The sequence below is a fragment of the Fibrobacter sp. UWCM genome, assembly GCF_900129735.1.
Lineage (GTDB): Bacteria > Fibrobacterota > Fibrobacteria > Fibrobacterales > Fibrobacteraceae > Fibrobacter.
Genome location: NZ_FQWR01000001.1, coordinates 1 through 57,671, shown reverse-complemented (window position 1 = coordinate 57,671; position 57,671 = coordinate 1). Strand labels below are relative to the sequence as shown.

The window sequence follows — 57,671 nt, the reverse complement described above, 5'->3', positions numbered from 1 at the left end:
CCGCTACCCTGAGGGAAGAATACGGTGCAGTGCGTTACGGCATGGCTAGCAATGATCTCGCGAAAAATTTCATTTCCGATAAGGCGCAACAGGCGCTTGGCGATGTTTACGACTGGTCCCTGACAGAACCCAAGACCGGGCTTCCGTATATTGACTTGTATCCGGTATCGACGGGTGAGTTTGCCGATGGGGATAAGCCCAATGTCTACGATGTTCTTTCATGGGACGAACGCGTCAAGAGCGAGGGCAACCAGCATTTCTGCCTGGAAACGCACTCGATGTTCACTTACCGGCCGGGAGCGTTCCTTGCGGTTCGCGGTGACGACGACATCTGGGTGTATATCGACAACAAACTGGCGATTGACCTGGGCGGCCTCCATATGCCGGCTCCCGGTTACGTGAACTTGGACGAGTTTGCAGGTGCTTCGGGCAAGCTTGTAGCAGGGGAAATCTACGACTTTGACATGTTCCTCTGTGACCGTCGTACGACGATGAGCAACTTGCATATTCTGACGAACCTGATCCTTGCTGGGTTGGACAAGCCGGGTAATACGGATGCCGTCAGTAAGCCTGCCGTGCGTGTTGCTGGAAATGTTTCGGGCTTTACTGCCCGCAACAGTTCCCGCTCGACACTTGCCATCGTTACTTCGGATGCGTCCGCGAAAACGTATGCGGTTATGGATTTGCAGGGCCGCATCGTGCGTCAGGGCGTTGTCGCAGGAACCGAGACTCTCGTGCAGAATTTGCGCGCTGGTTCCTACATCGTGAAGGTTGGCCTCGGCCACCGCCGCGTGAACGTCCGCTAATTGTCATCCCCGCTATACGATACTTGGCAACTTGTTGCCATAGTAGAGTTATCCTCTTTGAGGAGAAGGCGGGAATCTTTATTTCAGCTTCTTCAGTTCGTGCCGGAGCATGAGCACGCCGATGATGGCCGCACCCGTGTCGGCGACGGGCTGCGCCATGAACACACCCTTCAGTTCAAAGAAGTGCGGGAGCACGAGCAAAAAGGGAATTAGCAGAATTACTTGCCTGCAGGCGTTCAGGAACATGGACCTGAGCGCCTTTCCTGTACCCTGGAAAAAACTGCCCGAAACGAGCCCGAGCGGAATCATGAAGAATGCCGCCCCGAAAATACGCATGGCCCACACGGCGACTTCCTGCAGCTTGAGGTCGGTAGGCGCGAAGGGCGCCACGAACACTTCTGCCTTCCACATCAGTATCGCCCACGCTACGAGCATAAAGCTCCCCGCGTAGATGAATGTGAACTTGAGGGTCGCCTTCACGCGTGCGTTGAGGCGCGCGCCGAAGTTGTACCCGATGATGGGTTGCGTGCCGTGCACAAAGCCGAGCAGCGGGAGCAATATGAACGAGGCGATGCTGTTCACGATGCCGAATGCAGAAATTGCGAGGTCGCCGCCCGAGAGAGCCCCCGTGTCGTGCAGGCTGATTGCCCCGTAGGTGGTGAGGCTCCAGTTGAGGATGGCGTTCATCAGGCTGTTGCACACCTGCATAATGCTGGGCGGAATACCGAGGATGATAATCTTCCTCACATATGCGAAGCGCAGCTTCATGTGGCGCCAGCGGATGCGGATGGGGGTATCTTTCTTCACGAAGAACTGCGTGATGAGCGATGCCGCCACCAGCTGTGAACCGATGGTCGCCCATGCGGCTCCCTCAATGCCCCAGCGGAACTGCACTATAAACAGCCAGTCGAGCGCGATGTTCGTGACGGCTCCGATGACTTCGCGGAACATGGCCGTCTTGGGGTGGCCCATGCTACGGATAAAGTGGTTCATGCCCGGGGCGACCGTCTGGAATACCGCACCGCAAAGCAATATGCGCATGTAGCTGCTGGCAACGGGGAGTGTCTGGTCGCTTGCGCCGAACAGGCGGAGCAGGGGTTCCATGAATATCTCGCCGAGCGTAAACGTGGTGGCGGCCATCAGCAACAGGAGCGAGAACGAGTTGTTCAGAATGATGCTTGCCTGGATGTACTTCTTTTGCCCGAGGCGGATGGCGAACAGCGTGTTGCCGCCCACGCCAATCATCATCGACATCGCCATGATGAACAGCATGATGGGGAAGCACAGCGTGATGCCCGCGATGCCGAGGCTTCCGACTTCCTGGCCCACGAAGAGGCGGTCTACTATATTGTAGAGCGCGTTCACCAGCATGCTCACGATGGAGGGCACCGAGAACTGCAATACCAGTTTCGGGATACTTGCTGTACCAAAGGAATTGAGGCGCTCGGAATTCAGTTTCGACATTTCGGCGCGCAAATTTAGAAAATTATTAATTCGGATTTCGAATGTCGGAATTGTTTTTGGGGTGAATTTCCTAATTCTTACTTCCTAATTCCGCATTTGCGAAGTTACACTTCGCAAGCTACCTGGTTCCTGCCGCCTTCCTTGGCCACATACAGCAGGCGGTCGCATTCGGCAATCAGTTCCTCGACCTTCCCGATGTTTTCGCCCTGGCGGCTGCACAGCCCGAGGGAAATCGTTACGGGGATAACCGTGTCCTTCCACGAGAACTTGTGGCTTTCTACTGCCTTGCGGAGGCGTTCGGCGCTCTTCCGTGCGTCTTCGGGGCTTATCCCCGCGAGCAGCAGCAAAAATTCTTCACCGCCGTAACGGGCGAGCAGGTCGGCCTCCCGCTTTTCCTCGTTCAGGATTCTCGCAATTTCCTTCAGCACCATGTCGCCGCACTGGTGGCCCCAGGTGTCGTTCACGCGCTTAAAGTGGTCCGCGTCCACCATGATGGTGTGTACAAAGTAATTGTTGCGGCGGGCGAGCGCGAGTTCGCCGAGGCTACGGTCAAAGAAGTTCCTGCGGTTGCTTATCTTGGTGAGCGGGTCTATTGTTGCCGCCTCGTAGAGGGCCTTGTCTATCGCCTCTTCGCTCTTGTCCTTGAATTCCACCTTCATCACCATCTTGCCAATCTGCAGGCGGTTGTCGGAATCGAGGACCTTCTCCTCCACGAATTCTCCGTCTACGAAGGTGCCGTTCGTGCTCCCGAGGTCCTTGACGGTCACGCGGATTCCGTCGAACGTGATGGCGCAATGCCTGCGGCTCACGAGCTCGTCATCGAGGCGCACGTCGGCATCTTGCCCGCGCCCGAGGGTAATCGTCCCCTTCGGGAGGGGAATCTGCTTGAATTGGGTCTGGGGGTACAGGATTATGAGGTGCGGGCGCAGCTCGATCTTTTCGAACTTGATGGTCTTGCCCGGGGTAACGATGGTCTGGTCTAAATCCTGCATAAAAGTCTCCGCACAGCCTATTATAAATATAGTCTGAAATTTACGGCATGTGCCTGCATGACATTATAGAAAAATAGTGAACAAAAGGACCCTAAAAGCGCTCATCAAGACCTAAAAAAGGAACGAAAGGACTGGCTGTAACCTAAAATTTACAATACGACCCGCAAAATACGCGAAAAAATCACAAGAAAGGTCCCCTTTTCAAATATTTTCAAAAAAAATTACCCTTTTTCGTAAAAAAAGGATAAATTTCAAGGCGGTGTGGCATCGCAAGAGGCCGCTGTCTTTTTGCTATGCTATTGGCTGGAGAACCAAAATGGATAAAAAAATTATGAAAGAACATAAGTCCTCTCTCATAGGGTGTGTATTGGGTATCGCGATGTTCCTTGCAGGGGTGCAGGGTGCATTTGCGGCAAATTGCGCGGGAACGGCTTATATAAAGACTCCGGCCACCTGGACGGACTTATATATTTACTACGGTAACGAAAGTACCAAGGTGCCTGCAACCGCGCTTGATGCAGCTTCGGGATACTACGTGTTCAATCTTGCTCAAGTGACGGGCAATGACAACTCTACGTTTATCGTCTACACGACGACGGACGGCACGAATATCGATAGCCCGGGTATCCGCCGCATGGATGGCAGTACCGGTGCCGACTATGTGGGTGCAGGACGCCCTGGCTTGTTGGACTTCAAGTGCCCCGGTGCAGGTGAAAAGATTTACATCCAGCCCGATGACACTAGGCCGGGCAAGACCTACGTGGGCAGCGTTCCGCCTACGGCAAAGTACTTCTACGTGCTTGTTCCCGAAGTGAAGGAATGGCAGTCCGACGAGATGATGATCCATTACGAACTGAACGGTGTCCCTAAGGACACGGCGATGAGCCCGATGCAGACGATGTGCGGCTGGTTCGGCATGGTGTTCAACGATGCCCCGATTAACGTGTACATGTACCTCAAGAATTCTCCGGATATGCAATTGGGTGCGAACGGCCTGTGGGGCGAAGAAGATGTTGCTACTCCGGTAGACCTGAGCCTCCTTTACGAAGCCTACGGCACCAATACGCTTTACTTTATTCCGGACGATGGCGACTGGCCCGGTGAAGAAGATGGTGGCTGGTATGTGACCGACCCTGGTGTTCCTGAACCGGGCAACAACAGCCGTTGTACCTTCAGCCTCGCCGCTGTTATTTATGATACGGATAAGTCTGTGAACCCGCTGTTCACGGAAGATGCGATTGATCTTACCGGGTATGGAACCTGCGTGGGCGTTCATCATGGAATGGTGATGACTGACCTTGGTGATGACAATAAGCCCGTGTTCAACCCGGCAAGCGTTTGGGCGCAAACCTGCTTTACCAACGAAACCAACTTCAAGACCTTGTTCAACTATACTCCGGGCAAGAACGAAGTGCAGTGCTACGATATGCCGTTCCGCCATTACGGTAATGATACCCGCTGGGGTTACGATTCCGATTCCGCTGTCACGAATGGCCTTGTCGGTGGTTTCTCTCCGCTGGAAAATTCTACGGATGCAGGCGTGGTTACGTTGAATATCAATGGTGTTCCGACTCTTGCTGGTCCGCTTGCCGCTGCTAGAACAAAGCGCCCGGCATGTGGCCCTGTCCCGAATTTTGCGGATTCCGTGCTTGGCGTGGATCTGGACCACTACTGCAAGACTCCGGGTTGGCCGACGGGTGCGGATTGCGAAGGCAAGTTTGCCAATGGTGACGAAGTCCCTGTGGGTAAGATCTGGTGCTGGGGTGACTACTGCAAGCCCGGCTTCCAGCGTTGGGGTCAGGATGGTACTGTTTCCAAGACTGAAACGCGTAACCAGCATTTCTGCTTCGAATCGCATGCAACGTTCACCTACAATGAAAGTCAGGAATTCACCTTCCGCGGTGACGACGACATTTGGGTGTTCATCAACAGGAAGATTGCCGTGGATAACGGCGGTGCGCACCTTGCCGCTCCGGGCCACGTGGTGCTGAAGAACCTGAACACCACCTACGGTGCAGGCTTCCTTGTGCCGGGCAACGATTACCCGATTGACATCTTCTTCTGTGACCGCCGAACCACGATGAGTAACGTGATTATCAAGACGAACATGTACATCAAGCAGTCTACGGGTGTTATGCTTTCTTCGAAGAAGGACGCTGCCTCAGGTGATATCGCGGTGAATATCTGCGTGGAAACCTCGGGTGGCGGCGACTGTGCCTCTGTGGCTCTCGGTGGCGGCACCGGGCCGGAAAAGACTATTAAGTGCGGTGACGAAATCGACAAGCCCATTACATACTCTATTACCACCCGCAAGGGCGAAACGCCTGCCGGCTGTGCCGACTGTGCTGCGCTCCCGTTCGGCCCGACTGCCGGTAACAACGGCTGGGTACACGGCGGTATCAACCTCGCAGATCCGAGAAACCCTGTTGTCAACCCCGACAAGATTACCGGGCTTGCTCCCGGTACTTACTTACTGAACGTGGAAGTCAACGGCAGCAACGAAAAGTTCAAGTTCCGCGTGAAGGGTAACCTGGGTATCGTTTCTAACGATGTCAAGTTCGATAACGTCGATGGCGACGATGCCGCCTATGCTAGCGGTACTACCTGGAAGTTTGTCGGTGAAGGTATGGCGGGTACGCGCGTGCCGATATACGTGTCTGCTCCCGATGACCAGGGCGGTATCGACCTGATTTCTGCTCCGGGCCAGAGCTACACGCTTACGCTTACCGCGGGTGCAACGCTTTACAAGACGAACGACCCCGCCGATCCGAATTACGGAATCCCGCTCGTGACCCCGCTGGCGTCGTCTGTGAACCCGACGGGTATCGACACGTTCTGGCTCGAAGTTCCGCTTGCTGGGCTTTCTGCCGGTTCCATGCCGGTCACCGCCTCCGTGGGTAACACTTCGGCTACCATTACGTTCTATGCTCCGGCAATCTCGTTTGCCGAACCTGCGACGAAGGATTCCCTGGGCAATGTGCTTACCTGGAACCCGGTCACGCAGGACCCGGACTTCGAGGAGGACGGCGTTACGGAATACTTCCACTGGGTGGGTTCCGACGTGGACTTCTTCGTGATTATTTCGAATCCGGTTACCGGTGCCCTCTGCACGGAATGTTCGTTTGATATCGATGTACTCGATGCCTCGAATGGTATTACTTCGCAGATAGGCAAGTATGCCGATGGCGTGTACCTGGTGCGTATCCGCTGCAATCTTGAATACTCTGTCGAGGCTGCCTCCATGGTTGTCGGTTCTATCGAGAACAACGCGATTGCCGCTCCCTATGGCAACATGCACTTCTACAAGCCGCCTGCACCGATGCCGCTCATTGTCGACCTGTTCGACGTGAAGGGCGCCCCGCTTGGCGAAATGAACATCTATCATGACTTCCATAGCGAAAGCCAGGAATACCTCGACGGTAAGGCCGACTCCATGGCCATTATCTACGACCGTAAGATTGACAAGGATTCCATCCCGACCTACATCTGCTTGAATTTCGACGAATCGAACCTCGAGAAGATTAATCCCTATGAAATGGGCATTTCGAACAACAATAAGGATACGGAGATGAAGTGCTCCGCCCAGTTCGATACTGTCGCTATCCGTAAGGCGTTCGAAAAGAGCCCGGACGGTGGCCAGACGCTCGTGTTCGCTGTCGACGAACCGCTCAGTAAGGATGTGAAGACGCTCGTGAACCCGGACAACAAGATTGCCTCGTTCACGGTGTACAAGTGGAAGGGCAAGGAAGCGCGTACCTTCTTCGAGAAGGGACTTACCGACCGCATGGCTCCGGTGATTCTCTCGGCTCGCGCGTCTAACGAAGGTGATGGTGCCGTTTACGACCAGGTGAGGATTATTGTTTCCGAACCGGTGACCATGATGGATGCGAACTATGGCGCCCAGGCGTTCAGCTACTACCTGAACTCCGCCATCGATATCGTGAGCGAATCTGCCCGTTACATGCACTCGACGGCGGGTAACGTGCCGCAGCCGAAGAAGGATACCATCAACCTTCGCTACTACAACGCCGACCCGAACAACCCGACCCCGCACGTGGGCGACTACATCCGCTTCCGTGCCGATGCCGTGATTTGGGCCGATACCTCGAACGGTGTTGCTCCGGGTATGGATACGCTCCGCCAGGCGACAGACCCCGATTGGCATTGGAATTCGCCGACGAACTACAATGCGACGAACCGTCTGCCTTCCCCGTGGGTGCAGGTCGTGGGTGACGCAAAGATTGACGTGTCTACGATTTCGTACAACGTTGCTGACCCGTCGAGGGTGACTCCCGACATGCCGGTGGGCGAGATATTCCCCGTGAAGACGAACGAGAACATGGACAAGGTGAAGGCTGACCATCCGGGTACGCTCGGTCACTTTGTGCAGTCCGACATGGGTTCCATCATCGGGTCCAAGGACGAATATGCCTCGCTGGACAAGAGCGAAGTTTACTTCCAGTACGAGGTGGACTACTTCACCAACCTGGGTGCCTTCGTTGCTCACCAGAGCGGCAGGCTCTACTGTAACGACAAGTTCTTCTCGCCCGACCCGAGCACCACTCCGGATGGCATGGGTGACTGCGTGAAGAACCCGCGCAACTTCTACGTGGCCTGGAACATGCTTTCGGACAAGCACCGTCTGGTGGGTACCGGCGCCTACATCACCAAGTACACTTCGTTCGTGAAGCTTGCCGACAAGGGCAAGGTCGCGAAGAAGGAACTGACCGAAGTGTGGGGCGTGAAGCGCGGCAAGGGCGTGGTCAAGTAACCGCGAAACACACAAAAAACTTACATCGCTGAAATTGAGTGATTTTACTTAAGTCTCCCGAAAGGGAGGCTTTTTTTTGCGCGAAAAAAAAGTAAATTTCCCCGCAAGTGTGGCATGTTGGGTTATCCCGTATGCTACTGGTTTGAAGCAGTTATGGATAAAAGGTATGAAACATAATAAGACCTCCATCTTAGGGATTGTATTGGGTATCATGGGGCTCCTTGCAGGGGTGCAGGGCGCTTTTGCTTCGTGCGTGGGAAACGTCTACTTCAGGGCGCCTAGCGACTGGACTCAGGCGGTGTTCTTCGTGGAAAACGGCACAATGCCAAAGACCGTTACCACCAAGGACGAAAACGGGTTTTTCTCCGTTGACCTTTCCACCATAACGCAAGAACCTTACATGGCGAAGTTCGGCATAGCGAACTCCACGACCAACGGTGCGGGCAACATCGTGGTACTGGATTCGGTATGGTCGTTCCAGAACATGTACAACCAGATTAGCAACCTTGCTACCATCCCGTGCCCGAACAGTGCGACAGCCCAGGTGTATGTGGCAGAAGACGCTCTCCATCCGGGTTCGACCTACGTGGGTTCCGCTCCCCCCGATGCGAAGTTCTTCTACATATTGCTGCCCGAAGAAAAGGAATGGCAGTCCGATGACCTGATGATTAGCTATACCACTGCGCAGGGAGTAAAGAAGGATACTGCCATGCTTCCTTCGCCGGACTATTGCGGTTGGCACTATATGGTGTTCGATACTCCGCCTTCCGATGCTGTGCTGTACCTGAAGAACAACAAGGATGTGCAGTTGGGCATCAACGGCCTGTGGGACGATGATGGCGAAGCTGACCCGATAGACTTGGGTACCGTTTTTGAAGCATACAGTGTGGAACAGCTGTTCTTTATCCCCGACGACGCCTTGTGGCCCGATGACGGTTCGGGTGGTTGGTACGTGGAATACCCCAATGTGGAAGGTACGTGCACATTCTCTCTCGCCGCAATCATCTACGATAGCGACCAAGAGTTGCTGAACGTGTTTACTTCTGACCCTGATGCGAGTGGGTTTGGCGCCTGCGTGGGCGTGCATACGGGTATTGTCAACGAGGACCTCGGCCCGGACGGCAAGCCCGTGTTCTCGGGTTCTCCGAATGCGGTGAAATGCTTTGGTACTGCACAGAACTTCAATATGCTGTTCAACTACACGCCGGGCGTTAACGAGATGCAGTGCTACGATATGCCCTTCCGTCATTACGGCATGGATACCCGCTGGGGGTTCGATTCCGATTCCACGCACTACGATGCGGATGGCAACGAACTTGCTAAGGGTGGCTTTACGGGCGGGTTCTACCCGCTGGAAAATTCCACGGACGCCTCTGTAGTCGTTATAAACGGTGTGCCGCAGGGTCCGACTCCGAAAGCGCGTAAGAAGCGCAAGGCCGATGCTCCGGTGGGTATCAAGATTGAATATGCCGACCTTGACCATTACTGCAATACTCCGGGCTGGTTTGGCGGTATAGACTGCGGTGCCACGAACGAGTTCAGCAGTGGCGAGAATCCTTCGGCATGGGACTGGGGTGTTCGTGAAGACTGGGCGAAGATGAATAGCAATGTGGCCCTGGAACGTAACCAGCAGTACTGCTTCCAGTCGCATGCGACGTTCACCTACAACGAGGACCAGGAATTCACGTTCCGTGGTGACGATGACATCTGGGTGTTCATCAACAAGAAACTTGCCGTGGATAACGGCGGTGCCCACCTTGCCGCTCCGGGCCACGTGGTGCTGAAGAACCTGAACACCACCTACGGTGCTGGCTTCCTTGTGCCGGGCCAGGACTATGACCTGGATATCTTCTTCTGTGACCGTCGCACCACGATGACGAACGTCATTATCAAGACGAACATGTACATCAAGCAGTCTACCGGTCTTGACTTCTCGACCCAGCAGACGAGCACGGGTGGCCTGCAGATGAATATCTGCGTGGAAACCTCCGGCGGTGGCGACTGCGCCTCCGTGGCTCTCGGTACCGCTGGGCAGGCGGGCCAGCAAGTTACTAAGGAATGCGGTGGCGATATATCGGTGCCGATTGCTTACTCCATTTCTACCCGCAAGGGCGAAATTCCGGCTAACTGCAGCGACTGTGCGGCGCTCCCGCTCGGTACAATCAGCCACGGCGGTATCGACCTGACCAACCCGAAGGTGCCTGTTGTGTACCCGGATAAGATTGGTGGCCTCGCTCCCGGCTCTTACCGCCTTGTCATCGAAGTCAATGGCAAGAAGACTTACTACTCTTTCCGCATCAAGGGTAACCTCGGTATTGTTTCCCGCGACGTGGTGTTCGATAACGTCGACAAGGAAGCTTCGGTCTACAATTCCGGAACCAAGTGGAAGTTTATTGACAAGGCTATGGCGGGTACGCGCATTCCGGTGTATATCTCCGCTCCCGATGACCAGGGCGGTGTTGACCTGATTTCGGCTCCGGGCCAGAACTACTCGCTATCCCTTACTGCGGGCGCAGCGCTCTACAAGACGAACGACCCTGCCGACCAGACCCCGCTGACAACGCCCTACTCCGGAACGGTGAATCCGACGGGTATCGATACCCTCTGGGTGGAAGTCCCGCTGGCAGGCCTTGCAAGCGGTACGCAGGAGGTGACCGCTTCCGTGGGCAACACTTCGGCTAAGCTTACGTTCTATGCACCGACAATCACGTTTGCGGAACCCGCTACCAAGGATTCCTTGGGTAACGTGCTTACCTGGAACCCGGTTACGCAGGACCCGGATACGGATGCGGACGGTGATGAGTACTTCCACTGGGTAAGCGCCGACGTGGACTTCTACGTTATCGCGATGAACCCGATAACCAACAGCGTGTGCAAGGAATGCTCGTTCGTGCTTGACGTCATCGACGCATCGAACGGTATTGTTTCGCAGGTGTCGCCGTTTAACGAGGGCGTGGCTCTCGTGCGCATTCGCAGCAACGTGGAGTATTCTACTACTGCGGCCTCGATGGTAGTTGCTGCCCTCGACAACAACGCGATTGCTGCCCCCTATGGCAACATGCACTTCTACAAGCCGCCTGCACCGATGCCGCTCATTGTCGACATGTTCGACGTGAAGGGCGCCCCGCTTGGCGAAATGAACATTTACCATGACTTCCATAGCGAAAGCCAGGAATACCTTGACGGTAAGGCGGATTCGATGGCGATTATCTACGACCGTGCGATTCATGCGGACTCCGTCCCGACGTACATCTGCCTGCATTTTGACGAGAGCAACCTCGACAAGATTAACCCGTACGATATGGGCATTTCGAACAACTCTCGCGACACCGAGATGTATTGCTCTACGCAGTTTGACTCCGCGACTGTCAGGAAGGCCTACGACCGTAGCCCGGATGGTGGACAGACGCTCGTGTTTGCCGTGGATGACGCGTTTACGAAGGACGTGAAGACCAAGGTGAACCCCGACAACAAGATTGCCTCGTTCACGAAGTACGAATGGAAGGGCAAGGAAGTGAAGACCTTCTTCGAGAAGGGCCTTACTGACCGCATGGCTCCGGTGATTCTTGCGGCCCGCGTGTCTAACGAAGGTGACGGCGCTGTTTATGACCAGGTGAGGATTATCATTTCTGAACCGGTGACTGTACTGGATGCGGGCTTTGGCGCGCAGGCGTTCAGCTATTACCTGAACTCCGCCATCGATATCGCGAGCGAGTCTGCCCGTTACATGCACTCGACGGCGGGTAACGTGCCGCAGCCGAAGAAAGATACCATCAATCTTCGCTACTACAACGCCGACCCGAACAACCCGACTCCGCACGTGGGCGACTACATCCGCTTCCGTGCCGATGCCCTGATTTGGGCCGATACCTCGAACGGTTTTGCTCCGGGTGCCGATACGCTGCGTTCTGCGGATGATGCTTCTTGGACCTGGAATTCCCCGACGAACTACAACTCCACCAAGCGCTTGCCTTCTCCGTGGGTGCAGGTCGTGGGTGATGCCAAGATTACCGTGACCACGATTTCGTACAACATTGCCGATCCGTCGAGGGTGACGCCCGACATGCCGGTGGGCGAGATATTCCCCGTGAAGACGAACGAGAACATGGACAAGGTAAAGGCTGCCCATCCGGGTACGCTCGGTCATTTTGTGCAGTCCGACATGGGCTCCATTATCGGGTCTAAGGATGAATATGCCTCGGTGGACAAGAGCGAAGTGTACTTCCAGTACGAAGTGGACTACTTTACCAACCTGGGAACGTTTGTTGCACACCAGAGCGGTAAGCTCTACTGCAACGACAAGTTCTTCTCGCCCGACCCGAAGACCACTCCGGATGGCATGGGTGACTGCGTGAAGAACCCGCGCAACTTCTACGTGGCCTGGAACATGCTTTCGGACAAGCACCGTCTGGTGGGTACTGGCGCCTACATCACCAAGTACAGTTCGTTCGTGAAGCTTGCCGACAAGGGCAAGAAGGCCAAGAAGGAACTGACCGAAGTCTGGGGCGTGAAGCGCGGCAAGGGCGTGGTCAAGTAAAGTGTCACACCGAAGCTGGGGTCTTTTTTTCTAAATTATTGATATGCGAAAGATTGCTATAAGCCTGTTTGCGTGCGCCCTCTCTACCCTCGTGTGGGCGGGCGAACCTACCGATATCGATTCCCTCTTCCGTGGCAAGGAATACAAGCCCGAACTCAGCGCATCGCTCCGCGATACGACCAACGTGAATTCGGCGGTTCCGGGCAAGAAGGACTCGAAGGATTCGAAGGGCAATGGGCTCTACGTGCTCCAGTTCGAAGCCGTGGGTGACTTTGATGCCGCCCAGCGCCGCAGGGCACAGATTTCTGCCGCGACCGGCTACAACATCAACGTGGTGTTCGATGCCCCGTTCTACAAGCTGCGTGGCGGTGGCTGGACCACGAAGAAGGCCGCCGACGACAAGGCTCGCGAACTTTCCGTTTATAACATCAACGCGCTCGTAGTTAAACTAAGGTAAATCGGGCCTTGCCCGTGAATGAAAAGGCTCGTGCTAAACGAGCCTTTGCTTTTTCTGTTTTATAAAAGTCCTAGTAACTGCTTTACGGCGAAGTCGTCCAGGTTCGTCGGTATGAGGGCGCGTTCTTCGGGCGAAACGTAGGTGAACTTGCGCTCGCTATCGGGGCGCATGCTCCTGTCGCGTAGCACTACGGGCAGGTTCTTCGTAGAATAGAAGAACTTGCCGGTCTTGATGAACTTGTGCCTCTGGCAACCCTGCTTGATGGCGTCGTTCAATGCCTGCAGAATCTTCGGGCCCGCGCGGTCCACGTGGTGGAGCTCCAGCAGGCGGGATAGCAGCATCTCTTCGTGAATGGGCGCCTCGTGGTCCACGTAGAACTTCATCTGCACAATAAGCGCGATGCAGTCAAGTTCGGCAATCGGCTTGTCGTGTGCCGTCCCTTCGATTTTCGGGTGAACGACCTGGTACGGGACTGCCGTTACCTCGGGCTCGTTGCCGTCGTTTGTCGCATCGCCCGTTTCGGATTCTTCGGGTGGCGGCGGGGCCACGCTCTGCTCAATCGCGATGGTCGTTACGATGTGGCTTGTCTCGTCGTTGTATGAGAGGTACCAGAATGGAGTCCAGATAGAAATAACCTTCCAGCCCAGCTGGCGGAGTATTATCGGGCGGATGTATTCGCGGTCTTCCACGGATTCGCGGAACCGCTCGCTGGTACAGTCGTCCTCGATGACGGCGAGGAAGCGGTTCGCGTTGTTCGCGTCCACCACGACGGGCCCGACCGGGATGCCGCCTTCGGAGAAACTTTCCTCCGCATTGATGTTCTCGCGCTTCAGCAAGTCTATGACCTGTTCGCGGAGTTCTGAATCTGCGATGTGCGATTCGGCGGGTGCGTCATCCGATTTGCCCTGCAGGTAGCTGATCCAGTCCCAGAAAATCGAGGGCTTTGCCGTTTTTTGCATGGCGAGGTCTTGCTTCGTGATGAAGGTAACCGTCTCGTTGCGCGCAAGCGTCGTGCATACGGCGAACTTGCGGTCTGCCGTAATCTTGTCTATGCCCTCGTTTTCTGCGCAAATGAATATCACGTCGCGGTAGCGGTCTACGGCGCGGTCGGGAGTCTTCACGTAGAAACTGATGGGCATCTCCGACTGCACGAAGAACGATTTCTTTGCGGACTTTTCGGCGAGCGTGCTGATTGCCGTTTCGATTTCGTGGCAGCGGTCCTCGCTGAATGCGATGATTCCGAGGGTCTGGCCCGGGTGCTTTTCGGCATGCTGGACGGCTGCCTTCGCGATATCGAGAACCTTGTCTGCGGTAACCTTCAGCTGGCAGTTCTTGGCCTTGCTCTTGAACGGGAGCGGGAACTGCTTGATGCCGCCGTTGTAGATATGCGAGTTCGCGAACTGGAAGAGCGTGGGGTTTGTGTAGAATTCCGAGTGCCAGAGTTCGCGCGTGGGAATACCGCGACGGAGCGTAGCCGTCATGATATTTTCCATAAAGAACGTCGTGTGCGGGGGAGCCACGTCGAGGAACGCGTCGTAGGCGTGCTGCTCGATGGTGGGCACGTGCGGGTTCCCGACCAGGATGGTCTTTTTTGCAAGAAGCACGAGCGGGATTGCCTCTGCGACCGAGATGCAGTCCGCATCGAGCAGAATCACGGTATCGAACTGCCTGTCCTTGCTGAGCGAGAACGCCTCGTCGATACTGAGTATGGCGAGCTTGCCCGTGTCGGCAATGGCATGGACTTCGCGGAAGTTCGCGTTGCAGAACTGGTCGAGCAGTGTGCGGTACTGCTTGCTCAGCTGGGAATGGGCCTTGGGCGATTTCGCGAACAGTTCTGGGTTCGTCTTGCCAATCTTCTGTATCTGCGTGCCTGCCCAGTTGTAGGTGCAGGCCTTCACGATTTCTTCGTTGATGGCGCCCGGGTTCTGCAGGTAGCGTACGAGGCTCGTGCACCCGAGTTCTGCGACCTTCTGGAACAGTACGGAAAGTTCAATGTGAGAATCAATGCTGTTCCAGTTTTCGCGCCAGGTGGCAATCTGCGCAAGCCATTTTTCGAAGGTGAGGCTCTCGAGCGGTGTCGTGAGGTTCAATGCCTGCGAAAGCGAACGCGTTGTAGAAAGCAGTTCCTGGAGGGTATTCCCGTATTCGTCTAATTGCGGGAGAATCGCCTTGATCTTGTGCCAGTGCCCGAGAACGGTGAGCATCAGGTCGAACTGCGGTGCATCCTTGAATTTTTCCCGGAATTCGTAGAGGTAGGTAATCTTCTTGTTCAGGCTTACCCAGTTCGATTTCTCGTAGAGCCAGTCCTTTCCGAGCAGATGGTTCCCGAGGACCGCCGTATCCTTGTAGGCGCGCTTGTTGTCTTGCAGCTCGAGGAGCGTGTCGATAAGGTCGAGCAGGTGCGCGTCCGACGTGACTTCTTTCGGGTTCTTGAGCACCTTCATGAGGCGCCTTCTGGAACTGCGGTAACGGTCCGAAAGCCCCTTGAGCGTTGTCTTCAGGCTTTCTGCAAATTCGTCGCGGAACGAGAGGATGTTCTCGTCGATGGCATCTTCGGTGTAGATGTCGGATGTCTGCCTGTGGTAGCGCACCCAGCTGTCACCTGCTTCGGGGAGCGCGCGGAGAGTATCCTGGTAGGCACTCCAGCTGGAGGACTTGAGGTCCCAGTCTTCAAATTCGGGAGTCTGCGCGTCGAAGTTGTTGCGGATGAGTTCGATGACATCGGCAAGAACGTTGAGGTAGACGCCCGTGGGGAAGAATTTTTCTTTCTCGAAAAGTTCAATCAGCGGGCAGAGCGCGCGTGCCTTCTCTTCGGCGGTCTGGAGTATGGCTTCGATCTCGGCCTTCTTTTCGGGAGTGAGGTCTGCGACCTTCACGTTTTCAAAAGTCTTGCGCGCGGTGATGCCGTTCTGGCTGAAGTACAGGGCGACAATCTGTTCAAGCGTGTTGCGCAACTGGTTGAAGCGTTCGTAGTCGAGCGCGCTCGATTCCTGGAATATGGAATCAACGAACTTGGCCCGCACTTTCGGCGTGAAGGCGAATTCCTTGAGCACGTTCGTGAGGCTCGTATTGCTGGGCTCGACAACCTGGTTTATGGACTTGTAGTAAGAGCGGAAGTAGTTCCTCGCCTCGTTCACCTGTTCGACCAGCGTGTCGCGTTCCGGTCCGCTGAACTGGCGGAACTGCGGGTCCCATTCCTGCAAGAATGCCTGCCTGCTCAGGTTGCGGCGGGTAACGACCAGCGTGCTCTTGCCCTGTGCGAGTGTTTCGGCGACGATGTTCGCGGCGACCCGCATCTTTTGCGTGCCGGGCAGCGTCTGTATGGCATAGCCGAGCGTGCTTTCTTGCAGGGCGTCTATCGTTACCTTCGTGGTATGCGAGTCCGTCGTGTAGAGGAAGTGGTGCTCGGTCGGGTTGAATATCTGGTCAAAATCTGCATCGTCGAATACGGATTCCTTGATCTGGAACCCTTCGTCGTTGAGGAGGGAATTCAGGAAGGAGTTCGCCGCAATGCGTTTTTCGCTGTGGAAATTCTCCATGCATTTCTTGAGCCTGAGCCTGCTCGAGTTGAGGAAGGCAAGGCAGATGCCGTGGCGGGTGAATTTCCAGTTGCGCTCGGTCGAAACGGCCTTTTCGAAAAGCGAAAAGTAGAGCGATATGCTGAACTGCCCGTTGACTATCGCGTCTTCGGCGCTCGGGAGCCCGATATCGGGCATGCGTTCACGCAACACGATGTTTTCCATCGGGAGCGTCTTGGAAAGCGTAAGCGACTTGCCTTTGGCATCCACATCGATAGGGACAAGCAGGCTCGGTGCGAGCGCGTTGCCGTCCCACTTGAGGAACCCGAGGAGCAGGTAGAGGTCGGACTTCCCGAAATCCTGGCGCTTTTCCCGGAACACGGAGGAAAGGATTTGCTCGCGTTCCTGTTTCTGCTTCGCGGTGAATGTCTGCGATTCGGGAAGGAACGTATCCAGCGGGATAGGCGTACCGGAATGGAGCCACCTGTCGTAGAAGGCGTCTCCGGCTTCAAGCAGCAGGGGTGTCTGGAATTCGTTCTTGATAGAAAAATGCAACAGCCTGTCCTTGTTTTCGAAAAGGGCGGCTTCCTCGCATATCTTCTTCACGGTAGACACTTGTGTTGCTTGCGGCATATTAAGAATATAAGATTTTTTGCTGTTTAGGCAAGTTTACAGGGATTGTTCTACAATCGAAATGGCATTTTCAAGGCTCAGGGGGGTGCTGTTCGGCAGAAAACCCGCCTTGTGGCATACCCTGCCCAGCAGTTCGCTGGCGGTAATGCCCGCATCGCGGTCTTGGCGCAGGCTGTGGGCGCGTTCCCGCTTGGAAAGCTTTTTGCCTGCGGGGTCCACGATAAGCGGGTGGTGCAGGTACAGCGGTGGGGTTTCGCGCCCGAGCAGGCGCATGAGGGCGATTTGCCTTGCGGTTGAACTGCGAATGTCCTCGCCGCGCACGATATGGGTGATTCCTTCCTCGATGTCGTCGACGCAGACGGCGAACTGGTATGTCCATTGCCCCTCGCGGTCACGGATGGGGAAGTCGCCGCATTGCAGTTTCGGATTCTCATTGAAGTCGCCGAGGCGCATGTCGTGCCAGTGTATTACTTTGTCAGGAATTACGATGCGGAGGTTGTGCGGTTGCTCGTCACACCGCAGTCGCGAAGCGACAAGTGTGTCCATGGAGTTTTTTGCCTTGCTGTGCAAGGCTTCGGTATGACGCAGGAAACACTTCCCGCGATAAACGATTTCGCCGGTCTCGCTCTTGGGGTTTTCTGCTTCCAGCTGTTTGCGGCTGCAGTAGCACGGGTACACGAGTCCCCTTTTCTGCAGGCCTTCGAGCGCGGCTTCGTAGAGGGCTGTTCGCGCGCTCTGGATACTTTGGGAATCCCACCGGAATCCGAACCATTCCAGGTCTTCGTAAATGCTGTCGATGTATTCGGGGCGGGCGCGTCCCTGGTCGTGGTCCTCGATGCGCAGGTGTATTTGCAGGCCCCATTTGCGAGCGGCCGCCCACACATAGAGTGCCGAAAGCAGGTGGCCTTCGTGCAGGTAGCCCGTGGGGCTCGGCGCGAATCGTATTTTTCCTTCCATGCAGGGAAATGTAACAAATGTGGCGGTTTTAGGGGGCGATAAGTGCAGTTTTGGGCGAAATTGGGAATTGAATGTGCCTAAAACGAGGCTTTTAATCCCCATTTTTGCGTACAAATTAACGCTTTTTGCTGCTGGAGGAATGCAAAAGTACTCGTTTTTGGTGTATGATGGGGATTAAACTGAACAAAAACAGGTTTTTTATCCCCACCGTGCGGATTTTTTTCACGAATGTACAGCATACAAAGTAAAAAAATGGGGATTGGATGGGGCTAAAAAGGGCCGTTTAATCCCCAATTTTCGGCTTTTTTGTGTTTTTACGGCGCTAAATCCGCATTTTTTATTTATATTCAGAGCGTGAGGGCGTTTGTGCCCGCAAACAGGATTTTGGGTAATGCAAATGAATTTTATGCGCGCTTTTAGGATTGCCGTCGTCGCTGTGGCGGCCTGCACGGTGTTCTCCTTTGCAGAAGATATTGTCGCGAAGACTTCGAACGGCTCGACCGTGATTCTGCACGATAACGGCCGTTGGGAATATTACCAGAATAATGCGAACATTCGCGATGTGCGCGAATCCGCCGTGCCGAAGGATGCCCGTTTCGAGGTTTCCGTGCTGTACGAAAGTCCGGACAAGGTAAAGAAGAACGTGCGCATGGCGCTCGAGGCGGACTTCGCTACCGAAGAAGAAATCAAGGATAGCCTCCGCAAGGTACCGAAGGGAGGCTACGTGTACTTCCAAGTGCCCACGAAGCAGATTAAGCCCGGGCTTACGCGTGAACTCACGTACTCGCTGTACGATGGCGGCAAGAAGGCGATATTCACGAAGACGGTCCGTGATTCCGAGGCCACCCCGAGCGAGGATGCCGGTATATCGAATCTGCTGGTGGTGCCCGTTTACGGTCGCCCGAAGTCGAAGGTGATGCAGGCGAAGGTCGAGGACCGCGCAAATCACGCCACGCTCGATATAGACATCCCGATACGCTGATGACTGCCGCACAACCTGAACTACTGAAATTTGCGGTCGTTGATGTGGAAACGACCGGCGGAGCGGGCGACTCGAATCGCATTACCGAAATAGGGATTGCCCTGCTGGATGGCGACGAGCAGGTAGGGGAGTTCCATAGCCTTGTAGACCCGGGCGTGCCCATAACGCCGTTTGTCAAGAACCTGACCGGCATTACCGATGAGATGGTAAGCGGTCAGCCGCAGTTCCAGGCGCTTGCCGAAAAGATTGCGGAACTCCTGGACGGGCGAATCTTTGTCGCACATAACGTGCAGTTCGATTGCCGGATGGTGCGCGCGGAGCTCAAGCGTTGCTGTGTTAAGTTTGACCCGCCGAGACTATGCACCGTGAAGACTTCGCGCAAGTTTTTCCCAGGATTGCCTAGCTACAGCCTGCACAACCTGACGGAATCGCTCGGGCTCAGCGACTTTAGGCATCACCGCGCGATGGACGACACGCTTGCCTGTGCGGAAATTCTGAAACTCGCCTACAGGAAGGTCGGACCGGAACGTATTTTGAAAGAGGTGAAGAACCTTTCCACCCCCAAGAAGGCGCGTGTCTTGAGCCCCAAAGTCTAATTTGCAATAAACATTGCCCAACCCGAACCAACTAGCAACCAATAACCATTGACTAATAACTAACAACTAATGACTAGTCAATAGTCCGGCCCGGAACTTCATCTTCAATATGCGGGCGACAGACTTCTCGATACATACAAGGTAATCGCTGCTTTGCAGGGCGAGTTCGATCAGGGTGTTCTTCATGTCTACCGCTTTTGTGGGGTAGGTCGTCATGAACATATCGTTGCCGGCATCGAGTGCCGCCTTCACCACCTTCTTGAATTCCGATGCGGGGTAGGGGTTCGGGAGCGGAGCTTCGGGACCGCTTATCCATGAACGCAGATTCGTTCCCCAAAGGTCGTCGGTAAGCACCACGATATCGTCGTCGATGTCGTGGGCCATCTTCACGATTTTCGGTTCAAAGACCGCGGGTGCATCAGAAATTTTCGTGTATCGCACGCTGCTCATCATGATGACGGGGGCATCCGGGGCGAGCGCCTTGAATGGCGCCACGTTCTCGCGGATTTTATCTTCGGTCGCATCGCTTTCTGCCATCTGCAGGTCGCTATTGGTTTCGCTGTCATAGCCCGGGAAATGCTTTGCGGCGCTGATGATTCCGCTAGCCTTCATTCCCTTCACGAACGCGCGGGCCTTCTCGATATTCTCGATGCCACCCCAGGAACGTCCATGGAGTTCCATGAAGGTTTCCCTGCCGTTTATATCGGAGGGCGGGTCGATAGCCGGGGCGAGGTTCAGGTTGATTCCCGTCTTCTTGAGGGTGGCGCCGATTTCACGTGCGGTTCGCTCGATTTTTTCGGGCGCCATCTCGCGCATTTCCTTCGCACTCAAGGCCTTTTCCCACTTGCGGTCAAGACTTCGTATGCGGTTCACGTGGCCACCTTCTTGGTCGATGGTCACAAGAAGCGGAATTTTTGCCCTCGAGGCGATGTTCTTGAGGTTCTTCTGGAGCTGGTTCCTGGTCGAGAGATGCGCGCCCATCACGAGTACGCCGCCAAGGTTATTCTCGATGACAAAATCCGGGGGCGACATGTACACCATGATCATCTGCCCGACCTTTTCTTCGAGAGTCATTGAATCCCACAGCGGCTGGAGCTCTTGGGGGAGCCCCTGTGGTGTTGCCGTCGCAAGCCCGCAGAGCGTCAATGCCATTGCAACGATAAAGAGGATTCTTTTTCTCACAACAAACATCTCGCAACCCTAGCCAACCAGCAACCAATAACTAATAACCAGCAACTAACAACTAATAACTAATAACTAATAACTAATAACTAATAACTATTGACCAATGACCAACCAACTACCCTTCGCTTTTTGCGGCACTCTTCTTGAAGAACCTGCGCGGCTTGAACTCGCGCGGCGGGAAGTCGAACTTGAGCTTGCCCTTTTCGAGCGTGAGGTAGGCGTCAAATAGCCTGCGCGTCTTGTTGCTGCGGAAACCCTTGATGAGTTCGGTCTTTTCGCCCGCGAGGAGCTTCTGGATGGCTTCCATCGGGATTTCCTTGCCGAGCAGCACCTTGGGCAGGTTCAGGCCCGAGGGTTTCTTGTCGATGTAGCTCTGGCTCACGTAGCCGGTGAGCGTCTCGAACACGTCGGTGTTGTCGATGGGCGACTTGCCCACCTTCTCGCCGATTTCGATTTCCTCGGGTTTTTCCTCGAACTTGAACTCGATTTTGTTCTGGTCGTTGATGATGAGCACCGCGGTGAATTCCGCGCCGCGCTTGCTGCGGAACCCGGGCAGCGGGCCAATCTTACGCTTGGTGAGGAGTTCCACGATTTCTTCGTCGGAGAGGTGCTTGCCGCCAATCATCTTGCGGATGACGATGCCGTCTTCGGTGGTGTAGCGGCTCACGGTCTCGAACACCTTCTTGCCGTTCACGGGGCTGAACTTCGCCTCGCCGGTGGTGTTCTCTTCCTTGAATCCCTTGATGTTCTTCACCATGTTCTTCGTCATGTCGACGATGCCCTTCATGAAGTTCTCGCGGGATTCCTTGCCCTTGCTGATGAGGTCCATCTTGTATTCCCACTCGCCGGTGAGTTCCGGGCTCGTGAGCGCCTCGCAGTTCATGGCCGAGAGGACCTTGATGAGGTCGAATGCCTTCGCCGTCGGGATCATTTCCTTCCCGTCACGGACAACATACTTGTCGCTTACCAGTTTCTCGATAATGGCGGCGCGTGTCGCAGGCGTACCAAGCCCGCGCTCCTTCATGGCGTCGCGCAGCTCGTCGTCCTCGACGAGCTTGCCTGCGCTTTCCATCATGGAAAGGAGCGTGCTTTCGGTGTAGTGCGCAGGCGGCTTGGTGAAGTCCTCGTTACTGCGCATGTCAAGCGTCTTCGCGTCGGCTCCCTTCAGGGGCGGCACGTTCGATTCGTCATCGCTGTCCTTGCCGTAGACCGCCTTGAAACCCGGGTCCACGAGAATCTTGCCTTCGGTAATGAACGTTTCGCCCTCGACGGTCGTGATGCGCGTCGTGTTCAGGTACTGTGCCGGCGGGAAGAACACCGCGATAAAACGCTGGCACACCATCGTGTAGATTTTCTCTTCGGCTTCGGAGAGTCCCTTCGGGGCAACGCCCGTGGGGATAATGGCGAAGTGGTCCGAAATCTTCGTGTTGTCAAAGACCTTCGGGGTGCGTTTCACGTAGTTCTTGTCGAGAGCCTCCTGTGCGAACTTGGCGAGCGGGCCTTCGATTTTGGCGAGGGTCGCCTTCACGGGGGCCACGTAGTCTTCGGGCAAGCAGCGGCTGTCGGTACGCGGGTAGGTCGTGGCCTTGTGCTTTTCGTACAGGGCCTGCGCAATCGAGAGCGTAGTCTTGGCGCTAAAGCCGAAGCGGTTGTTCGCCTCGCGCTGGAGCGTGGTGAGGTCGTAGAGCTGCCCGCACTTCTGCTGGCTGGGCGCGGTCGATTCCTCGATCTTGCCGGGCTTGCCCTTGCACTTCTTGAGAATCTCGTTCGCCTTCTTCTCGTCAAAAATCTGCTTGATGCGGTCCTTGCCGTCGCCTTCGAACCATTTGCCCAGGTAGTTCACGCCGCCGTTGTCGAAGTCCGCATCGATGGTCCAGAACTTTTCGGGCTTGAACTGCTGGCGTTCTTCCTCGCGCTTCACGATGATGGCGAGTGTCGGGGTCTGCACGCGGCCGCACGGCGTAATCTGGAACCCGCCCATGCTGCTGTTGTAGGCGGTGAGCCCGCGGCTCCCGTTCATGCCCACGAGCCAGTCGGCCTCGCTGCGGCAGAGGGCGGCATTCTTCAGGTTCTCCATCTCTTCGGCGGTGCGCAGGTGCTCGAACGCGTCCTTGATGGCGGTAGGGGTCATGCTCTGCATCCACAGGCGCTTGATGGTCTTGCCCGTGAACTTGCCCTTGAGTACGTAGTCGAGGATGTAGAAGAAAATCAGTTCACCTTCGCGGCCCGCATCGCATGCGTTCACGATGGTCGTCACGTCCTTGCGCTTGATGAGCTTGCCCACGATGGAAAGCTGCGACTTGGTGGCGGGGGTGGCAACGAGCGGGAATTTTTCGGGGAGCATCGGGAGCGTCTTCATGTCCCATGCCTTGTAGCGCTCGTCAATATCTTTCGGGTCGGCGATGGTTACCAGGTGGCCGATGGCGTGGCTCACGATGGTCGTGTCGCTTTCGTAGTATCCGTTGTTCTTCTTGAACGACTTGGCGCCGAGTACCTTCACGAGGTCGGCCGCAACGCTCGGTTTTTCTGCGATGATGAGGGTTATGCCCTCGCTGGCGGGTTTTGTCGCCTTCTTTGTCGTGGCGGTCTTTGCCGCAGTCTTTGCTGTAGATTCTGTCTTTGTCGTTTTCTTTGTCGTAGTTGCCATCGTTATTTCCACTTGAAGCGTCCGAACAGGCCGAAGAGTACGGCTAGCACGGTGAAGGGGGCGTGGATGAATTCCACAGGGATGCACCACTTTAGCAGGTGCTCCTGCCGGAATACCCTAAGCCCGCGGAGTATTAAAACCAGGTCGCCGACGCACTTTGCCACGAATGTGGCAGCGAAGGCTATGAAAATTTCGAAACTGAAGGGCGAGAGTGCCGCCGCGACGCACTGCATCACGAGGAACAGGAACACCATGGAGAGCACGAACACGATTTTCGGCGTGTAGTAGATGGTCTTCGAAGCCCAGCGCTTGCGCTGTTCCCAGAGTTCCTTGAGGGTCTCCTTGCCGTTCGTCGTCACGAAGGTCGATTCGGCGATGCAGTAGCGCATGGCCCAGGGGCGGTCGGCGGCGAGTTTCTGCATCAGCAGGTCGTCATCGCCGCTCTGGATCTTGAGCACGTTGTCGAACCCGTGAACGCTCTTGAAGAAACTCTTGCGGTAGGCGAGGTTGTTGCCGGTGCTTGTGAGCGGCAGGTGCATGGCGAGGCCTGCGGTACCCGCGACGCGGTAGATGAGGGTTTCTACGGCCTGCATGCAGATAAGCACGCTCGACTTGCCGGGAACGGTCGGAATGTACGAATGCCCCGCTACGAGCTCGATGCCCGGTTCAAATTCTGCCACGATTCCGGCGACCCAGGTGGGCTTCACGATGCAGTCGGCGTCGGTAAGGCAGAGAATCTCGCCCTCGCAGGCGTCGATAAGCTGGCTGAGGGCGTGCTTCTTGGGGCTTACCCCTTCGGGAATCTCCCGGATGGTCAAAATGTGCAGCCGCGGGTTCTTGGCGGCGTATTCCTCGAGGATTTTCGGCGTATCGTCGTCGCTCCGGTCGTCGGCGACCCACACGTCCCACTGCCCTGCATAGTCCTGCGCGAGAACGGAATCGAGCGTCGCCCGGATACCCGCCGACTCGTTGCGGGCTGAAATCAGCACGCTCACGCGCGGTTTTGGTTCCACGTCGGACTGCCCGAGGCGCACCGTACCCAGCGCGCGGTAAAAACGCGCCTCCAGGGCTATGTAGAATAGCCCGAATATGGCAATGAGGCCGATTACCAGGTATGTGAGCACAGTAAAGATCATTTTTCGGGCAAAATTTAGTTCATCGAATCTGAATCTTGGACTGCGGGTGCCGGAACGGGGCGGTGATTTTTCGATACATATATATATGTTAATGTATCGGGTGGAAGCGAAATTTCGCGAATTCGGCGAAAATTTACGTTTTTCGGGGTGGACGCTATTCTTTCACGAGTTCGGGGTGCTTGTCGGCGATGCGCCGTGCGAGGTACACGAACGGTGTATCCATCAGGGAGGTCACGATGAAGATACCGTACCCGAAGACGAGGATTTCGCCGATGGTGTTCCACGGGAATACGCCCGCGAAGGCAAGCAGGTTGAACACCACCACGTTGATAAGCTGGCTTACGAGGGTGGAACCGTTGTTGCGGAGCCACAGGAACCCGCGCTTGTCACCGAACTTCTTTTCGGTCCATTTCCACCAGGCATGGTAGGCCCACACGTCGAACATCTCGCAGACGGCATAGGCGAACAGGCTTGCGAGCATCACGCGCGGGGTATTCGCGAATACGGTGCGGATGGGTTCTGCCATCGTGTCGCCCTCGGCGGGAATGTACAGGAACCAGCTCTGTGAAATCAAAATGAATGTGATGTTCGCGAGGATGCCGATTTTCACGCAGCGGTTGGCTTCTTTTTTTCCGAAGATTTCGCTCATGATGTCGGTCGCGAGGAACGAGGACGCGAAGATGACGTTCCCGAGCGTGGTATCGAGCCCGAAGGCGTGCACCAGGATAAGCACCTCGATGTTTGCCGCGATGGTGCAGATGACGGTCCAGGCGAAGATGCCCTGCTTACCGAAGAAGCGGAAGAAGGCGACGAGGCCGCCGAAGAACGCGAAGATGGAGGCGACGAGAATGATTTCGTTCTGCATGCTTATTTCCTCCTGTCGATGGCAGTGAACAGGCGGGTCTTGGCGAGCGATTCGAATTCGGTGCCGGGCTTGCCGTAGTTCGCGAACGGGTAGAGCGAGATGCCCCCGCGCGGCATGAAGATGCCTTCGACTTCAAGGTACTTGGGGTCGAGCAACTTCACTAGGTCCTTCATGATGATGTTCACGCAGTCCTCGTGGAAATCGCCGTGATTGCGGAACGAGAACAGGTACAGCTTGAGGGACTTGGATTCCACCAGGAACTGGTCCGGAATGTAGTTGATCTTGATTTCCGCGAAGTCGGGCTGGCCGGTTTTCGGGCAGAGGCTCGTGAATTCCGGGCAGTTGAAGGTGACCATGTAGTCGTTTCCCGGGTGCTTGTTCGGGAACTTCTCGAGCACTTCGGGGCTGTATGTGGTCTTGTACTGTGTCTTGTTGTTGCCGAGCAGCGTGACGCCCTCGAGTTCTGTTTCAGAACGCATGCAAATCTCCTAGTTTTGGTTTATAGGCTGGCGAGGCATCTTGTATACTGATGTTGCCGCCTAAAGTCAGGATGGAATTTCGAACTGACTGGCCCAAAGATAGAAAATTAAAGCGTGCCGATGCCTGCCCTCCAGGCATCCACTGCCGCACTCGACGTGTCGAGCGCCCAGTCCGCCTCGAAGCTCTTGCTCTGGTTGAACCACATGACGGCGGAAATCCTCGGGAATTCCACGGGCAGCACCCTGAACATGTCGGTTATCCATTCAGCCTTGTTCCCGCCCGATTCCGTGCACGACGTCTCGGCGATAAACATCGGCTTGTCGATGCCCGCGAGCGCGTTGTACGACTTCCGGAATACCTCCGAGAAGCTCTTCCAGCGGGACCAGCATTTCTTGTCGCCCCAGTTGTAGCCGTCGATGGAGATGTAGTCCACGAAGTCGTCGCCGGGGTAGGTTCCCGTGAAGGTCGTGTTTTCGCCCACGTTCGAGGAATTTGTCGTCCACACCCACTTGACGTTCTTGACGGATTCCTCGCGGAATATCCTTACGATGTGCCGGAAGGCTTCGGCGACGTCCGCGTCGGTGTTGCCTGCGCCGAGCTTGCCCACGCCCCAGTCGTACCAGTCCCCGTTCGCCTCGTGCAGCGGGCGGAGCCAGATTTCGTAGCCGTACTTCTTGACGCCCTTTGCGAAATGGCGTATGTAGGGGTCGGCCTCCCCGTCAATGATTTTGCGTGCACTGTAGCCGTTCGGCATCCACGTGATAACGAGCGTTGAACCGTTCTCGCGTGCCGTTTCGGCGAATGGCTCTACCCAGTCCCATGTGTTTATATCGAACAGTGCGAACAGGCTCAAGAGTTCTGCACGACCTCCTTGGAGAGCCTGAAATGCCTGGATGTTGCCTGCCGTGGGTTGCGGATACTGTCCGTTTCCGCCAACCCATGCCCCTATCTGGATTGTTTTTTGCATGTAACCTCCGGTGTTAGGGTAAAGATATTTTTTCGTTTGCTGTTGGCGAAGGGCGCGTTTTTTTATTATTTTCCAAAGTGTATCTAGTGTTTTACACCGGTGTGACGCAGGTTACAGGACGATAGGAAAGAGGTTGAAATGACAGTAGAAGAAATCTGCAAGTGGCTGGAGTCCTCGAACTACAGGGAAGGTGACCGCCTGCCATCAGTGCGCAGCGTGTCGGAACAGCTTTCGACGTCTACCTGCACGGTGTTCCGTGCCTACCGCAAGCTCATCGACAAGAAGAAGGTTTATGGCGAGCAGGGCAACGGCTATTTCTGGGGCGCCGTCAAGGTCGCCTTGCCGGAGCCGCCCGTGCGCGAGCAGGTGGTGGAACGGCTGGAACGCCTGCTGCAGGAGGACTGGAAATCCGGGCGCTTTGCGACCGATGCCCCTCTCCCGACCATCAAGGAACTTTGTTCGCAGTACGAAACCTCGGTCGGCTCCATGCGGCGTACCCTCGAGAAGTTGCAGGCGGTTGGAATTCTTTCGCGCCGTGGTCGCGGGCGGTTCTTTTTCCGTACGGCGCATGCCCCGAAGGCGAAGGAGATATTGCTGGTAATGCGCGCTAACCCGACGGGGGATTTCTACTGCCTGGGGGAGCGTGAACTGGAATTTATGCAGAAGGTGTACGCCGAGGCCGAGAAGCGAAAGTTGCGTGTGCACGTTCTTGGGTACCACGAGGATTCGGGCAAGTTCTTGGATTCGGCGGGCAAGGCCGTTGCGCCCGAATCGTTCCGCGATGCCTTCGGGGCGATACTTTCCACGATGCTCGTCTTTAAACCGGGCCGCCTCTTTATGCATTTTGCAAGGACTCGGTTCCCCATATCGGTCTGGTGGGAACACCCGCTTTCTGAAATCCCGCGCGCCCTCAAGAAGGAACCGCGGTACGCCTTCTTCAACCTCGCCTTCGGAGAGTTCCCGGGAAGGGCGGTGGGGCGTTTCTTGCGTGAAAGGGGCTGCTCGAACGTTGCCTACATCTCTCCCTACCACTTGAGTTCCTGGTCCATCGACCGCCTGAACGGGCTCAAGAAATCGGGCCTGAATGTTTTCGAGGCGGTGGATGCCGAGCATGCGAGCCCTTACGATTTCAGGGACAAGACGCAGGAGGAATTCGAGCAGATCCTGGCGCGCCTCATAGCGGATATCCCGCACGATGTCGATGCCTGGGTGCTCGTGAACGATGAAGTCGGGAATGCTCTCCACCGCATGTTCATGCGCGGGGAACTTGCACGCCCGCCCTATGTGGTCTCGTTCGACAATACGGTGGACAGCTACCGCATCCGTCTGGATTCCTTCAGGTTCAACCTCGATACTCTTGCCGAACAGTCGGTATTCCACATCGTGTCGCCTGGGGTGACGCTCTACAAGAAGGACGACTTCCGCGAACTCTCCGGCCGCGTGGTAGAGAAGTAGGCTCTTTTGGATTAAGGAACTTGACTTTTTAGATTCAGAAATATAGTTTAGGGAAAGGGCGTAATCGGGTAGAATATGAAACGCTTTTTGGCCATATATTTTTTCCTCGTGTTCGGCCTTGCCTGGTCGAGCCCTTCGGTGCTGTTGACAAGCGACCGACATGTAACGGCATGGAACTTCGTTAATTACCGATTTAGGCTTACGAATACCTCTTCTGCGCCAGTCCTGAATCCTGAAATCAATTATTACGCTGCTCAGGCTCCGCTTGGGGCTGAAGTGGATGTTTCCTCCGGTCTAAATCCCGTAACGGCATCCGTGGTGCAGGCGGGGCAATACACTGTAGTCAAGTTCTCCCTTCACGGTCTTCTTTTCCCTGGGGATTCCGTTGAAATTCATTGCCGCATCTATAGCGAAGGTTTTTTGACAGGCTGGGATTCGTCTAACGACTGGTCATACCAGCATAATGCCGAGGTCTACGAGCCGAACTACTTCATGGCGGTCTATGACGCATCGCACAATATTCTTTGGGGCTCGGACCCACTAGGCGGCAACCAGAATGCATCCGATGTTGTGCTGTGGACTGACCGTGGTAGCAATTTTGCGGTTGAACGGTATGATGGAGACTCGACCGAGGTTGTCCCGGCGGGGCGTTTCTGGCTGCTCAAGGACACGCCCATCTCTCCGAAGGAACGGGACCTGCTTACCGAGCGGGGAATCGTCAAGCATTCCGTCGGCAGGCATCAGGGCAAGACGCTGACCCTGTTTCGCAGCGAAACCGCCGTGCGCAAGCGGCTGCTGGACAGCCTTATTGCGGGGTTCTACAACACGGTTGCCGTGGACGATTCCACTCCGGTAGAGATAGAGTTCTATCAGGATAGTTTATACGTAGATTCATCAAGGATTGACATGGAAATCTACTGCTGGCCTGATGTTTCCGTCAATACGTGCGTTGAAGAAATCGCTGCATGTGGAGGCGACGATATTGGCGTTGCTCGCGGTTTGTTGATTGCGAAGGTCAGGAAGGATTCGCTCCAATGCCTTGCGCAAAGCCGGAATATCGATGGCTTGGTTGTGCAGCACGAACTGGGCTTGGCTAGCAGCGCCGTTGATCGTGATGCCGTCAACATATCCAGCTTGCAGAACAACGACACTGCATGGCAGCGCGCTTTACAGATGGATAGTGCGACAAAAGAATGGCTGTCTGGCGTTAAGTATACGGGAGAGGGGATTGTTGTGGGGGTGTATGATCATGGCGTTGATTTTAATCATCCTGATTTTAATGAGTATGATTCTGTTGGAAATATGAATTCGAGAATAATGCAGGACGAAGAATTTTTTGGAATTCAAATGCAGCGACTTCCTGTTCCTATAACAGATTCGCATGGAACCAATGTTACAGGTGTTCTTGGAGGTAATGGAAATGCCTTTGAGAATTTTTTATATCGAGGGATTTCTCCAAAAATTCATTTTTTTACTTCTTTAGCAAACTATTTGAATCAGGTTGGTCATGTTGTTAATCATTCACATGTTTTTTCAAATTATTATGATGCTTCCGCATTTTCTATAGATGCTGCGATATTTAATAATTGGAAAAGCGCTTGCACAAAAATTGATTCAACTACGGAAACGATAATGATCAACTGTATTGAAGGTGATACTCTTGTTAAAACGGCCGTTGTGGCTGCTGGGAATAATGGTGCATTTACGAAAGATGGTAATGTTCATGGCTTTTATTCTGTTATGTCCAATACAAAAAATGCTCTTGTTGTTGGCAATATGACTAGTGAAGAAAAAGTTAGATTCTATCATTCCAGCATGGGCCCTACATGGGATGGGCGAATTAAACCGGATATTATGGCTCCAGGTGCAACAAGTCAGTTGATTGTTAATGATGATAATCCTGCGGAAATAACGATTGACTATGTAAAACTTTATAGACAAGGAAGTGATTCAAGCTATTTTGAACTTGATTTTAATGGGGATAATTGGGCGGTTAATCCAGAAATTAATACATGCACATCGTATTCAATTGACTTAATTGATGAAAATAATGCGTGTTTTGATTGCATTAGCAAAACAACTAATGATTTGGGGATAACAATGGGCTGGAAACTCATAAATGGTGTTGAAATTCTTAAAACAGATAAAATGGAAATTCGTTTGAAAAAGACTCGAGGATGGAATGAAAAAAATGTCGTACATGGAAATATTTTTTTTGGAAAACATGAATCTTCTTTTTATAGCCCGGTAAACGCGGAAAATAAAACATGGTATAGTAAAATTCCTGTTGTGTGGGATGTGAAAGATACTTTTGGGATTAAAACAATTTATTTAAACTCTTTGAAAGAAAATCTGAAAGCTTTTTTTATTCGACTTGATTTTAATTATATACAAGGCGTTATCTTCCCAACAAATTGTAGTAACAATTATTGTGGTTATGATTTTTCTACGGATGGTGGTACCTCTGTGGCGGCTCCCTTCGTAAGTGGTATTGCCGCCCTTATGTATCAGAAGTTCCGCGACACTACAGGGGATTCCCTGCACAGGCATTCAATGCGAAATTCTACCGTCAAGGCACTCCTGATTCATACAGCAATAGATATGGAAGATTCCGAACAGGCCCATTTTTCTGGCAATCCGGATTTGTATGCAGCACATCACGATGGTACGCCTCACTATACTCCCTATGGCAAGGGACCCGATTTTGCGACGGGCTGGGGGAGGGTTGACGGGGCAGCCGCGCTCGGCCTTATTTCTGGGTATAACAAAAAGACTCGTGAATTCTCCAATTTCAAGGAAATTGAGATAGGGAACGGGTTCGAGAAACGCTGGACGACTGTTGTCGCTAACGAGCAAAACCGACTTAGGGTGACGTTGGTATGGGATGATGCTCCCGGTGAAAGGGGCAAGGCTACGGATTCGCTGAATTTCAAGGAATCTAAGCTAGTCAACGACCTGGATATGTATCTGGTGAGCCCGTCCGGTGAATACCACTACCCCTGGAGGCTAGACCCGTTACCGACGGAATACATTGACACAAGTGGAAATCACTTCGATGCTTCGACAGGGTTTGAAAGAATCCTGGAGGGAAATGTCCACGACGCATATAATGGTTGTGGCTCGGGCGACAGGCTCGACGTGGCGTGCTTCGACCACCTAAACAATGTCGAGGTCGTGGACGTGGATAATCCTGAGCCGGGTCGGTGGCAGGTTGTCGTGATGGGCAGACGACTCGAGGACTACAACAATGCAGACAGCAACGCACAGGTGGCAACACTTGTCAGCGATTCTGCCCTTAAGGAAAGTAATTTCTGCAGCATAGTTCACGATTACGCCCCGCAGACGACATATCGCTGCTCGTATGTACTTGGCGACGACGCCATATCCTACGTCACGTTTGACGAGCGCACACTTGTCGGTGCCGGGGATGATATCCAACTCTTTGACGAGAACGGGACCCTGCTGGGGACTTACGTCGAAAACCAGCTTGCCGGGAAAAGGCTGAAATTCCGCTCAAGGTTGCTTACGGTCGTACTCCATAGTGACAACGACAATTCGCAGGGCTGGGGATTTGGTGTCACGAAAATAAAGGTCTATCCGATGTCGGTTCTGAAAATGCCGTTTGAATTTACAAAGAAGGTGGAGTAGTGTTTTGTAATTAATATTTTTTGGAGAATGTTTATGTTTAGATATGCTTATTTTTTGTCATTTATTTGCACTTGCTTGTTCCTTGTCGCCTGTGGCGACGAAGGAACGTCGGAACCTATCCTGTATCCTGAGCAGTCTATAGCCAAGTCATCGTCTTCTGATGTGCCAGAATCTTCGGAAACACAATCATCTAGTGATAATGTCTCCAGTTCTAGTTCATTTGTTGAGTATTCCTCAAGCAAGGAGAAAAGCAGTTCTTCAGTTGGATTGTACTTGTCTCACGCTGAAATGACTGATGAACGAGATGGTAATGTCTACAAAACATTAACGATAGAAGGTGTGTTTAGTGATAAATATATTCCTAAACAAACTTGGATGATAGAAAATTTGAATTTTGCCTATTTACAACCGACTTCAACATTAGATTCCTCAAGTTGGTGCTTGGGCAACAATCCTGTTAACTGCGAAAAGTTTGGTCGATTGTATCTTTGGTCTGCTGCCATAGATAGTGCGGCGCTGTTTAGTGAAGATGCCGATGGTTGCGGCTTTTTTTCTTTAGAAGAAAACTGGCATAAATGTCAGGGAATATCGATATCGCTTTGGGATGACGAAAAAATTCCTTTTACGCGAGGTGTTTGTCCTGAAGGATGGCACTTGCCAACATATGATGAGGAACTTAGTGTAATGCACTGGCGATACTGCTGTGACATGCATGATGAGTTTAATTATCAAAAGGCTCAGTTCAGCATTTATGATTTGATGTCAGATTATTTTGATGAATATCTAGGACACCCTGCGTTGTGGGTGGCCATGGAATCTGATTACCAACAGGCGTATATAGATATAATGTCATATAATGATATTTTAGTATCGGAAGGCTATGACGTTATTGTCCCAGTAAGCAAACAATATGCTGTTGCCGTCCGTTGCGTTAAGGATGTTCCTGATATAGAATAAAGGTCTAGTCGATGTCGGTTCTGAAAATGCCGTTCGAATTTACAAAAAAGATGGGAGGTAATCCATGAACAAGGTAATCTTTCTGGTGGTGGCGTTGGCGATGTCTGTTCTTGCCGAGGACGGGCCAACAAGCAGTAGCAGTGTAACCCCTGCGAGTTCTAGTAGCTCGGAACAGGTGATGGGTATCGAAGACTGCGATGTGCCGGGGAATCCTGCTAATTCGTGCCAGATGAATGGTTACGTATGTAATCTCGGGTTCAATGTTGCTGAAGAGAAGAATATGCTTTTCTTCAACATGGGGAAGAATGCGTGGTGTGATACATTGGTCGGCAGTTCACTGATGCAATCTTCCTCATCTTCCTTATCATCCACATCTTCATCTTCTTCCTCGCATGCGACATTCTTCCTGGTCGAGGATGAATACAATGCGGGACCCCTTTCACTGACATTGGCAGGCTCTCTTGCCATGTCCGCATCGCTCAACGGACGTGCAGTCTCGATAATCTATAAACGGGTGAGGTATGATGTTGAGTATGGAGCAATACGGCTGCTATCCATTCTTCTTTATAACCACTAGTTATATATATTGGATGGTTAGGTGTTTTGTCCGTAAAAAATGCCGCTTATCCGAAACATGCAAAAAAGCGCCCTCAAACTGCACTACAATTCTATATTGGTACACATGAATTCGTTAGTTCGCTGTGGTTTTATGGCTATGCTGTTTTGCACCGCAATGCTTTGCGGGTGTTCCAAGGTGTACATGCCCCCGGTGCAAGTAGAAGGAGTGCACCCGGATTACGGCGAGCGCCTGCGCGTGTTGACCAAGCAGTACGTGGCCATTGATGACAACGTGACTCTGGTCGAGGACGAGCGGCAGAGTGACCGCAAACTGCAACTGCAGCTGGTTCGTGATACGGCGGGCGTCGTTGTCGTGTTCGAGATGCGCAAGTCGAAGGACAATTCCCTTATATGGGTTTACCGCCACATCGCGTACGACCCGAACGAATTCATCCCCATCGTGAGCCGCGTCTCGAAGGAGAAAATCCGATGAAGAAGATTCTCCTTGTGGCGGCGTGTGGCGCTGTGCCCGCGATGCTTGCCGGCTGTGCGACCGTGAAGGTCGAGGTGGACGATGCCCGCGAAGGCTATGCCATCTACAGTAACGGCAAGAAGGTCTGCGACGACTCCAGGAACTGCAATGCCCCGGTTGCCAAAGGCGACGAGATGTACCTGGAGGCCGAAAAGAACGGTGTCGTGTACGGGGAGGCGGTGATACACCGTGGCGATGGCGGGTATAGCACGCAGACCATTCTGCGCAGGGGGACGACCGAGAGCGCGACCAAGGTCGCGGTCAAGGCGGTCGGGATGCCGATGGGCATTGCTGCCGGAGCGTTGCTGCCTCTGGAATACATCACCACGACTACGGAATACTTCCCGACTGAGGTCATGATACCCGTGATGCCGCCCGAAAACGACGGAAAACAGTTCCCCTGGGACCAGCCCGACCCGAGCAAGTAGAACGGCTAAAACTCCGAGCTGTCCGCCCTCCCGCATATAGTTTAAGCCTGAATATTGAAATCAAGTCTAGTTTTTATTAAATTTGGACCACTTTGAGAATCGATATCGCACAGAAACTTACTGAACCCGAAGACCGCCGAGCAGTCTGGTCCCATGCCGACGCTCCCGAAATCTTCGACGAACTGCACCTCAAGGGCGATCTGGTAGCCGAGGTGCTGGTGAGCCCCGAAGGCCCCGGTAAGTGTCTCGTGACCGGTACGCTCTCCGGAGTGCAAACTCTGACCTGTTCCAGGACGCTGGACTTGTTCGACCGCCCGTTTACGACCGAAATCGTGGCGGAGGTCGAGAGGCTCCCCATCGCAAAGCAGGAGCTGGACGAGGACGATGCAGATGTCTTCGCCTACAAGATTCCCCAGGGGCAGGACTTCGTAGATGTATCCGAGTGCATCCGACAGCTGGTTTTACTGCAAGAACCGGTCGCGCCCGTGAAAAATCCTGACGAAGATTTTATCTTTGTATCAAACAATCCGCCCGACGAAGGTTCCGACGGGGCCGCAAAGCCCATGGACCCGCGCTGGGAGAAACTCAAGGCTCTCAAGAGCAAAATGGAAAATAGGAGTTAAAAATGGCAGTACCTAAAAGAAAAACCTCGACCGCCCGTCGTGACAAGCGCCGCACCCACTGGAAGATGGAAGTGCCCGCGATGGCTACCTGCGACCACTGCGGTTCTGCAAAGCGCCCGCACCGTGTGTGCCCGGTTTGCGGCTACTACAATGGTGTCGAAGTTGTCAACATGAAGGATGCCGAAGCCTAATTTGTTGATGCAGCGTTCAGTTGCAAGGAGATGTTCATGGTAAAAGTTGCTCTTGATGCTCTGGGTGGCGATTTCGCTCCCGACGTCGTGGTTGAAGGTGCGGTAAACGCCGTCAACAAGAATGCAAACCTGCATGTGGTCCTGTGCGGACCGGAGGCCGTGGTCAAGGCTAAACTCGAGTCGCTCGGTTACGCCGGCAACGGGATTTCGGTCATCGACGCTCCGGACCCTGTCGCCATGGACGAACACCCTGTTCAGGTTCTCAAGAAGAAGCCCCACTCCGGCCTGGTGACGTGTGTCGCCCTGCAGAAGAAGGGCATGGTCGATGCTTCCGTGAGCGCCGGCAACTCCGGTGCCATGATGGCTAGCTGCCTCATGCTTCTCGGAAAGTCGAGCGAAAAGTTCAGCCGTCCGCCTATCGGTTGTGTCATTCCGACCGCCGACCGTCCGATCATCCTGGTCGATGCCGGCGCGAACGTCGATGAACGCGCCTCCACGCTGGTGGATTTCGCCATCGCGGGTTCCGCATTCGCCGAGACCTACTTCGGATATCAGAACCCGAAGGTCGGCCTCCTCAACATGGGCGAAGAAGAACACAAGGGTCCGGCTGTGCTCCAGGAAGCGCACCAGCTGTTGAAGTCCGCCCCGGTGAACTTCATCGGCAACATCGAAGGCGAAACGCTTATCGAAGGCGAAACGCTTATCGAAGGCGTCGCCGACGTGGTGGTGACCTCCGGCTTCACGGGCAACGTTGTCCTGAAGATGCTCGAAGGTTTCTACGAACTCCACAAGAAGATGTTCGGTTTCATCGATACCCCCAACGGCCGTCGCTTCGACGAGATGTGGGACTACCGCATGACGGGTGGCGCTCTGCTCCTCGGCCTCAACGGCACAGGCATCATCGCTCACGGCCGCTCCGATGCCCTCGCAATCGAGAAGGCTGTGGAAGTTGCCGCCAAGTACGCTGAGAAGGGTGTCTCGAAGAACGTCAACGAACGCCTGCTCGCCATCAAGGACGAACCCGCCGAAGCCAAGTAATCGGCTTTCGTTAGTTTGTCTGCGAAAGGCTTTTAGGGACGGAACCGCAAGGTTCCGTTCCTGTTTTTTTGACTAGGGAGGGGCCGTCGTGCGAGTTCCTCCCTAGTCTTATGCACACCGAAGGTGTGCGCACGTTCGTATTCGCCCATTGAATTTCTAAACAAGAGGTTAAGGCGAATTCAACGTGTTGGGAGGGTCTTAGGGAGGGGCCGTCATACGAGCCCCTCCCTAGTCTCATTTGACACCTGCTTACAAAAACATTCTATTTTCCTTTCATTTGCGGGGATTGTGTGCTTTTTGCCCGGCGGCTCTAGAAATCCCTCCGTTCTTTTTTAAATTTGGGGGGAACAAAAATTGCGGGCTAACCGCAGAGGTATGTATATAATGTCTAAGACGATTTTGCTTTTCCCGGGTCAGGGCGCCCAGTACGTGGGCATGGGCCAGACCCTCGCTTCCACGTTCGAACCGGCCAAGAAACTCATGATGCAGGCCGACGAAATTCTCGGTTTCTCGCTTTCCAAGCTCATGGCTGAAGGTCCGGAAGATGTTTTGAAGAGCACCGACAACACGCAGCCGGCCCTCTTTACAGTCTCTGCAATGGTGATGGAACTTCTCAAGTCCGAAGGTTTCGCGTTCGACTACGTGGCAGGGCATTCCCTCGGTGAATATTCCGCCATCTATGCTGCCGGCGGTTTCAGCTTCGAAGACGGCCTCCGTTTGGTGCGTACCCGTGGCGAACTTATGGCTAGCGCCGGTAGCAAGAACCCGGGTGCTATGGCTGCCATCATGGGCCAGGACGAAGCCAAGATTCTTGAACTTTGCGAAGCCGTGAAGGCCGAAGGTGTCGTGGTTCCGGCAAACATCAACTGCCCGGGCCAGATTGTGGTGTCCGGTGCGGTCGCCGGCGTGAACAAGCTCGTCGAAAACTGCGCTGCTGCAGGCATCAAGGCCATTCCGCTCGCTGTGTCTGGCGCCTTCCACAGCCCGCTCATGCAGTTCGCACAGGCTGGCCTTGCCGAAGCGATTGCCAAGACCAAGTTCAACGACGTGGAAAAGCCGGTCATCGCCAACGTGATTGCCGAACCGGTCACGAAGGGTAGCGAAATTGCCGACCTGCTGGTGCGCCAACTGGTGTCTCCGGTCCGCTGGAACGATTGCATGAACAAGGCTATCTCCCTCGGGGTTACCCAGGGCGTGGAAGTGGGCTCGGGCAAGGTGCTCATGGGCCTCATGCGCAAGATTAGCCGCGACGTGAAGGTCACGCCGGTCGAAACCATCGAGGCCTTCCAGACACTTAAGGGATAAATTAATGGCTATTGGTCATTGGTCAATGGTCATTAGCCTTTTATAATCGCGGCTGTGCCGCCAAACATGAAACTAATAACTAACAACTAATGACTAGGGACTATTATGGGTAAACTTACAGGTAAAAAAGCCATCGTGACTGGCGCTTCCCGCGGTATCGGTCTCGCTATCGCGACCAAGCTCGCCAGTGAAGGTGCTGACGTCGCCATCCTCTCCACCTCGGTCAAGGAAGACCTGGCGGCCAAACTTTCCGCCGAACTTGGGGTGCAGGTCAAGAGCTACGCATGCAACGTGGCCGACTCCGAAACGGTGCAGAACGTGTTCAAGCAGATTATTGCCGACATGGGTACGGTCGATATCCTGGTGAACAACGCCGGTATTACCCGTGACGGCCTCCTGATGCGCATGAAGGACGAGGAATTTGACGCCGTGATTGCCACGAACCTGCGTTCCGTGTTCCTTTGCACCCGCGCGGTCGCCCGCACCATGATGGGCAAGCGCACCGGCCGAATCATCAATATTTCGAGCATCAATGCCCTGCGTGGCCAGGCCGGCCAGGCCAACTACGCCGCCGCCAAGGCGGGCATTATCGGTATGACCCGCTCGAATTCCAGGGAATTTGCCTCCCGCGGCATTACGGTGAACGCCATCGCCCCCGGCTTTATCGGGACGGACATGACTGCCGCCATGGACGATGCCACCAAGGAAAAATATGCAGCCCAGATCCCCCTCGGACGTATCGGAAAGCCCGAAGATGTGGCCAATGCGGTCGCTTTTTTGGCCTCCGACGATGCCTGCTACATCACAGGCCAGATTCTGGGGGTTGACGGGGGGTTGAACGCCTAGGCGTTTTTTACTAAATTTTAAGTCAAACAATCAATCCAAATGGAGATTACAATGAACGAAGAAATTTTCAAGAAGGTCACCGCTGTTATCGTTGACAAGCTGGGCGTTAAGGCCGAAGACGTGAAGCCCGAATCCGAATTCGGCAACGATCTCGGTGCTGACTCTCTCGATCGCGTCGAACTCGTGATGGCTATCGAAGACGAATTCGAAGTCGAAATCCTCGATTCTGACGCCGAAAAGTTCCAGAAGGTTGCTGACGTGGTCGCCTTCATCGAAGCCAAGAAGGCTTAATTAGCCGGGTTCTTCGAAAACAGGACTAAATAGGGTGACCCCGGACGGGTTGCCCTTTTTCTTTACCGCCTATGGAAAATCAAACTCTTTTGCATAAAGTCTTAAAACTCTGGTTTCGCCAGAAGTCCGGTGACGGGCTTGAGGCGAAGCTCGGGTACCGGTTCCGCGAACCGGAACTGCTGGCTCACGCCCTGGTTCACCGGTCCTACCTGATGGGGAAGGACATCTCGTACACGAGCAACAACGAACGGCTCGAGTTTTTGGGCGATTCCGTGCTGAACATGCTCACCACGGAGTACCTGTACAAGGCCTTCCCGAACGACCCGGAGGGCGAACTCTCAAAGCGGAAGAGCGCCATCGTCTCGGGGCACGCCTGCGCGCAGTCCTCGAAGGAATGGGATTTGGGCGAGTACGTCAAGATAGGCAAGTCCGAGGCCAAGATGGGCGGTCGGGGCAAGGAAAGCATCCTGGCCGACGCCTACGAGGCGGTTCTTGGGGCGGTTTACCTGGATGGCGGGCTCGACGAGGTCCGGGCGATTCTCAACCGTTTCCATTTCCCGCGGGTAGCAGAAATCATGAGTGCCGAGGACTTCGTGAACTACAAGAGTGCCCTGCTGGAATACACCCAGGGGAGCTCTATTCACGTGGCGCCGGAATACAAGATTGTGGACGAGTCGGGGCCGGAACACGAGAAGGTGTTCACCGCCGAGGTCCATGTGAACGGCAAGGTCTACGGCCGCGGGACGGGCCCGAACAAGAAGAAGGCCGAACAGGAAGCGGCCCGCACGACGCTCGAAATGCTCAAGGCTGAGGAGGCGGAGCGCGAGAAGAATGCCCCGCAGCCGTCCGGCGAGAAACCGGTCAAGCCCAAGAGGTACTTTAGACCGTAGATTATCCAGAATGTCACCCCGGCCCTAGTGCCGGGGTCGTCGTTTCTATGCCTGCGTTAGGCATTTGTTTTTTAAAGCCGTTTTGTGTATATTCGTCGTATGCGGTTTCATAACTACTATGTCTACCTTCTAACTACAAGTGACAATTCCGTCTTTTATACGGGAGTTACAAATGATCTTGTCCGTAGAATCGTAGAACATAAAGTCCATTTAAACAAGGGATTTACAGACAAATACAACATCACAAAACTTGTTTATTATGAACTGTTTCATAATGTTGATGAAGCCATCAAAAGGGAAAAGCAACTAAAACGTTACCCACGTACATGGAAGGCTCATCTTATTGCGTCGATGAATGCTGAATGGAATGACCTGTCGGAATCTATTGGCGTTACAAAGAAGATAATTGAGTCTGCTCGTAATGGAATCGGCGTTCCCGGGACAAGCCCGGGAAGACAATGCTAGTTTTATCTATCTTTCGTAGCATGAAGAAGTATTCTATTGTTCGCATTTGCGCCGTGTCTTTGACTGCGGCATTGACTTTATTCCTTACCGCCTGCAACGAGCAGGGCTCTGCGGGCGCGAAGCCTGCGGGCAAGAATGCCGAGTTGAACTGCCCGGAACTGCCGGTCGATTCCACCGCCACGGGCGAGTTCGACCCGGTTGCCTCTAAGGATGCCCGCCCCTGCGGGACGATTACCCTCTGGGGCTCTGCGATGCCGAAGTCGTTCAACATGTGGGAAGACTACAACAGCTTCTCCGCCGAGCTCATGGGCATGATGTTCGAGCCGCTCGTGAGTCTGCACTCCACCGAGGACCGCGAAGTGGGCATTCTCGCCGATAGTTGGAACGTCAGCGAAGACGGCAAGACGTTCACTTTCCATGTAGATGCGCGGGCCCGGTGGAGTGACGGCAAGCCCGTCACCGCCGAGGATGTGCAGTACTACTACGACGTCATCATGGACGAGAAGAACCTCACGCCGATTTTCAAGGTCGGGCTTAGCCGTTTCGACCGCCCGGAGGTGGTCGACAGCCTCACGGTGAAGATGACCGCGAAGGAATCCCACTGGGGGAACTTCTGGGAAGCCGCGGGCATGCTCGCGTTCCCGAAGCACGCCTGGGCAGGGAAGGACTTCAACCAGATCCGCTACGAGTTCCCGGTAGTCTCGGGCCCGTACAAGATCAAGACCTTCCGCGAAGACCGCTATGTGGAACTGGAACGTCGCGCCGACTGGTGGGGCTTCCACAAGAACTGGAACCGCGGCAAGTACAACTTCCAGAAAATCCGCTACCGCTTCATGAACGACCAGACGAAGGCGCTCGAAGCCTTCAAGAAGCAGGATTTCAACGCTTATGCGATTTACACCAGCAGTATTTGGATGAAGCAGACCGACTTCGACGCCGTGAAGAAGGGCTGGGCCGTGAAGCAGCGTATCTTTAACAAGGAGCCCATCGGATTCCAGGGCATGGCCATCAACCTGCGCAAGCCGCAGTTCCAGGACGTTCGCGTGCGCCGCGCTCTTTCGATGCTCCTGAACCGCGAGGCGATGAACGAGAAGTACATGTTCGGCCAGTACTTCTTGCTGAACAGCTACTACCCCGACCTGTGGGAAGGCAACAAGAACCCGACGGCGCCGCTCTACACGTTCAACCCGGATAGCGCCCGCGCGCTCTTTGCGGAGGCGGGCTACAAGGTGAACGGCCAGGGGGTGCTCGAGAAGGATGGCAAGCCGTTTGCGATTAACTTCATCACGAGCCAGGAAGACCTGCGCCACCTCACGCTGTTCCAGGAAGACCTGAAGAAGGTGGGCGTGGTGGCGACCATCGAGCAGATGTCGCAGAGTACTTTGCGCAAGCGTCTGGACGATGCCGACTTTGACCTTTACTGGGTGAACTGGGGCGCTGGCCGTCTCCGCGACCCGGAAGCGAGCTGGTCTTCGGCAACGGCCCTGCAGAAAGGCACGAACAACCTCGCCGGCGTGCAGGACAAGGTGGTCGATAGCTTAATCAACCTCCAGAAGACGGAATTTGATTTGGCCAAGCGGAACGAAATCCTGAAGGCGCTCGATAACCGCCTCGCCGAAATCGTGCCCTACGTGCTCATGTGGCAGTGCGACCACCACCGCATCCTCTACTGGAACCGCTACGGCACTCCCGAGAAGGTGCTGGACCATTTCAACCGCGAAGACGCCATTCCCGTCTACTGGTGGCTTGACCCGGAGAAGTCCAAGAAACTCGACGCCGCCATGAAATCCGGCGAGAGTTTGCCGGTCCCGGTGTATGACGTGAAGTGACACGACCTTTGGTCGTGTCATCCTGAGCGAGTGTAACGAGTCGAAGGATCTAACAAAAAGACGTCACACCGCAAAATGCGTCACACCGCAGCCTTGCATAGCAAGGCAAGTGTGTCCATTACATTCATTTGACAAGGACATCTAGGCACACTTGCCCCTACGGGGCTTCGGTATAACGAAGGTACAAAAAAAGACCCTCGCCTGCGCGAGGGTGACAATGAGCAAATAAAAGAGACGTGCATCGCTGCACGTCTTTTAAATGCTATGCGCTAGCAGTTTCGGTTAGAACCAGTAGGTTGCGCCGAGAACGAACTGCATGTTGGCGATGTCAAGCGGATCGCCGAGCTTCGGGTCGTCGAAGAAGTTGGTCATGCCGAGAACCACGCGGAAGTCGATGTCAACCAGCGGGACGATGCCGGTACCGACACCGAACACCAGGTCGAATTCGAAGGTGTTGAAATCCGGCAGGAACGTTTCCAGGGTCTTCTCGGAAATCTCATTTCCGTCGTCATCTTCTGCAGTTGTGCTCAGGTTGAATGCGAATTCCGGACCGGCTTCGAGGTAGAGAATCGGAAGCAGGGAGAAGCGGACGAGCACCGGGATGTCCAATGCCCATTCGGTCAGGGTAACGTTTTCATTCACGTCAAAGTTACGCATGTCGATCACGACTTCCGGTGCCACGGTGATCGGCAGGAGGGGGAGAGAAACCTTCATTGCTGCACCGGCCTGGAAACCGATACCACTAGAGGCGTCTTCGGTGTCGTCACCCCAGAAGGTGTTCATGTCGACGCCTGCGCGGACACCGACGTTGATTTGTGCAAAGGAAGCCGTCGCTGCGACAACCGCTGCCAAAATGATTTTCTTGAGCATATTGAATCCTTTTGTTTGTGGTTTTCAAAAAATATAATATAAAAAGCGCACATTTGCCATAAAAAAGTGTGCAGGTTCCGAAAAATGTGATTTACCCCAAAAATAAAAAACGACGCGGATTTTTGCCCGCGCCGTCCTAATGACTTCTAACTAATACGTAGTTCGCTGTTAAATTGTGCGAAAAGGCTAGAAATTGAAGACAGCCGCCATGTAGAGCCCGTCTGCGTCGCCACCGAGGTGGTGCGGGTTCTCGTCAGTCCATACACCCTTGTACTTCTCGTTGCGGAATATGAAATGCGCCTTCACGGTAATCATCGGCGTGATGTCGTAGGCGATGCCGAACCAGAGGTTGTACTGGCGGGACCTGCGGTCTGCATATCCGTATTCCTTGTCGTTGTTGTCGTACCGTACGCTTTCGGTGAGGCGGAACTTGAGGAGCATACCGATATAGGGGGTGAGTCCGACTTTCGGGATGGTGTAACCCACTTCGGCGCCCACATGGATGTCGAGCCCGCGTTCTTGGTTATCGTGCTCGAATCCCCAGAGGAAACCCGCCTCCGTACCGAACTTGAGGCCTTCCATCTTGGTCGGTGCCGAGAACTGTGCGCCAAAGTAGAGGGAGGTCTCACCGCTAGAAGGTGGATTCGAACCTTCTCCATCGTCTTCGTCGTCGCCTACGGGGAGGTTCAAGTCAAGGAATGCCGTAACCATTGGGGCAACTTCGTAGCGCGCGCCGATTGTGAGGTCGCGGACGCCATCACCACCATTTACGCAGTTCGAACAGTCGGTCTCGTTCCAGAACTGGTAGCCCCATTCGGTCAGCGCGATTTCGAGGTGCTTGATCATGGTAAAACGGGCGCCCATCTTGAGGCCTGCCTGGGACCACTTGTGGTCCTTGTCATAGTAGAGGCCCGCTTCTGCGCCTCCGTTCTTGTTTTGCGGAATGGGGTAATAGTCCCATGTGGCAAAACTTGCACAGGCGAGCACTGCGAGCGCGAGAAGAATTTTCTTGAACATCCTGACTCCTTGGAATTGGTTCAAAACCGCCGAAAAATTTAGAAAAATGGGACGTCCTTGCCTGGTTGTCGGGGCAAAATGTGTGCTTTAACACTTTATTGGAGGCTTTGAATGTGAATTCGGGCACAACGGCAAAAGAATTTTTACCGAGCTGTCTTTTTTTTATTTATCTTGTTAGAAAAAAGCGAGGCATCTATGAAGTTGAACTCGAAATGTTTCTTGTTGGCAGCCCTTATGGTTTGGGGCTTTGTTTCTGGGGCGTCTGCCGCAGAAAAATGGACCGGAATCAAGTGTAATGACGAGTATCCGGAGCCTTCTTACCCGGATGAAATCATTCAAACATTTACGAAGGTCTGCTATATAAGCCAGTTTGGCAACCAAGACGAGGCTATTGAAAAAGGCTTTCGTGTGGGTGACTTGTTTTCCGTTTGGAGCGGAACAGGTGGCTTCCGCGAAAAACTCAATAACGAAATTCAAGAAGCAATGCAAATTTGCAGTGGGGACGGCATGTGCAATGGATTTGAGCTCCGTTTTGAAACCGACCTTGACTTGGGCGGTTTCGAAGTCTCTAACGGTGATACGGTATGCGTGAGCGCTTTTGACCCGGTGCTTATTCCTGTAGACGTTCTTACGAACTATGTTACGGAGATAAATGGCAATGGCAAGACAATCAAGGGCTATTGCGATATCGGGCAGGGGGATAAGTCTTTTTTCAAGGGTGTTCAAAGTTTCGGAACTCCTAACGAAGTAATTGTAGACGTTCAAAATGCTCGGTTCAATGACATTCATTTCGATAGCGCCTACGTAAAGGCGACCGGTACCGAAGCCCGTGCGGCGGTGCTCGCGGATACGGCGACGGGAATAAGCTTGTCGAACGTGTCCGTGAACAATTCCCGTGTGAGCGCAAACGGTGTGGCTGCCGGCCTTGTGGCTCGGTATTATACCAATTCTGCAAATGTAGTTCGTAATGTTTCCGTGAATGCCGAGTTGCGTGGACAGACTGTGGGTGGCGTATTTGGACGTGCTACATATTTGGGGGATTCTGATGAAACGTCTGTTTTTAGTTTGTTGAATTCTTCGGTAAACGTTAATGCTTACCCCTATGATGAAAATGCCTTTAATGCGGGGGGCTTAATCGGGATGCTTAGTGCTAGGGACGGTAGCGTGCTGATCCAGGACGACACGGTAGGTGTAAAGGTTGTTGACTCTCGTAGCGAGGATAATGAAAATTCGGTAGGCGGTCTCATTGCCAAGGTGGAAGTGGGAAATGTGGGTAGTAATGATTGGGGATATGGTCTGAAATTCTATGAAAATGTTGTTGACTTGGATTTTAAGGGGACGACCAGTGTTGCTGCTGGGGGTATTGTTGGTTACGTTTCCAGGGCGACCATGCCAATCCGAGATTCTCTTAACACGCTGCGTTCGGTTAAACTTGATGTAGAACTTGACCAGCCACAGGGGTCGATACATCTTGGGGGTGGATATGGAATTATACGTTCTGTACATGAAGCGTATGTTACTGGTGTTCAGGGCAATGTGGGGATAAGCGTTGATTCAAAGAGTGCCCAGTCGATAGGTGGTTATGTTGGTACTGTAGATGGACTCGCTGTTGCAAAGGTTACGATTGAGAATAGCAAACTGGTTGCGAATCTTGATAGCAAGAATGCGTCGGCGTCTAACGTGTACATGGGAGGGCTTGTTGCTTGGGGATATGAAACTGTAGATGAACAGGAAGACTATCACGGGGTATCATTGCATGCGAATGACGATATGCTTACCTTGTCCTCGAAAGTAGCAACCTCACAAAACGCCTATATGGGAGGCCTGTTTGGACGAGTCGATGTGACTTCGGGTAATTCTGCACCCGAAGGAGGCGTTTTTTCTAGTCGTACATTGATTCAATCTCCTGAAGGAAAAAATTTGATTGAAAGTACTGCCGAAAGTATGGAGGAAATTGATGCGGGTTACGTTGTTGGCTATTTGTATGCCGCCAAAGGTCGTTTTAGCATCTTGAAGGATAGGGTAAATGGTGATATCGTGATTAATGCGAATTCTGCCACCATTGCTAATGTTGGTGGTATAGCCGGCTATGCTCTTGTGTATCAATCCAAAGTGACTAGTAATATTTTAAAGGGCGATATTATGGCGAACAACTCGAACGTTGGCTATGTTATCGGAAAGTTGGAATCAAACACTCCCGATGATTTGAATGTACATTTGAATTACCATATTGGAACAAAAGACGTGGGAGTGAAGGACGCCCTGGGGGCTCTTGTGCTGGGCGGGGAATCCTTTGCCGGTTGGCGAGAAGGTGCTGCAAACTATAATGGTTACGGCCTCGCTATAAAATACAACTACCGCAATGCGATACCCGACGGCCAGACGAAACTGGACGCGGATGGTGTGCTGAATTATTCGGGAGATGGAACAATCTTGACTCGTGATGAAAGTTGGTATAATGGAGTCCTTGAACTATCTACGATGAAGTCGCGTCTGTTTGCCTATACCATGAATGAAGCGTCTTTGCAATTTTTTCCCGATTCCGGTAAAACGGCATGGGAGAACGATGCAGATTCTTTGCTGACCATCTGTTCGGATGCTGATAACCGCACTGCATACAAGGTGGAACTTGATGTAACTGAACTCTACTCCAAGCTGACAGATGCGGACAAGGAATCCCTGGAGGGCATCCTGGATTCACTCTATGCCCCCGAAGACGATTATACGGCATACACGCTTGTTACCTATACGGGAAAGGACCGCCGCGTGAGCCCTGATTTTGTAAAGCGCATCCGGGCGCTGAGCGTTGATTTTGGCGTGTTCGAGGAAACCAATGAAATAGACCTTGAAACTTACACGATGTTGCAAAACGAGCTTTACCAAACGGAAGAAAACAGCAGTTTCGTCGTCGTCTACGAGACGGCGATAGTTGTTGTGGATCAACCTGCAACATCGTATGGAAACCTGGACGAAACCTTGCCGTACCCGGTGTATCTCTGGCCGAAGGTAACGAAGGTACGCCGTTATAACGAACATGCCGTTATCCCTCCCGTGTTCGTGATGAATGACGGTAAAAAAGTTGAGTTCGGCATAGATAGTTACTACATAAATTGTAGGGAAGGCGGGAACTGTGATGCTGATAAAATTGAAGGCGAACTTGGTGAGACTAGGAATTTTGCACGGATAATGGAAAATATTGCTGGCCGTTACGGTCCGGAGTACAGCGATACCATTCACTTGATTTATGCCCCGATTGGGGGAATTTCCGAGACTCCGACCATGGCTCTCGGCGTGAGCGGTAACCATGCAATCATGTATACTGCGTATGGTTACAAGGATGGCCTGTTGGCACAATTTGATACGGCAAGTGCGGGGTATTTTAACAATCCGTCTGTCCCGATGGCTTCCAAGTACAGCATTGCCGCCGATGCGGGATTTATCCTGAAAAAATGGAAGGCAGATTTCTGGGCGCACATGACAGGCTCCCGAAACATAGAGGAGTGCTACGAAGAAGGTCAGGCATCGGAAGAATGCTCCAAGGCGGTTACTTTTGAAACAACGAAAAACTATTTCGCGGAACCGTCGTCAATCAAGGCCGCCTTTATGGACAACATGGAGAACAGGTCGTTCTTGAAGTGGAGTGCGGAATTCGATGCCGACGGCGTTGTCGATATGGATAGCGTTATTGCCGCTATTGTGGAAATGGGTGATATGTTGACCAGTAATTTCCATTACTACTACCTCCTGCACGCGATTCCCGAACTCGAGGCGATTCCTTATGCAATCTCGTTCGATGTGAATGCCGCTGATATGGACGTGTTTGTGGCCGGCTATACGGATACGCTCGCAATCTATTCAAGGGATAACGACATGACAGCCAAGTTGCCGACGCTGTATACGACAGACACAACGAGGTGTTTTGGTGGCTGGAGCGTCAGTCCCGATAAGCAGGATTTCCTTGCGAGAGAACTGGATGCGAACGTGCTCAATGCGGTTGAACCCGTAGACAATGTGTTTAGTTTGTACGGAGCCTGGAATAATTCTCTTGTAACAGAAGCGGATGGTCAGCCCGGTAAGGAAACTTATGAAATGGGTGGCTGCGACAATATAGAGAATTCGCAGATTTTGCTGCACTACCAAGGCGATGTCGGCTCAGAGGGGGGCAAGGTCTACCTATGGCAGAAGCTCGTTAACCCGGTGGACACTTTGACGTTCAGGCACGATTTTGAAGATTCCACGATGGCGATTCCTGGAGCGTGGACGTTCTTCCGGTTCCACGTGGGTGCCGAACCCGAGCTGGGCTATGCGCTTTCGCACGTGAAATTGGTCCGTGGCATTATGGAAAACGCGGACGCACCTTCGGGCGAAGCCGATACAATCGATGTCGCCATGCAAGATGGCGATGGCGTGATTGAATTTTATAGCGGCTCCCGCTCGCCGGAACTTCTTGTCGAGTTCTCGAAGTTCATCTCTGTGGCGTTTGACCTGAACACGAAACAGGAAGACGTGTTCTACGATCTGGATTTTGTCCAGGGCGATTCCCTGAAGGTCTTGAACAACGATGACCAGGTGCTTTTGCCTGCATGGATATACACGGCGAATTCGTGCGTGCTCGGTTGGTCTGCCGAGAAGGATGCGGAAAAATACGATTACCGTGTCATGACCTATGGCGGCGAGCTGTATGAAAAACTCCAGGATACCCAGAAACTGTATGCCGTGTGGGGCGATGCTGACCTGTGTGTGGATAGCGCCCGCTATGCGCGTGTCAAGGCAGTTGCCGAGAACGGGAGCATAGAGCTGCTTGAAGGCGAGGGTGAACCGCGCGTGCACAGGTTCGGTACCGACGGAAGCATTATCCTGCCTCCTGAACAATACACGGGCGGTTTCAGGGTGCGCGCCATCCCGGATGATGGCTACGTGCTCGAAAAGATTCTGCTTATCCAGGACGGCGACACCATCCTGTTTGAAAACGGCGAATGGCTCGAGGGCCTTGTTGATGGTGCCGAAATCCGCGCCTACTTTATCGAAAGCGCAGAACCTGTCGTGACGGACGGTGCCAAGTTCTATCAGTCGGGCAATGCAGTTCGCTTCACGTTCCACAAGGATGGCTTCGTGAAGGATGGCAAGGCATCGATCCGCATTTCGCTTGAAAACGATGACGGGAAGGAACTTGACGGCAATGAGTACAGGTGTACCACGGATGCCTGTGACTTGGAATGGGAACGTTTCCCGCTTGCTGCCGGATTCTACCTGTTTACCGCCAGCGTGGTGCGCGATGATCACGACTCTCTCCTGCGAGAAGTGGATTTCGAAGTTGATGCTGCTATCGCTATTGCGGGCGAGTATTCCTGGCAGATGGTTTCGCTTGCCAATGTGGACATGGACAAGTTGTCGTGGGACGGCGACGAGACGTTCTACTGGTGGGCAGAGGACAGGAACTATGGCAAGTACTGGCAGTATCAGGAATTGGTCAAGTCGCAGACGCCCGAAAAGGAACGCGGCTACTGGTACAGTTCTATCGAGGGGCGCCCGCTCGTGCTTAAGGACTCTGCGTTCGCTGATGACATTACGTGGAACCTCACGAACGAGAACGGTGGCTGGAACCTTGTCGCGAACCCCTACGGCTGGCAAATAGACCTGGGCGTGGACGAGTACGACCTGGATGAACCCGAGGAAGAGTCCGAGGACAATCGCAAGAAGAGGGTTCCACTCGTGGAGTACAAACGCTGGAATCCGGAAGAGGGGCAGTACGTGCCTGTAAGCAAGCTCGGTCCCTACCAAGCGGTGTGGGCGCAACTGAACCGCTCCATGAGCACGACGATTGAGATTGCTGCGAGACCGTCGTTCGATAAAGACGAGAATGTGGACGCGAATGCGGAAATGGACAGGACGCTCAACCGCAGGTTTGCAAAGGTTGGTGACGCTGCGGGCTGGGCGTTGCAGGCTATGCTGAGCGACGGTCGCGGCAAGAAGGACAGCTGGAACGTGCTCGGCGTAGGCAATTTTGCAAGGCAGTCCGAGGAACCGCCTGCCGGTATGGGCGACCACGTGAACCTCTCGATACTTGATGGTGGCAAGAGGCTCATGAAGAGCGTGAAGGCGGCGGGCGAGGGCGCTTCGTATGAATGGAACATCGACCTCACGGCGACGAGCCCGCGCACGGGTTACCTGTCGTTTGCGGGTATTGACGGTTTGGAATCCCGCGGGCTTTCCGTGTACGTGACCGTGGACGGGAATACGACGCGCGTGCGGGAAGGCGAACCGCTGAAGGTCGCGCTTTCTTCCGAAGCGAAGGTCGCGACCGTGTTCGTGGGTTCTGCCCCGAAGGTCGCGCTGGTCAAGACGCTTGCCGGCCTCAAGGCGGTGCAGGCGGGCGCGACCCTCCAGGTGGACTTCGATGCGGGTGCGGGCCTTGCGGGCAGTGCAGTGCGCGTGGACGTGCTCGACCTGAAGGGGAATGTTGTCCGGAGTGTGGCTTCGAGTGCCCTTGCCGGCGTGAACCGCGTGACCCTCGATGCCCCGAAGCCGGGTATCTACATGCTCCGCGTGCGTGCGGGTAGCCAGATGAATGCCGGTCGTATTCTTGTGAAATAACCCCAAAATGGCGAAAATCGCCTAAAATGACCGAAATTACCTGAGACCCGCCACCCCTGGCGGGCCTTCTTGTAACGGACTTTTTCGTTGCCATGCCTACGGCCTTTTTCTAGATTTGGGCGCACTATGACAAAGGCTAAATTCATCAAATTCATTATTGCGTCGGTGCTCGCCATCGCCGCTCTCTTCTTGCCCTACGAATCCCTCGGATTCGATGCAGCAAGCCCCATGGGACCCCTGAACCCGCTCGAAATCCGCGTCATCGGCGTTTTCGTCATGGCCGCTCTTTTCTGGATCCTGCAACCGTTCCCGATCTGGTCCACCTCGATGCTTGTCATCGTGCTCATGATTGTCACGATGTCCGATTCGTCGCTCGCCCCGTTCCGCGTGGACGGTGTGACGATGATTAGCCACAAGTCCATCATGGCGACCTTTGCAAACCCCATCATCATGCTCTTCCTGGGTGGGTTCTTCCTTGCTGCCGCCGCCACCAAGTACAAGATGGACTTGAACCTGGCCCGCGTGCTCCTGAAGCCCTTCGGCAAGAACCCGAAGTTCGTGCTCCTCGGCCTCATGCTCATTACGGCTGTGTTCTCGATGTTCATGAGCAATACCGCTACCGCAGCCATGATGCTTGCCATCCTCGCCCCGGTGCTCAAGCTCTTTGATGAAGACGATCGCGGTAAGGCTGCTTTTGCCCTTGCTATTCCGCTCGGTGCCAACATCGGTGGTATGGGTACCCCGATCGGCACGCCTCCTAACGCCATCGCCCTTGGTGCCCTGAACGATGCCGTTGCCCGTGGTGACCTTGTTGCGAACCCGGTGACCTTCGGCCAGTGGATGGCCTTTGGTATTCCGTACGTGATTATTTTGATGGTGGTTGCTTGGCTCCTGCTCGTGAAGATTTACCCGATCAAGATGAAGCAGATGGTCCTGAATATTGAAGGTGCCGGCAAGTTCGATACGAGCCCCAAGGCTATCATTGTTTACATTACCTTTGTCGTGTGTGTGCTTTTGTGGGTGACGGGCAAGAACGTTCACGGTATTAACGATAACGCGATTGCAATGATCCCGATGGCCGTGTTTGCCCTTACCGGCGTGATTACCAAGAAGGATTTGAATGCGATGAGCTGGGACGTGCTCTGGCTCGTGGCTGGTGGTTTTGCCCTGGGTGTTGGCCTCAATGCGACTGGCCTTGCCGCTCACCTTATCAAGACGATCCCGTTTGCAAGCTGGTCTCCGCTTGCTCTCATGGTCGGCTGCGGTATCATTTGCTTGTTCATGGCGAACTTCATGAGCCATACCTCTACGGCTACGCTTTTGGTTCCGATTCTTTGTGCTGTGGGCATCGCTTGCCAAGACAACCTCGTTGGCCTCGGTGGCGTGACCGCTCTCCTCGTTTCCGTTGCGTTTGCTAGCTCTCTCGGCATGAGCCTCCCGATTTCGACTCCGCCTAACGCCCTTGCGCATGCAACGGGCTATACGGATACGCGCGGTATGGCGATTACGGGTGTTGTCATGGGACTGGTCGGTCTGGTTCTCTCTTGGGGAATGATGATTTTCCTCGCCCATGTGAACTTCTTTGGTACGCCGGCGCCGAAGGCTGCTGATAAGGTCGCAGAGCCTGCCGCAGTGACCAAGGTTGTGGAACAGCCTGCTCCGGAAGCACCTGCTGCCGTAGTCGCAGATTCTTCTGTTGTTGATACTACTGCTGTTGATAGCGCGGCTGTCGATTCTGCCGCTGTTGCCGATTCTGCAGTTGTTGATAGCAACGCTGCTGTCGTGGATAGCGCCGCTGCCGCTCAGGCTGCTGCAGATAGTGCTGCCGCGAAGGCCGCTGCTGATAGTGCCGCTGCCGCCCAGGCTACCGCCGATAGTATTGCTGCTGCAAAGGCTGCTGCTGATTCCATTGAACAGGTAAAGGCTGCTGAAGCCGCTGCTCTCGTTGCCGCTGCCGAAGCCAAGAAGGCTCGCCAGGATAGCATTGCCGCAGTGAAGAAAGCCAAGGCCGACAGCGTCGCTGCCGCCAAGAAGGCCGCTGCCGAAGCTAAGAAGGCAGAAGCAGAAAAGAAGAAGGCGGAAGCCGCTGAAGCCAAGAAGAAGGCCGCAGAAGAAAAGAAGGCCGCTGCTGCCGCGAAGAAGGCTCAGCAGGACAGCGTTGCCGCCGTGAAGAAGGCTAAGGCCGACAGCATTGCCGCAGTGAAGAAAGCCAAGGCCGACAGCGTCGCTGCCGCCAAGAAGGCCGCCGCTGAAGCCAAGAAGGCAGAAGCAGAAAAGAAGAAGGCAGAAGCCGCCGAAGCCAAGAAGAAGGCCGCAGAAGAAAAGAAGGCCGCTGCTGCTGCGAAGAAGGCTCAGCAGGATAGCATCGCCGCAGTGAAGAAGGCTAAGGCCGACAGCGTCGCCGCCGCCAAGAAGGCTGCTGCCGAAGCCAAGAAGGCGGAAGCAGAAAAGAAGAAGGCGGAAGCCGCTGAAGCCAAGAAGAAAGCTGAAGAAGAAAAGAAGGCTGCCGCTGCCGCGAAGAAGGCTCAGCAGGATAGCATCGCCGCCGTGAAGAAGGCCAAGGCCGACAGCGTCGCCGCTGCCAAGAAGGCAGAAGAGGCCAAGAAGAAGGCAGAAGCCGCTGAAGCCAAGAAGAAAGCCGCAGAAGAAAAGAAGGCTGCCGCTGCTGCGAAGAAAGCCCAGCAGGATAGCATCGCCGCTGTGAAGAAGGCAAAGGCCGACAGCATCGCCGCAGTGAAGAAGGCCAAGGCCGACAGCGTCGCCGCCGCCAAGAAGGCCGCTGCCGAAGCCAAGAAGGCAGAAGAAGCCAAGAAGAAGGCAGAAGCCGCTGAAGCCAAGAAGAAGGCCGCAGAAGAAAAGAAGGCCGCCGCTGCCGCAAAGAAAGCCCAGCAGGATAGCATCGCCGCAGTGAAGAAGGCCAAGGCCGATAGTGTCGCCGCCGCCAAGAAGGCCGCTGCCGAAGCAAAGAAGGCTGAGGAAGCTAAGAAGAAGGCAGAAGCTGCTGAAGCCAAGAAGAAAGCTGCCGAAGAAAAGAAAGCCGCAGCCGCTGCAAAGAAAGCCCAGCAGGATAGCATTGCTGCCGTGAAGAAGGCCAAGGCCGACAGCATTGCCGCCGCCAAGAAGGCCGCTGCCGAAGCAAAGAAGGCTGAGGAAGCTAAGAAGAAGGCTGAAGCCGCTGAAGCTAAGAAGAAGGCTGCCGAAGAAAAGAAGGCCGCCGCAGCCGCTAAGAAGGCACAGCAGGATAGCATCGCTGCTGCGAAGAAAGCCCAGCAGGATAGCATCGCCGCAGTGAAGAAGGCCAAGGCCGACAGCGTCGCCGCCGCCAGGAAGGCTGCTGCTGAAGCGAAGAAGGCTGAAGAGGCCAAGAAGAAGGCTGAAGCCGCTGAAGCTAAGAAGAAGGCCGCAGAAGAAAAGAAAGCCGCCGCTGCCGCGAAGAAGGCTCAGCAGGATAGCATCGCTGCCGTGAAGAAGGCCAAGGCCGACAGCGTCGCCGCTGCCAAGAAGGCCGCTGCCGAAGCAAAGAAGGCAGAAGAGGCCAAGAAGAAGGCGGAAGCCGCTGAAGCCAAGAAGAAGGCCGCAGAAGAAAAGAAGGCCGCCGCTGCCGCGAAGAAAGCCCAGCAGGATAGCATCGCTGCAGTGAAGAAGGCTAAGGCCGACAGCGTCGCCGCCGCCAAGAAGGCCGCTGCCGAAGCAAAGAAGGCAGAAGAAGCCAAGAAGAAGGCTGACGAAGCTGCTGCCAAGAAGGCAGAAGCAGAAGCCAAGAAGGCTGAAGCGGAAGCAAAGAAGGCAGAAGCCGAAGCCAAGAAGGCAGAGGCTGAGGCTAAGAAGGCCGAAGCTGAAGCTGCTAAGGCTCAGGCCGAGGCAAAGAAGGCAGAAGCGGCCGCTCCGGCCCCTGCTGCAAAGCCTGCCGAAGCGCCGAAGGCTGCCGCGCAGCCGGCTGCAAAGCCCGCTGCCGCAAAACCCGCAGCCGCTCCCGCCAAGAAGTAATTCTGGCCGGATCAAGGTTCAAAAGGACGCCCTCACCGGCGCCCTTTTTTTTCTATTTGAAAAAATTTCACTATATTTGTAGTATAAATCATAACTAGAAGGTGAATGTATGAAAAAACTGTTCGGACTTGCTATCTTGTTGTCTGTCATGGGGTTAATCGCCTGCAGTGGAAGCGGAACCAATACGGATGATGATTGTGATGACAATGCGGCCTCTTGCCAGACGACGGATGACGGCATCGATGTCGATACCCCGGAAGTAGACTCCGGTACGTAATCGTTTTTACCCTTTTACATTTTTTTGTTTTTCCCCGTTGCAAGACGGGGTTCTTTATTCTATATTTGCGCAAGTTTAAAACGACAGAACTTTAGCTGGTCAAAGATGATTTTGCACATGATGAATAAGGCAAAGGCACCTTGCGGAACGGACGGTTCCGATGCAGTTAAAGTTTTTCCGTTTTCTGATTTTGATTTTGCTGAACCATTTGGTTCGGCATTTTTTTTACCCAGCGTCAAAGCGACGCACACCCCCTATGTCACCCTGGAGCGTAGCGATAGGGTCCAGGGCTGTTTAACACAAGAGTTTAATAATTAGTATCAACGGAGAAAACAAAATGAAGATTGAAGGCATCGACAAAGTCCTTATCATCGGTTCTGGCCCGATCGTGATCGGTCAGGCTTGCGAATTCGACTATTCCGGCACCCAGGCTTGCAAGGCCCTGCGCGAACAGGGTTACAAGATTGTGCTCGTGAACTCTAACCCGGCTACCATCATGACCGACCCGGTCATGGCCGATGCCACCTACATCGAACCGCTGAACGTCGCCCGCCTCACCCAGATTATCGAAAAGGAACGCCCGCAGGCACTCCTCCCGAACTTGGGCGGTCAGACCGGCCTGAACCTCGCTTCTGCTCTGAGCAAGGCCGGCGTGCTGGACAAGTACGGCGTGAAGGTCATCGGTGTGAACCTCGACGCTATCGAACGCGGCGAAGACCGTGAAATCTTCAAGGAAACCATGCAGAAGCTCGGCATCGACACCCCGCGCTCTGGCATTTGCCACTCTGTGGAAGAAGCCGAAAAGATTGTTTCCGAAATCGGCTACCCGGTGGTGGTTCGCCCGGCATACACCATGGGCGGTGCAGGCGGCGGTTTCTGCTACAACGTGGAAGAACTCCGCACCATTTGCTCCAACGGTCTTGAACTCTCCATGACGCACCAGTGCCTCATCGAAGAATCCATCCTCGGTTGGGAAGAACTGGAAGTTGAAGTCGTGCGCGACTCCAAGAACCAGATGATTGCCATCTGCTTCATCGAAAACATCGACCCGGTGGGCGTGCATACCGGCGACTCCTTCTGCGCAGCCCCGTTCCTCACCATCGACAAGAAGCTCGAAGAAGAACTGAAGGAAAAGGCCTTCAAGATTGTGGAATCCATCGGCGTGATTGGCGGTACCAACGTGCAGTTCGCTCACGATCCGAAGACCGGCCGTGTGGTGATTATCGAAATCAACCCGCGTACCTCTCGCTCTTCCGCTCTCGCTTCCAAGGCTACCGGCTTCCCGATCGCCCTCATTTCTGCGAAGCTTGCTGCAGGCCTCACCCTCGACCAGATTCCGTACTGGCGCGACGGAAGCCTCGAAAAGTACACCCCGAGCGGTGACTACGTTGTGCTCAAGTTCGCTCGCTGGGCATTCGAAAAGTTCCGCGGTGTGGATGACTGCCTCGGCACCCAGATGAAGGCCGTGGGCGAAGTCATGGCTATCGGCAAGACCTACAAGGAAACCCTCCAGAAGGCTATCCGCGGCCTCGAAAACGGTCGTTCCGGCCTCGGCTTTGCGAAGGACTTCAACAAGAAGAGCAAGGAAGAACTCCTCGAAATGCTCAAGACCCCGAGCTCCGAACGTCACTTCCAGATGTACGAAGCCATCCGTAAGGGCGCAACCGACGAAGAAATCTTCGTTGCCACCTACGAAAAGGCCTACTTCGTGCAACAGATGCGCGAACTCGTGGAACTCGAAGAAGAAATGCTCAAGACTCCGGGTCGCCTGCCTGCCGATGAACTCCTCATCAAGGCCAAGAAGGACGGCTTCAGCGACAAGTACATCGCGAAGATTCTCGGCATCCGCGAGAAGGACGTGCGCAAGAAGCGTACCGAACTCGGCGTGGTCGAAGGCTGGTGCGCAGTGCCGGTGAGCGGCGTGAAGGACCAGTACTATTACTACAGCACCTACAACTGCAAGGACGAATCTACCGCCAGTACGAACCCGAAGAAGATTATGATTCTCGGCGGTGGCCCGAACAGAATCGGCCAGGGCATCGAATTCGACTACTGCTGCTGCCACGCTGCCATGGCCCTCCGCGAAATGGGTTACGAAACCATCATGGTGAACTGCAACCCCGAAACGGTCTCTACCGACTACGATACCAGCGACAAGCTGTACTTCGAACCGGTCTGCCTCGAAGACGTTCTTCAGATTTACCACAAGGAAAAGCCGGCTGGCGTGATCGTGCAGTTCGGTGGTCAGACCCCGCTGAACATCGCCCGCGCTCTGAGCGACGAAGGCGTCAAGATTCTCGGTACCAGCATCGACTCCATCGACATCGCTGAAGACCGCGACTTGTTCCGCAAGATGATGGACCAGCTTGGCATCCCGATGCCGGAAAGCGGCATGGCCACGAACATCGACGAAGCCCTCGCTTGCGTCAAGCAGATCGGTGGCTATCCGGTGATGATCCGCCCGAGCTTCGTGCTTGGCGGCCGCGGCATGGAAGTCATCTACGACGAGAACATGCTCCGCGAATACGTGGCGAAGGCCGTGGGCGTGACCCCGGATCGCCCGCTCCTCATCGACCGCTTCCTCCACAACGCTCTCGAATGCGAAGCCGACGCCCTCTCCGACGGTGAACACGTTTACATCCCGTCCGTGATGGAACACGTCGAACTTGCCGGTGTCCACTCCGGTGACTCCGCTTGCATTATCCCGCCGGTAACCATCACGAAGGAAAACTTGGCAACCATCAAGGATTATACCAGGAAGATTGCTGAAGCCCTTCATGTGTGCGGCCTCATGAACATGCAGTACGCTATCGAAGACGGCAAGGTGTTCGTGCTCGAAGCGAACCCGCGCGCAAGCCGCACGGTGCCGCTGGTCTC

At 54.2% G+C, this 57,671-nt stretch carries 38 protein-coding genes and 1 pseudogene (1 of these 39 running past the window's edge); 26 read left to right on the top strand and 13 right to left on the bottom strand.

Translation table 11 applies throughout. The features are described from left to right. Positions 1-806, top strand: the 3' end of a protein-coding gene (locus tag BUB22_RS00200; RefSeq protein WP_073113416.1) for a fibro-slime domain-containing protein. Its footprint begins 1,249 nt before the window's first position; the window shows 806 of its 2,055 coding nt (coding positions 1,250-2,055); its start codon lies off the left edge, out of view; its stop codon occupies positions 804-806. 78 nt (positions 807-884) lie between these two features. Here BUB22_RS00200 and BUB22_RS00195 read toward each other — a convergent pair whose 3' ends face one another. Both BUB22_RS00195 and BUB22_RS00190 read right to left on the bottom strand, forming a co-directional pair. Further along, positions 885-2,270 (bottom strand): MATE family efflux transporter, encoded by a 1,386-nt coding sequence (locus tag BUB22_RS00195; RefSeq protein WP_073113600.1) that lies wholly within the window; start codon positions 2,268-2,270, stop codon positions 885-887. 104 nt (positions 2,271-2,374) lie between these two features. After that, complete coding sequence (locus BUB22_RS00190; protein ID WP_072813465.1) at positions 2,375-3,262, bottom strand: GGDEF domain-containing protein; 888 nt, start codon at positions 3,260-3,262, stop codon at positions 2,375-2,377. Between the two features lie 316 nt (positions 3,263-3,578). Between BUB22_RS00190 and BUB22_RS00185 the strand changes: the two genes are divergently transcribed. The 3 genes from BUB22_RS00185 to BUB22_RS00175 all read left to right on the top strand — a co-directional run bounded on the left by BUB22_RS00185 (position 3,579) and on the right by BUB22_RS00175 (position 13,027). Beyond that, positions 3,579-8,033: a fibro-slime domain-containing protein gene (locus tag BUB22_RS00185; RefSeq protein WP_083535282.1), complete on the top strand. Its 4,455-nt coding sequence runs from the start codon at positions 3,579-3,581 to the stop codon at positions 8,031-8,033. 166 nt (positions 8,034-8,199) lie between these two features. Further along, entirely contained in the window at positions 8,200-12,570 is a 4,371-nt protein-coding gene (locus BUB22_RS00180; RefSeq protein WP_083535280.1) for a fibro-slime domain-containing protein, read from the top strand. 43 nt (positions 12,571-12,613) lie between these two features. After that, positions 12,614-13,027 (top strand): SPOR domain-containing protein, encoded by a 414-nt coding sequence (locus tag BUB22_RS00175; protein ID WP_072813471.1) that lies wholly within the window; start codon positions 12,614-12,616, stop codon positions 13,025-13,027. Between the two features lie 59 nt (positions 13,028-13,086). Here the strand turns inward: BUB22_RS00175 and BUB22_RS00170 are convergent, their stop codons facing one another. The 3 genes from BUB22_RS00170 to BUB22_RS16530 all read right to left on the bottom strand — a co-directional run bounded on the left by BUB22_RS00170 (position 13,087) and on the right by BUB22_RS16530 (position 18,374). Further along, on the bottom strand, positions 13,087-17,178 hold the full coding sequence (locus BUB22_RS00170) for a hypothetical protein (protein WP_073113413.1): 4,092 nt from the start codon (positions 17,176-17,178) through the stop codon (positions 13,087-13,089). A 36-nt stretch (positions 17,179-17,214) separates the two neighbouring features. Further along, a complete protein-coding gene (locus BUB22_RS00165; RefSeq protein ID WP_073113412.1) occupies positions 17,215-18,135 on the bottom strand; it encodes a glutamate--tRNA ligase family protein in 921 nt (306 codons plus the stop codon). A 77-nt stretch (positions 18,136-18,212) separates the two neighbouring features. Next, positions 18,213-18,374, bottom strand: coding sequence for a hypothetical protein (locus BUB22_RS16530; RefSeq protein WP_175547196.1), 162 nt, complete (start codon positions 18,372-18,374; stop codon positions 18,213-18,215). A gap of 152 nt (positions 18,375-18,526) precedes the next feature. Here BUB22_RS16530 and BUB22_RS00160 point away from each other — a divergent pair, with 152 nt between their 5' ends. Continuing rightward, on the top strand, positions 18,527-19,117 hold the full coding sequence (locus tag BUB22_RS00160; protein ID WP_175547195.1) for a hypothetical protein: 591 nt from the start codon (positions 18,527-18,529) through the stop codon (positions 19,115-19,117). Then, positions 19,117-19,713 (top strand): 3'-5' exonuclease, encoded by a 597-nt coding sequence (locus tag BUB22_RS00155; protein ID WP_073113411.1) that lies wholly within the window; start codon positions 19,117-19,119, stop codon positions 19,711-19,713. Before BUB22_RS00160 ends, BUB22_RS00155 begins: the two co-directional genes overlap by 1 nt. A 66-nt stretch (positions 19,714-19,779) precedes the next feature. On the opposite strand, the gene BUB22_RS00150 is transcribed toward BUB22_RS00155, so the two are convergent. From BUB22_RS00150 to BUB22_RS00125, 6 genes are all read right to left on the bottom strand, one after another. Then, positions 19,780-20,895 (bottom strand): glycoside hydrolase family 3 protein, encoded by a 1,116-nt coding sequence (locus BUB22_RS00150; protein WP_175547194.1) that lies wholly within the window; start codon positions 20,893-20,895, stop codon positions 19,780-19,782. A 118-nt stretch (positions 20,896-21,013) separates the two neighbouring features. Then, entirely contained in the window at positions 21,014-23,545 is a 2,532-nt protein-coding gene (locus tag BUB22_RS00145; RefSeq protein WP_073113409.1) for a DNA topoisomerase III, read from the bottom strand. A gap of 2 nt (positions 23,546-23,547) precedes the next feature. Beyond that, a complete protein-coding gene (locus BUB22_RS00140) occupies positions 23,548-24,681 on the bottom strand; it encodes a glycosyltransferase (RefSeq protein WP_073113408.1) in 1,134 nt (377 codons plus the stop codon). Positions 24,682-24,835: 154 nt separating this feature from the next. After that, positions 24,836-25,546, bottom strand: coding sequence for a queuosine precursor transporter (locus BUB22_RS00135; protein WP_073113407.1), 711 nt, complete (start codon positions 25,544-25,546; stop codon positions 24,836-24,838). 2 nt (positions 25,547-25,548) lie between these two features. Further along, positions 25,549-26,025 carry a preQ(1) synthase gene (gene queF / locus BUB22_RS00130; RefSeq protein WP_073113406.1) on the bottom strand — a complete coding sequence of 159 codons (477 nt, stop codon included), beginning with the start codon at positions 26,023-26,025 and terminating at the stop codon, positions 25,549-25,551. Between the two features lie 107 nt (positions 26,026-26,132). Beyond that, a complete protein-coding gene (locus BUB22_RS00125) occupies positions 26,133-26,993 on the bottom strand; it encodes a glycoside hydrolase family 26 protein (protein ID WP_083535275.1) in 861 nt (286 codons plus the stop codon). A gap of 138 nt (positions 26,994-27,131) precedes the next feature. Between BUB22_RS00125 and BUB22_RS00120 the strand changes: the two genes are divergently transcribed. The 15 genes from BUB22_RS00120 to BUB22_RS00050 all read left to right on the top strand — a co-directional run bounded on the left by BUB22_RS00120 (position 27,132) and on the right by BUB22_RS00050 (position 42,049). Continuing rightward, the gene (locus BUB22_RS00120) at positions 27,132-28,448 is read left to right on the top strand and encodes a GntR family transcriptional regulator (protein WP_073113404.1); all 1,317 of its coding nucleotides are present in this window, start codon (positions 27,132-27,134) and stop codon (positions 28,446-28,448) included. 75 nt (positions 28,449-28,523) lie between these two features. Then, positions 28,524-32,096 carry a S8 family serine peptidase gene (locus BUB22_RS00115; protein WP_073113403.1) on the top strand — a complete coding sequence of 1,191 codons (3,573 nt, stop codon included), beginning with the start codon at positions 28,524-28,526 and terminating at the stop codon, positions 32,094-32,096. Positions 32,097-32,123: 27 nt separating this feature from the next. Continuing rightward, positions 32,124-33,053: an FISUMP domain-containing protein gene (locus tag BUB22_RS00110; protein WP_083535273.1), complete on the top strand. Its 930-nt coding sequence runs from the start codon at positions 32,124-32,126 to the stop codon at positions 33,051-33,053. A gap of 64 nt (positions 33,054-33,117) precedes the next feature. Continuing rightward, complete coding sequence (locus BUB22_RS00105) at positions 33,118-33,630, top strand: hypothetical protein (RefSeq protein ID WP_073113401.1); 513 nt, start codon at positions 33,118-33,120, stop codon at positions 33,628-33,630. Positions 33,631-33,735: 105 nt separating this feature from the next. After that, positions 33,736-34,104, top strand: coding sequence for a hypothetical protein (locus BUB22_RS00100; RefSeq protein ID WP_073113598.1), 369 nt, complete (start codon positions 33,736-33,738; stop codon positions 34,102-34,104). Continuing rightward, positions 34,101-34,571, top strand: a complete 471-nt coding sequence (locus BUB22_RS00095; protein WP_073113400.1) for a hypothetical protein — start codon at positions 34,101-34,103, stop codon at positions 34,569-34,571. Before BUB22_RS00100 ends, BUB22_RS00095 begins: the two co-directional genes overlap by 4 nt. Positions 34,572-34,663: 92 nt before the next feature. Then, positions 34,664-35,194: a YceD family protein gene (locus tag BUB22_RS00090; RefSeq protein ID WP_073113399.1), complete on the top strand. Its 531-nt coding sequence runs from the start codon at positions 34,664-34,666 to the stop codon at positions 35,192-35,194. Positions 35,195-35,196: 2 nt separating this feature from the next. Next, positions 35,197-35,385, top strand: a complete 189-nt coding sequence (gene rpmF / locus BUB22_RS00085) for a 50S ribosomal protein L32 (RefSeq protein ID WP_072813504.1) — start codon at positions 35,197-35,199, stop codon at positions 35,383-35,385. A 36-nt stretch (positions 35,386-35,421) separates the two neighbouring features. After that, positions 35,422-36,423, top strand: coding sequence for a phosphate acyltransferase PlsX (gene plsX / locus BUB22_RS00080; protein WP_073113597.1), 1,002 nt, complete (start codon positions 35,422-35,424; stop codon positions 36,421-36,423). A gap of 384 nt (positions 36,424-36,807) precedes the next feature. Further along, positions 36,808-37,728 carry an ACP S-malonyltransferase gene (gene fabD / locus BUB22_RS00075; RefSeq protein WP_073113398.1) on the top strand — a complete coding sequence of 307 codons (921 nt, stop codon included), beginning with the start codon at positions 36,808-36,810 and terminating at the stop codon, positions 37,726-37,728. Positions 37,729-37,833: 105 nt separating this feature from the next. Beyond that, positions 37,834-38,574: a 3-oxoacyl-[acyl-carrier-protein] reductase gene (gene fabG / locus BUB22_RS00070; protein ID WP_073113397.1), complete on the top strand. Its 741-nt coding sequence runs from the start codon at positions 37,834-37,836 to the stop codon at positions 38,572-38,574. 51 nt (positions 38,575-38,625) lie between these two features. Continuing rightward, entirely contained in the window at positions 38,626-38,865 is a 240-nt protein-coding gene (acpP, locus tag BUB22_RS00065) for an acyl carrier protein (RefSeq protein WP_072813566.1), read from the top strand. A gap of 89 nt (positions 38,866-38,954) precedes the next feature. Further along, positions 38,955-39,755 (top strand): ribonuclease III, encoded by an 801-nt coding sequence (gene rnc / locus BUB22_RS00060; RefSeq protein ID WP_254794570.1) that lies wholly within the window; start codon positions 38,955-38,957, stop codon positions 39,753-39,755. A gap of 99 nt (positions 39,756-39,854) precedes the next feature. After that, on the top strand, positions 39,855-40,220 hold the full coding sequence (locus tag BUB22_RS00055; RefSeq protein WP_072813511.1) for a GIY-YIG nuclease family protein: 366 nt from the start codon (positions 39,855-39,857) through the stop codon (positions 40,218-40,220). Positions 40,221-40,240: 20 nt separating this feature from the next. Continuing rightward, complete coding sequence (locus BUB22_RS00050) at positions 40,241-42,049, top strand: extracellular solute-binding protein (protein WP_073113396.1); 1,809 nt, start codon at positions 40,241-40,243, stop codon at positions 42,047-42,049. 282 nt (positions 42,050-42,331) lie between these two features. Here BUB22_RS00050 and BUB22_RS00045 read toward each other — a convergent pair whose 3' ends face one another. Both BUB22_RS00045 and BUB22_RS00040 read right to left on the bottom strand, forming a co-directional pair. Next, a complete protein-coding gene (locus BUB22_RS00045) occupies positions 42,332-42,919 on the bottom strand; it encodes a porin family protein (protein WP_073113395.1) in 588 nt (195 codons plus the stop codon). A gap of 186 nt (positions 42,920-43,105) precedes the next feature. Beyond that, positions 43,106-43,936, bottom strand: a complete 831-nt coding sequence (locus tag BUB22_RS00040; protein WP_073113394.1) for a transporter — start codon at positions 43,934-43,936, stop codon at positions 43,106-43,108. Positions 43,937-44,131: 195 nt separating this feature from the next. On the opposite strand from BUB22_RS00040, the gene BUB22_RS15995 reads away from it, so the two are divergent. From BUB22_RS15995 to carB, 5 genes and pseudogenes are all read left to right on the top strand, one after another. Then, positions 44,132-50,530: a hypothetical protein gene (locus BUB22_RS15995; protein WP_139258634.1), complete on the top strand. Its 6,399-nt coding sequence runs from the start codon at positions 44,132-44,134 to the stop codon at positions 50,528-50,530. A 126-nt stretch (positions 50,531-50,656) separates the two neighbouring features. After that, positions 50,657-52,105 (top strand): annotated as a pseudogene (locus BUB22_RS17265) (SLC13 family permease); the annotation flags it as partial. A 2,560-nt stretch (positions 52,106-54,665) separates the two neighbouring features. Beyond that, the gene (locus tag BUB22_RS17175; protein WP_255370583.1) at positions 54,666-54,794 is read left to right on the top strand and encodes a hypothetical protein; all 129 of its coding nucleotides are present in this window, start codon (positions 54,666-54,668) and stop codon (positions 54,792-54,794) included. 120 nt (positions 54,795-54,914) lie between these two features. After that, positions 54,915-55,112, top strand: a complete 198-nt coding sequence (locus tag BUB22_RS00010) for a hypothetical protein (protein ID WP_175547192.1) — start codon at positions 54,915-54,917, stop codon at positions 55,110-55,112. Between the two features lie 19 nt (positions 55,113-55,131). Next, on the top strand, positions 55,132-57,671 hold a 2,540-nt coding region (gene carB, locus BUB22_RS00005; RefSeq protein WP_073113390.1), incomplete at its 3' end, for a carbamoyl-phosphate synthase large subunit.

What these genes read in the sequence shown, in the direction of transcription:
- BUB22_RS00195 (WP_073113600.1), bottom strand. Translation starts at nt 2,270, where the DNA reads ATGTCGAAACTGAATTCCGAGCGCCTCAATTCCTTTGGTACAGCAAGT.
- BUB22_RS00190 (WP_072813465.1), bottom strand. Translation starts at nt 3,262, where the DNA reads ATGCAGGATTTAGACCAGACCATCGTTACCCCGGGCAAGACCATCAAG.
- BUB22_RS00185 (WP_083535282.1), top strand. Translation starts at nt 3,579, where the DNA reads ATGGATAAAAAAATTATGAAAGAACATAAGTCCTCTCTCATAGGGTGT.
- BUB22_RS00180 (WP_083535280.1), top strand. Translation starts at nt 8,200, where the DNA reads ATGAAACATAATAAGACCTCCATCTTAGGGATTGTATTGGGTATCATG.
- BUB22_RS00175 (WP_072813471.1), top strand. Translation starts at nt 12,614, where the DNA reads ATGCGAAAGATTGCTATAAGCCTGTTTGCGTGCGCCCTCTCTACCCTC.
- BUB22_RS00170 (WP_073113413.1), bottom strand. Translation starts at nt 17,178, where the DNA reads ATGCCGCAAGCAACACAAGTGTCTACCGTGAAGAAGATATGCGAGGAA.
- BUB22_RS00165 (WP_073113412.1), bottom strand. Translation starts at nt 18,135, where the DNA reads ATGGAAGGAAAAATACGATTCGCGCCGAGCCCCACGGGCTACCTGCAC.
- BUB22_RS16530 (WP_175547196.1), bottom strand. Translation starts at nt 18,374, where the DNA reads ATGCTGTACATTCGTGAAAAAAATCCGCACGGTGGGGATAAAAAACCT.
- BUB22_RS00160 (WP_175547195.1), top strand. Translation starts at nt 18,527, where the DNA reads ATGCAAATGAATTTTATGCGCGCTTTTAGGATTGCCGTCGTCGCTGTG.
- BUB22_RS00155 (WP_073113411.1), top strand. Translation starts at nt 19,117, where the DNA reads ATGACTGCCGCACAACCTGAACTACTGAAATTTGCGGTCGTTGATGTG.
- BUB22_RS00145 (WP_073113409.1), bottom strand. Translation starts at nt 23,545, where the DNA reads ATGGCAACTACGACAAAGAAAACGACAAAGACAGAATCTACAGCAAAG.
- BUB22_RS00140 (WP_073113408.1), bottom strand. Translation starts at nt 24,681, where the DNA reads ATGATCTTTACTGTGCTCACATACCTGGTAATCGGCCTCATTGCCATA.
- BUB22_RS00135 (WP_073113407.1), bottom strand. Translation starts at nt 25,546, where the DNA reads ATGCAGAACGAAATCATTCTCGTCGCCTCCATCTTCGCGTTCTTCGGC.
- queF (WP_073113406.1), bottom strand. Translation starts at nt 26,025, where the DNA reads ATGCGTTCTGAAACAGAACTCGAGGGCGTCACGCTGCTCGGCAACAAC.
- BUB22_RS00125 (WP_083535275.1), bottom strand. Translation starts at nt 26,993, where the DNA reads ATGCAAAAAACAATCCAGATAGGGGCATGGGTTGGCGGAAACGGACAG.
- BUB22_RS00120 (WP_073113404.1), top strand. Translation starts at nt 27,132, where the DNA reads ATGACAGTAGAAGAAATCTGCAAGTGGCTGGAGTCCTCGAACTACAGG.
- BUB22_RS00115 (WP_073113403.1), top strand. Translation starts at nt 28,524, where the DNA reads ATGAAACGCTTTTTGGCCATATATTTTTTCCTCGTGTTCGGCCTTGCC.
- BUB22_RS00110 (WP_083535273.1), top strand. Translation starts at nt 32,124, where the DNA reads ATGTTTATGTTTAGATATGCTTATTTTTTGTCATTTATTTGCACTTGC.
- BUB22_RS00105 (WP_073113401.1), top strand. Translation starts at nt 33,118, where the DNA reads ATGAACAAGGTAATCTTTCTGGTGGTGGCGTTGGCGATGTCTGTTCTT.
- BUB22_RS00100 (WP_073113598.1), top strand. Translation starts at nt 33,736, where the DNA reads ATGAATTCGTTAGTTCGCTGTGGTTTTATGGCTATGCTGTTTTGCACC.
- BUB22_RS00095 (WP_073113400.1), top strand. Translation starts at nt 34,101, where the DNA reads ATGAAGAAGATTCTCCTTGTGGCGGCGTGTGGCGCTGTGCCCGCGATG.
- rpmF (WP_072813504.1), top strand. Translation starts at nt 35,197, where the DNA reads ATGGCAGTACCTAAAAGAAAAACCTCGACCGCCCGTCGTGACAAGCGC.
- plsX (WP_073113597.1), top strand. Translation starts at nt 35,422, where the DNA reads ATGGTAAAAGTTGCTCTTGATGCTCTGGGTGGCGATTTCGCTCCCGAC.
- fabD (WP_073113398.1), top strand. Translation starts at nt 36,808, where the DNA reads ATGTCTAAGACGATTTTGCTTTTCCCGGGTCAGGGCGCCCAGTACGTG.
- fabG (WP_073113397.1), top strand. Translation starts at nt 37,834, where the DNA reads ATGGGTAAACTTACAGGTAAAAAAGCCATCGTGACTGGCGCTTCCCGC.
- acpP (WP_072813566.1), top strand. Translation starts at nt 38,626, where the DNA reads ATGAACGAAGAAATTTTCAAGAAGGTCACCGCTGTTATCGTTGACAAG.
- BUB22_RS00055 (WP_072813511.1), top strand. Translation starts at nt 39,855, where the DNA reads ATGCGGTTTCATAACTACTATGTCTACCTTCTAACTACAAGTGACAAT.
- BUB22_RS00050 (WP_073113396.1), top strand. Translation starts at nt 40,241, where the DNA reads ATGAAGAAGTATTCTATTGTTCGCATTTGCGCCGTGTCTTTGACTGCG.
- BUB22_RS00045 (WP_073113395.1), bottom strand. Translation starts at nt 42,919, where the DNA reads ATGCTCAAGAAAATCATTTTGGCAGCGGTTGTCGCAGCGACGGCTTCC.
- BUB22_RS00040 (WP_073113394.1), bottom strand. Translation starts at nt 43,936, where the DNA reads ATGTTCAAGAAAATTCTTCTCGCGCTCGCAGTGCTCGCCTGTGCAAGT.
- BUB22_RS15995 (WP_139258634.1), top strand. Translation starts at nt 44,132, where the DNA reads ATGAAGTTGAACTCGAAATGTTTCTTGTTGGCAGCCCTTATGGTTTGG.
- BUB22_RS17175 (WP_255370583.1), top strand. Translation starts at nt 54,666, where the DNA reads ATGGGGTTAATCGCCTGCAGTGGAAGCGGAACCAATACGGATGATGAT.
- BUB22_RS00010 (WP_175547192.1), top strand. Translation starts at nt 54,915, where the DNA reads ATGAATAAGGCAAAGGCACCTTGCGGAACGGACGGTTCCGATGCAGTT.